56 protein-coding genes (2 of these 56 cut by a window edge) are annotated in these 55,696 nt (G+C 60.9%); 28 read left to right on the forward strand and 28 right to left on the reverse strand.

Going from position 1 to position 55,696, the window contains the following annotated elements; translation table 11 throughout:
- Both HYX42_RS05830 and HYX42_RS05835 read left to right on the forward strand, forming a co-directional pair.
- Positions 1–458 carry the 3' portion of an MltA domain-containing protein gene (locus HYX42_RS05830; RefSeq protein ID WP_293400785.1) on the forward strand. 742 nt of this gene lie to the left of the window's left edge, so 458 of the gene's 1,200 nt are visible here — the last part of the coding sequence; its start codon lies off the left edge, out of view; the stop codon is at positions 456–458.
- Between the two features lie 28 nt (positions 459–486).
- Positions 487–810: a hypothetical protein gene (locus tag HYX42_RS05835; protein ID WP_293400787.1), complete on the forward strand. Its 324-nt coding sequence runs from the start codon at positions 487–489 to the stop codon at positions 808–810.
- A gap of 267 nt (positions 811–1,077) precedes the next feature.
- On the opposite strand, the gene HYX42_RS05840 is transcribed toward HYX42_RS05835, so the two are convergent.
- The gene (locus HYX42_RS05840; RefSeq protein ID WP_293400789.1) at positions 1,078–1,563 is read right to left on the reverse strand and encodes an Lrp/AsnC family transcriptional regulator; all 486 of its coding nucleotides are present in this window, start codon (positions 1,561–1,563) and stop codon (positions 1,078–1,080) included.
- 170 nt (positions 1,564–1,733) lie between these two features.
- Here HYX42_RS05840 and HYX42_RS05845 point away from each other — a divergent pair, with 170 nt between their 5' ends.
- Together HYX42_RS05845 and HYX42_RS05850 are read left to right on the forward strand one after the other, a co-directional pair.
- Positions 1,734–1,892 (forward strand): hypothetical protein, encoded by a 159-nt coding sequence (locus HYX42_RS05845; protein ID WP_293400791.1) that lies wholly within the window; start codon positions 1,734–1,736, stop codon positions 1,890–1,892.
- Complete coding sequence (locus HYX42_RS05850) at positions 1,889–5,467, forward strand: indolepyruvate ferredoxin oxidoreductase family protein (protein WP_293400793.1); 3,579 nt, start codon at positions 1,889–1,891, stop codon at positions 5,465–5,467. Before HYX42_RS05845 ends, HYX42_RS05850 begins: the two co-directional genes overlap by 4 nt.
- Here HYX42_RS05850 and dprA read toward each other — a convergent pair.
- Both dprA and HYX42_RS05860 read right to left on the reverse strand, forming a co-directional pair.
- Positions 5,464–6,591, reverse strand: a complete 1,128-nt coding sequence (gene dprA / locus HYX42_RS05855; protein ID WP_293400795.1) for a DNA-processing protein DprA — start codon at positions 6,589–6,591, stop codon at positions 5,464–5,466. The two genes, HYX42_RS05850 and dprA, sit on opposite strands and share 4 nt — an antisense overlap.
- A gap of 12 nt (positions 6,592–6,603) precedes the next feature.
- Positions 6,604–7,791 carry a LysM peptidoglycan-binding domain-containing protein gene (locus tag HYX42_RS05860; protein ID WP_293400915.1) on the reverse strand — a complete coding sequence of 396 codons (1,188 nt, stop codon included), beginning with the start codon at positions 7,789–7,791 and terminating at the stop codon, positions 6,604–6,606.
- A 246-nt stretch (positions 7,792–8,037) separates the two neighbouring features.
- Between HYX42_RS05860 and def the strand changes: the two genes are divergently transcribed.
- The 6 genes from def to HYX42_RS05890 all read left to right on the forward strand — a co-directional run bounded on the left by def (position 8,038) and on the right by HYX42_RS05890 (position 12,708).
- The gene (gene def, locus HYX42_RS05865) at positions 8,038–8,550 is read left to right on the forward strand and encodes a peptide deformylase (protein WP_293400797.1); all 513 of its coding nucleotides are present in this window, start codon (positions 8,038–8,040) and stop codon (positions 8,548–8,550) included.
- Positions 8,550–9,617 carry a methionyl-tRNA formyltransferase gene (locus tag HYX42_RS05870; protein WP_293400799.1) on the forward strand — a complete coding sequence of 356 codons (1,068 nt, stop codon included), beginning with the start codon at positions 8,550–8,552 and terminating at the stop codon, positions 9,615–9,617. The genes def and HYX42_RS05870 overlap by 1 nt, the downstream gene beginning before the upstream one ends.
- Positions 9,617–10,360: an AzlC family ABC transporter permease gene (locus HYX42_RS05875; RefSeq protein ID WP_293400801.1), complete on the forward strand. Its 744-nt coding sequence runs from the start codon at positions 9,617–9,619 to the stop codon at positions 10,358–10,360. Before HYX42_RS05870 ends, HYX42_RS05875 begins: the two co-directional genes overlap by 1 nt.
- Positions 10,357–10,692 carry an AzlD domain-containing protein gene (locus tag HYX42_RS05880; RefSeq protein ID WP_293400803.1) on the forward strand — a complete coding sequence of 112 codons (336 nt, stop codon included), beginning with the start codon at positions 10,357–10,359 and terminating at the stop codon, positions 10,690–10,692. The genes HYX42_RS05875 and HYX42_RS05880 overlap by 4 nt, the downstream gene beginning before the upstream one ends.
- Before the next feature lie 279 nt (positions 10,693–10,971).
- Positions 10,972–12,165 carry a phosphoglycerate kinase gene (locus HYX42_RS05885; protein WP_293400805.1) on the forward strand — a complete coding sequence of 398 codons (1,194 nt, stop codon included), beginning with the start codon at positions 10,972–10,974 and terminating at the stop codon, positions 12,163–12,165.
- A 63-nt stretch (positions 12,166–12,228) separates the two neighbouring features.
- Entirely contained in the window at positions 12,229–12,708 is a 480-nt protein-coding gene (locus HYX42_RS05890) for a hemerythrin domain-containing protein (RefSeq protein WP_293400807.1), read from the forward strand.
- A gap of 76 nt (positions 12,709–12,784) precedes the next feature.
- Here the strand turns inward: HYX42_RS05890 and HYX42_RS05895 are convergent, their stop codons facing one another.
- Positions 12,785–13,897 (reverse strand): fatty acid desaturase, encoded by a 1,113-nt coding sequence (locus tag HYX42_RS05895; protein ID WP_293400809.1) that lies wholly within the window; start codon positions 13,895–13,897, stop codon positions 12,785–12,787.
- A 300-nt stretch (positions 13,898–14,197) separates the two neighbouring features.
- Between HYX42_RS05895 and pyk the strand changes: the two genes are divergently transcribed.
- The 4 genes from pyk (at position 14,198) to HYX42_RS05915 (ending at position 18,831) form a co-directional block, all read left to right on the forward strand.
- Complete coding sequence (gene pyk, locus HYX42_RS05900) at positions 14,198–15,631, forward strand: pyruvate kinase (RefSeq protein WP_293400811.1); 1,434 nt, start codon at positions 14,198–14,200, stop codon at positions 15,629–15,631.
- A 113-nt stretch (positions 15,632–15,744) separates the two neighbouring features.
- Positions 15,745–16,614 (forward strand): alpha/beta hydrolase, encoded by an 870-nt coding sequence (locus HYX42_RS05905; protein ID WP_293400813.1) that lies wholly within the window; start codon positions 15,745–15,747, stop codon positions 16,612–16,614.
- 149 nt (positions 16,615–16,763) lie between these two features.
- Positions 16,764–17,828 (forward strand): class II fructose-bisphosphate aldolase, encoded by a 1,065-nt coding sequence (fba, locus tag HYX42_RS05910; protein WP_293400815.1) that lies wholly within the window; start codon positions 16,764–16,766, stop codon positions 17,826–17,828.
- Positions 17,829–17,922: 94 nt separating this feature from the next.
- Entirely contained in the window at positions 17,923–18,831 is a 909-nt protein-coding gene (locus tag HYX42_RS05915) for a phosphoribosylaminoimidazolesuccinocarboxamide synthase (RefSeq protein ID WP_293400817.1), read from the forward strand.
- On the opposite strand, the gene trxA is transcribed toward HYX42_RS05915, so the two are convergent.
- Entirely contained in the window at positions 18,828–19,724 is an 897-nt protein-coding gene (gene trxA / locus HYX42_RS05920; RefSeq protein ID WP_293400819.1) for a thioredoxin, read from the reverse strand. The two genes, HYX42_RS05915 and trxA, sit on opposite strands and share 4 nt — an antisense overlap.
- A 467-nt stretch (positions 19,725–20,191) precedes the next feature.
- Here trxA and purE point away from each other — a divergent pair, with 467 nt between their 5' ends.
- Genes purE through HYX42_RS05940 form a run of 4 tightly spaced genes read left to right on the forward strand, consistent with a single transcriptional unit; the run spans position 20,192 to position 23,205 of the window.
- Positions 20,192–20,722 (forward strand): 5-(carboxyamino)imidazole ribonucleotide mutase, encoded by a 531-nt coding sequence (purE, locus tag HYX42_RS05925; RefSeq protein ID WP_293400821.1) that lies wholly within the window; start codon positions 20,192–20,194, stop codon positions 20,720–20,722.
- Positions 20,719–21,933, forward strand: coding sequence for a 5-(carboxyamino)imidazole ribonucleotide synthase (locus HYX42_RS05930; RefSeq protein WP_293400823.1), 1,215 nt, complete (start codon positions 20,719–20,721; stop codon positions 21,931–21,933). Before purE ends, HYX42_RS05930 begins: the two co-directional genes overlap by 4 nt.
- Complete coding sequence (locus HYX42_RS05935) at positions 21,930–22,916, forward strand: L-threonylcarbamoyladenylate synthase (RefSeq protein WP_293400825.1); 987 nt, start codon at positions 21,930–21,932, stop codon at positions 22,914–22,916. Before HYX42_RS05930 ends, HYX42_RS05935 begins: the two co-directional genes overlap by 4 nt.
- A 13-nt stretch (positions 22,917–22,929) precedes the next feature.
- A complete protein-coding gene (locus HYX42_RS05940; protein ID WP_293400827.1) occupies positions 22,930–23,205 on the forward strand; it encodes an HNH endonuclease signature motif containing protein in 276 nt (91 codons plus the stop codon).
- A gap of 77 nt (positions 23,206–23,282) precedes the next feature.
- Here the strand turns inward: HYX42_RS05940 and HYX42_RS05945 are convergent, their stop codons facing one another.
- The 3 genes from HYX42_RS05945 to dacB all read right to left on the reverse strand — a co-directional run bounded on the left by HYX42_RS05945 (position 23,283) and on the right by dacB (position 25,798).
- Positions 23,283–23,900 (reverse strand): hypothetical protein, encoded by a 618-nt coding sequence (locus HYX42_RS05945; protein WP_293400829.1) that lies wholly within the window; start codon positions 23,898–23,900, stop codon positions 23,283–23,285.
- 165 nt (positions 23,901–24,065) lie between these two features.
- Positions 24,066–24,356 carry a SemiSWEET transporter gene (locus HYX42_RS05950; protein ID WP_293400831.1) on the reverse strand — a complete coding sequence of 97 codons (291 nt, stop codon included), beginning with the start codon at positions 24,354–24,356 and terminating at the stop codon, positions 24,066–24,068.
- Entirely contained in the window at positions 24,353–25,798 is a 1,446-nt protein-coding gene (gene dacB, locus HYX42_RS05955) for a D-alanyl-D-alanine carboxypeptidase/D-alanyl-D-alanine-endopeptidase (RefSeq protein ID WP_293400833.1), read from the reverse strand. Before dacB ends, HYX42_RS05950 begins: the two co-directional genes overlap by 4 nt.
- Before the next feature lie 182 nt (positions 25,799–25,980).
- Between dacB and tsaB the strand changes: the two genes are divergently transcribed.
- From tsaB to pyrF, 4 genes are all read left to right on the forward strand, one after another.
- Entirely contained in the window at positions 25,981–26,721 is a 741-nt protein-coding gene (tsaB, locus tag HYX42_RS05960; protein ID WP_293400835.1) for a tRNA (adenosine(37)-N6)-threonylcarbamoyltransferase complex dimerization subunit type 1 TsaB, read from the forward strand.
- Positions 26,722–26,734: 13 nt separating this feature from the next.
- On the forward strand, positions 26,735–27,232 hold the full coding sequence (rimI, locus tag HYX42_RS05965; RefSeq protein WP_293400837.1) for a ribosomal protein S18-alanine N-acetyltransferase: 498 nt from the start codon (positions 26,735–26,737) through the stop codon (positions 27,230–27,232).
- A gap of 12 nt (positions 27,233–27,244) precedes the next feature.
- Positions 27,245–28,000 carry a uracil-DNA glycosylase family protein gene (locus HYX42_RS05970; RefSeq protein WP_293400839.1) on the forward strand — a complete coding sequence of 252 codons (756 nt, stop codon included), beginning with the start codon at positions 27,245–27,247 and terminating at the stop codon, positions 27,998–28,000.
- A 121-nt stretch (positions 28,001–28,121) separates the two neighbouring features.
- Positions 28,122–28,985, forward strand: a complete 864-nt coding sequence (gene pyrF, locus HYX42_RS05975) for an orotidine-5'-phosphate decarboxylase (protein WP_293400841.1) — start codon at positions 28,122–28,124, stop codon at positions 28,983–28,985.
- 1 nt (position 28,986) lies between these two features.
- Here the strand turns inward: pyrF and HYX42_RS05980 are convergent, their stop codons facing one another.
- Positions 28,987–29,295, reverse strand: a complete 309-nt coding sequence (locus tag HYX42_RS05980) for a hypothetical protein (RefSeq protein WP_293400843.1) — start codon at positions 29,293–29,295, stop codon at positions 28,987–28,989.
- An 88-nt stretch (positions 29,296–29,383) separates the two neighbouring features.
- Positions 29,384–30,028, reverse strand: a complete 645-nt coding sequence (locus HYX42_RS05985) for an NAD(P)-dependent oxidoreductase (protein ID WP_293400845.1) — start codon at positions 30,026–30,028, stop codon at positions 29,384–29,386.
- Between the two features lie 136 nt (positions 30,029–30,164).
- Between HYX42_RS05985 and HYX42_RS05990 the strand changes: the two genes are divergently transcribed.
- The gene (locus HYX42_RS05990) at positions 30,165–31,088 is read left to right on the forward strand and encodes a LysR family transcriptional regulator (protein WP_293400847.1); all 924 of its coding nucleotides are present in this window, start codon (positions 30,165–30,167) and stop codon (positions 31,086–31,088) included.
- Here the strand turns inward: HYX42_RS05990 and HYX42_RS05995 are convergent.
- The 4 genes from HYX42_RS05995 to uvrA all read right to left on the reverse strand — a co-directional run bounded on the left by HYX42_RS05995 (position 31,075) and on the right by uvrA (position 36,705).
- Positions 31,075–32,010: an EamA family transporter gene (locus HYX42_RS05995; RefSeq protein ID WP_293400849.1), complete on the reverse strand. Its 936-nt coding sequence runs from the start codon at positions 32,008–32,010 to the stop codon at positions 31,075–31,077. The two genes, HYX42_RS05990 and HYX42_RS05995, sit on opposite strands and share 14 nt — an antisense overlap.
- Positions 32,011–32,029: 19 nt before the next feature.
- Complete coding sequence (locus tag HYX42_RS06000) at positions 32,030–32,479, reverse strand: acyl-CoA thioesterase (protein WP_293400851.1); 450 nt, start codon at positions 32,477–32,479, stop codon at positions 32,030–32,032.
- 285 nt (positions 32,480–32,764) lie between these two features.
- Positions 32,765–33,712 (reverse strand): DMT family transporter, encoded by a 948-nt coding sequence (locus tag HYX42_RS06005; protein ID WP_293400853.1) that lies wholly within the window; start codon positions 33,710–33,712, stop codon positions 32,765–32,767.
- A gap of 2 nt (positions 33,713–33,714) precedes the next feature.
- Entirely contained in the window at positions 33,715–36,705 is a 2,991-nt protein-coding gene (gene uvrA / locus HYX42_RS06010; RefSeq protein ID WP_293400855.1) for an excinuclease ABC subunit UvrA, read from the reverse strand.
- 259 nt (positions 36,706–36,964) lie between these two features.
- Between uvrA and HYX42_RS06015 the strand changes: the two genes are divergently transcribed.
- Both HYX42_RS06015 and ssb read left to right on the forward strand, forming a co-directional pair.
- Positions 36,965–38,155: an MFS transporter gene (locus tag HYX42_RS06015; protein WP_293400857.1), complete on the forward strand. Its 1,191-nt coding sequence runs from the start codon at positions 36,965–36,967 to the stop codon at positions 38,153–38,155.
- A gap of 25 nt (positions 38,156–38,180) precedes the next feature.
- A complete protein-coding gene (gene ssb / locus HYX42_RS06020; RefSeq protein ID WP_293400859.1) occupies positions 38,181–38,684 on the forward strand; it encodes a single-stranded DNA-binding protein in 504 nt (167 codons plus the stop codon).
- A 99-nt stretch (positions 38,685–38,783) separates the two neighbouring features.
- On the opposite strand, the gene HYX42_RS06025 is transcribed toward ssb, so the two are convergent.
- Both HYX42_RS06025 and HYX42_RS06030 read right to left on the reverse strand, forming a co-directional pair.
- On the reverse strand, positions 38,784–39,593 hold the full coding sequence (locus HYX42_RS06025) for an aldolase/citrate lyase family protein (protein WP_293400861.1): 810 nt from the start codon (positions 39,591–39,593) through the stop codon (positions 38,784–38,786).
- A gap of 108 nt (positions 39,594–39,701) precedes the next feature.
- On the reverse strand, positions 39,702–40,670 hold the full coding sequence (locus HYX42_RS06030; RefSeq protein WP_293400863.1) for a tripartite tricarboxylate transporter substrate binding protein: 969 nt from the start codon (positions 40,668–40,670) through the stop codon (positions 39,702–39,704).
- A 215-nt stretch (positions 40,671–40,885) separates the two neighbouring features.
- On the opposite strand from HYX42_RS06030, the gene HYX42_RS06035 reads away from it, so the two are divergent.
- On the forward strand, positions 40,886–41,884 hold the full coding sequence (locus HYX42_RS06035) for a tripartite tricarboxylate transporter substrate-binding protein (protein WP_293400865.1): 999 nt from the start codon (positions 40,886–40,888) through the stop codon (positions 41,882–41,884).
- Between the two features lie 15 nt (positions 41,885–41,899).
- Here HYX42_RS06035 and HYX42_RS06040 read toward each other — a convergent pair whose 3' ends face one another.
- The gene (locus HYX42_RS06040; protein ID WP_293400867.1) at positions 41,900–43,009 is read right to left on the reverse strand and encodes a LysR substrate-binding domain-containing protein; all 1,110 of its coding nucleotides are present in this window, start codon (positions 43,007–43,009) and stop codon (positions 41,900–41,902) included.
- Positions 43,010–43,015: 6 nt separating this feature from the next.
- Between HYX42_RS06040 and HYX42_RS06045 the strand changes: the two genes are divergently transcribed.
- A complete protein-coding gene (locus tag HYX42_RS06045) occupies positions 43,016–43,933 on the forward strand; it encodes an SMP-30/gluconolactonase/LRE family protein (RefSeq protein ID WP_293400869.1) in 918 nt (305 codons plus the stop codon).
- 135 nt (positions 43,934–44,068) lie between these two features.
- Here HYX42_RS06045 and HYX42_RS06050 read toward each other — a convergent pair whose 3' ends face one another.
- The 11 genes from HYX42_RS06050 to HYX42_RS06100 form a co-directional block, all read right to left on the reverse strand.
- Positions 44,069–44,572, reverse strand: coding sequence for a VOC family protein (locus tag HYX42_RS06050; RefSeq protein ID WP_293400871.1), 504 nt, complete (start codon positions 44,570–44,572; stop codon positions 44,069–44,071).
- Complete coding sequence (locus HYX42_RS06055) at positions 44,565–45,668, reverse strand: CDP-6-deoxy-delta-3,4-glucoseen reductase (RefSeq protein ID WP_293400873.1); 1,104 nt, start codon at positions 45,666–45,668, stop codon at positions 44,565–44,567. The genes HYX42_RS06050 and HYX42_RS06055 overlap by 8 nt, the downstream gene beginning before the upstream one ends.
- A 284-nt stretch (positions 45,669–45,952) precedes the next feature.
- Positions 45,953–46,915, reverse strand: coding sequence for a fumarylacetoacetate hydrolase family protein (locus HYX42_RS06060; RefSeq protein ID WP_293400875.1), 963 nt, complete (start codon positions 46,913–46,915; stop codon positions 45,953–45,955).
- A gap of 47 nt (positions 46,916–46,962) precedes the next feature.
- Positions 46,963–47,949: a tripartite tricarboxylate transporter substrate binding protein gene (locus HYX42_RS06065; RefSeq protein ID WP_293400877.1), complete on the reverse strand. Its 987-nt coding sequence runs from the start codon at positions 47,947–47,949 to the stop codon at positions 46,963–46,965.
- 132 nt (positions 47,950–48,081) lie between these two features.
- On the reverse strand, positions 48,082–49,233 hold the full coding sequence (locus tag HYX42_RS06070; protein ID WP_293400879.1) for an ABC transporter substrate-binding protein: 1,152 nt from the start codon (positions 49,231–49,233) through the stop codon (positions 48,082–48,084).
- Positions 49,234–49,237: 4 nt separating this feature from the next.
- Entirely contained in the window at positions 49,238–49,933 is a 696-nt protein-coding gene (locus tag HYX42_RS06075; RefSeq protein WP_293400881.1) for an ABC transporter ATP-binding protein, read from the reverse strand.
- The gene (locus tag HYX42_RS06080) at positions 49,930–50,685 is read right to left on the reverse strand and encodes an ABC transporter ATP-binding protein (RefSeq protein ID WP_293400883.1); all 756 of its coding nucleotides are present in this window, start codon (positions 50,683–50,685) and stop codon (positions 49,930–49,932) included. Before HYX42_RS06080 ends, HYX42_RS06075 begins: the two co-directional genes overlap by 4 nt.
- The gene (locus tag HYX42_RS06085) at positions 50,682–51,761 is read right to left on the reverse strand and encodes a branched-chain amino acid ABC transporter permease (RefSeq protein ID WP_293400885.1); all 1,080 of its coding nucleotides are present in this window, start codon (positions 51,759–51,761) and stop codon (positions 50,682–50,684) included. The genes HYX42_RS06080 and HYX42_RS06085 overlap by 4 nt, the downstream gene beginning before the upstream one ends.
- Positions 51,761–52,660 carry a branched-chain amino acid ABC transporter permease gene (locus tag HYX42_RS06090; protein ID WP_293400917.1) on the reverse strand — a complete coding sequence of 300 codons (900 nt, stop codon included), beginning with the start codon at positions 52,658–52,660 and terminating at the stop codon, positions 51,761–51,763. The genes HYX42_RS06085 and HYX42_RS06090 overlap by 1 nt, the downstream gene beginning before the upstream one ends.
- 33 nt (positions 52,661–52,693) lie before the next feature.
- A complete protein-coding gene (locus HYX42_RS06095; RefSeq protein ID WP_293400887.1) occupies positions 52,694–53,863 on the reverse strand; it encodes an ABC transporter substrate-binding protein in 1,170 nt (389 codons plus the stop codon).
- Positions 53,864–53,973: 110 nt separating this feature from the next.
- Entirely contained in the window at positions 53,974–54,135 is a 162-nt protein-coding gene (locus HYX42_RS06100; protein ID WP_293400889.1) for a hypothetical protein, read from the reverse strand.
- A 345-nt stretch (positions 54,136–54,480) separates the two neighbouring features.
- Here HYX42_RS06100 and HYX42_RS06105 point away from each other — a divergent pair, with 345 nt between their 5' ends.
- Positions 54,481–55,696: the 5' portion of an acyl-CoA dehydrogenase family protein gene (locus tag HYX42_RS06105; RefSeq protein WP_293400891.1), read on the forward strand. 53 nt of this gene lie beyond the right edge of the window; only the first 1,216 of its 1,269 coding nucleotides appear in the window; the start codon lies at positions 54,481–54,483; its stop codon lies beyond the right edge, outside the window.

Here is a 55,696-nt window from a genome sequence, read left to right on the forward strand (position 1 = left end):
CCAACGACCAGCCCTTTCGCAGCCCCACGCAATGGCTGACCGAGCGCGGCGTGCGCATTGGCGCGCCATGGACCGAATCGACCAAGGCCTGGGCTGCGCAAAACCCGCAAAGCGTGCAGACCATGCTCTGGACCAACCCGCGTTACGTCTTCTTCCGCGAAGAGCCGCTGAGCGAGCTCGATGCCGCTTTCGGTCCGCGCGGCGCCCAGGGCGTGGCGCTCACGCCCGGCCGCTCGATTGCGGTCGACCCCGGCAGCATTCCCTACGGCACACCGGTATGGCTGGCCTCGCGCGGCAGCGTGGTCAGCCTGCAGAGGCTGGTCTTTGCGCAGGACACCGGCAGCGCCATCGTCGGTGCGGTGAGGGCCGACTACTTTGCCGGCACGGGACCCGAGGCAGGCGAGTTCGCTTCACGCATGAACCAGCCGCTGCAACTCTGGGTGCTGTGGCCGCGATAGGGACAGCTTTTACTTTTCCGGAACGTCCATGAACCCAGCCACTGCCCGAATCGCCGCCGTGTTGTCCGCCAGCCTGCTCACCGCCTGCGCAGGCCCGGGCAACCAGCCCGAAGCGCCGTTTTATCGCTGTGAAGCCGGCGTCGACTTTCGCGCGCGCTTTATCGACAACAGCGTGGGGCTCAATGGCTCGCGCGTCAACGACGTGCTGTACCGCGACGCCGGCGGCACGGGCGATCAGGCCTTCTACAGCAACCCCCGCATGAAAGCCGAATTCGGCCTCGGCCCCACAGGCCGCGAAGCCATCCTGCGTTACCTGCTGGTGCCGCTGGTGGTGCGTTGTGTGCGGGAGTGAGCCAGCCTGTGGTGGCCGGTTACCGGCCAGACGTCTGGATTGAAACTTGACGTGAACATTAAAAAATTAGCGTGTACGTTAAAAAATATCGAAAAGTTTAGTTCCATATTAACTTTTCAGGATTTGAGCTTGTTTTCAGTCTGCCCAGAGCACAAAAATGACCAAAAATGGGTTATTTTCAAGCCTTAAATCGGCTGTAGGCCAATAAAGACGAGCGTGAGCAGCTACTTAATTAATAGCAAAATTGCTCTAAGCCGCCAGGCAAAATCACTTCAGGCGCGCTGACAGGTGCGCCAGCGGCAGCGCGCTGCTGGCCTTGACCTCGCCCAGCGAGAAGCTGGTGTGTATGTCTTTCACATTCGGCATGTTGATCAGCCGATGCAGCGCAAACTTGCTGAAGGCTTCGAGGTCTTCGGCCATCACCTGCAGCTCGAACGTGCCGTTGCCGCTGATGTAATGGCAGGAGACGATCTCGGGCAGCTTCTTGATTGCGTCCTCCAGCTGGCGCGTGGCGTCGCCAGTGGTGCGCTCGGTGTCCAGCCGCACAAAGGCCAGAACGCCCAGGCCTATCTTGTGGCGGTTGATTTCGGCCCGGTAGCCGGTGATGTAGCCGGCTTCTTCCAGCGCGCGCACCCGCCGCCAGCACGGCGCCGCCGACAGGCCGACGCGTGAGGCCAGCTCGGCATTGGTGAGCCGCGCGTCGGTCTGCAGGTTTTGCAGGATGGCGATGTCAAACTTGTCCAGTGTTTCCATAAATGACTATTAAACGAAAGAATCTTGCGCATGATAGCCAAATCGGGGCAAAGAACGCAATGACTTATCTGCTCATTCTGCATACACTTTGCGCTAGAGATTCACGATTTTTGGCCTCTGGAAATCAGTGAAACCGCCCCACCCCCGCACGTCCGACCCGGAGACAAACGATGAACGCGCCGCTACCTGAACACATTCGCAAGGCCCTCGAGATGGTCATGCTGGACGAAAAGTCGCGAAGCGGCTTTTACCAAAGGTACAAGTATTCAGGCGGCGCGGCCGACTGTGTATTTGGCGTCGAGCATGTCAAAACGAAAGCTGCAGCATGAACGCCCCACTGCCGGAACACATCCGCAAGGCTTTAGAGACAGTCACGCTCGACGACAAATACAGCCTCAACTATGGCCACGCCTTCATGAGCGGTGTCCAGGCGCTGGTCAAGCTGCCCATGCTGCAGCAGCTGCGCGACAAACAGCAGGGCAAGAACACGGCGGGTTTTATTTCCGGTTACCGCGGCTCACCGCTTGGCAACTACGACCAGGCGCTGTGGAAAGCCGCCAAATACCTGAAGGCGCAAAACATCGTCTTTCAGCCCGGCGTCAATGAAGAGCTGGCTGCCACCGCCGTCTGGGGCACCCAGCAACTGGGCTTTGCACCGCCCGGCACCAACAAGTTTGATGGCGTCTTCGGCATCTGGTACGGCAAGGGCCCGGGTGTTGACCGCACATCCGACGTCTTCAAGCACGCCAACATGGCTGGCACCACGCCCTGGGGCGGCGCGATTGCGATTGCCGGTGACGACCACATCTCCAAAAGCTCGACCGCCGCGCACCAGAGCGACCACATCTTCAAGGCCTGCGGCCTGCCGGTTTTCTTTCCCGCCACGGTGCAGGAAATTCTCGACCTCGGCCTGCACGCGATAGCGCTGAGCCGTTACGCCGGTGTCTGGGCAGGTGTCAAAACCATCCAGGAAATCGTCGAGTCATCGGCCAGCGCCATGATCGACCCCGAGCGTGTGCAGATCAAGATCCCGACCGATTTTGAAATGCCGCCAGGCGGCGTGCACATCCGCTGGCCCGATGCGCCGCTGGACCAGGAAAAACGCCTCTTCGACTACAAGTGGTACGCCGCGCTGGCATACATACGCGCCAACCGCCTGAACTACAACGCGATAGAAGGCCCGAATGACAGATTCGGCATCATCGCCAGCGGCAAGGCCTACAACGACACCCGCCAGGCCCTCATGGATCTTGGCCTGGACGACGCGACCTGCCGCCAGCTGGGCATACGCCTGCACAAGGTGGGCGTGGTCTGGCCGCTGGAGGCACAACTCACGCGCGAGTTCGCCACCGGCCTGCAGGAAATCCTGGTGGTCGAAGAAAAACGCCAAGTCATTGAATATCAGCTGAAAGAAGAGCTCTACAACTGGCGGGCCGACGTGCGGCCCAACATCGTCGGCAAGTTTGATGACTCCGGCGACCACCAGGGTGGCGAGTGGAGCATGCCCAACCCGTCGGCCAATACGCTGCTGCGCGCCAATGCCGATCTGTCGCCGGCCCTGATTGCCAAGGCGCTGGCCGCGCGCGTGAAAAAGCTCAAGCTTGACGGCGACATGCTGGCGCGCATTGATGCACGCCTGGCCGTGATCGAGGCCAAGGAGAGGTCGCTGACCACGGTGGTCGTCGACAGTGAACGCACGCCCTGGTTCTGTTCGGGCTGCCCGCACAACACCTCGACCAAGGTGCCCGAAGGCTCACGCGCGATGGCCGGCATAGGCTGCCACTACATGGCGCTGTGGATGGACCGCAGCACGCTGGGCTTCACGCAGATGGGCGGCGAGGGCGTGCCATGGGTTGGCCAGCAGCCCTTCACGACCGACAAGCACATGTTCACCAACCTCGGTGACGGCACCTACTTCCACAGCGGGCTGCTGGCGATACGCCAGAGCATTGCGGCGGGTGTGAACATCACCTACAAAATCCTCTACAACGACGCGGTCGCCATGACGGGCGGGCAGCAGGTTGGCGAGCGGCCCGAAGGACACTCGGTGGTGCAGATATCGCACTCGGTGAAAGCTGAGGGCGCCAAAAAGATCGTTGTGGTCACCGACGAGCCTGAAAAGTACGACGGGGTGAAACTCGCCGACGGGGTGACGGTGCACCACCGCGATGAACTCGATGCGATACAGCGCGAGTTCCGCGAGATCGAAGGCACCACCATCATTATTTACGACCAGACCTGTGCGACGGAGAAGCGCCGCCGGCGCAAGCGCGGCACCATGGTCGATCCGGCCGCGCGTGTCGTCATCAACGAGCTGGTGTGCGAGGGTTGCGGCGACTGCAGCGTGCAGTCCAACTGCATGAGCGTCGAACCTCTGGAGACCGAATTCGGCCGCAAGCGCCAGATCAACCAGAGCACCTGCAACAAGGACTTCTCGTGTGTGAAGGGCTTTTGCCCGAGCTTCGTCACGGTCGAAGGCGGCCAGCTCAAGAAGAAGTCGAAGACCGACAAAAAATTCAACCCGTTCGAAGGCGGTGAGATTCCAGAACCCGTGCTTCCCGTACTGGGCGCCGATCACCCGCTGTGGGGCATCGTCGTGGCCGGCGTGGGCGGCACTGGTGTGATCACCATAGGCCAGCTGCTGGGCATGGCTGCGCACATTGAAGGCAAGGGCATCATCACGCAGGATGCGGCGGGCCTGGCGCAAAAGGGCGGCAGCACCTGGAGCCATGTGCTCATCAGCGATCGGCCCGACGGCATCTGTACCACGCGTGTCGGCACGGCCAGCGCCGACCTCATCATCGGCTGCGACCCCATAGTCACCGCCAACAAGGAAACCATGGCCCGCATGCGCGAGGGCCGCACGCATGTGGCGCTGAATTCGCACAGCGCACCGACAGCGTCATTCGTGCACAACGGCGGTTGGGTCAACCCCGGCAGCGCCTGCCAGGCCGAGATCAGCAAGGCCGTGGGCGCGGGTGGTGTGGGCGCGTTTGATGCCGACACAGCTGCAACCAAACTGATGGGCGACAGCATTTATGCCAACCCCATGCTGCTGGGCTACGCCTGGCAAAAGGGCTGGATTCCTCTCGGGCTGGAAGCGCTGAGCCGTGCGATAGAACTCAACGCCGTGGCCATCGAGCAAAACAAGATGGCTTTTGCCTGGGGCCGCCGTGCCGCGCATGACCTGGCTTCGGTTGAGCGCCTCTATGCATCCGCACAGGTCATTGCCATGCCGGCTGCACGCCAGGGGCTGGACGAACTGGTGGCGAAGCGTGTGGAATTTTTGACGGCGTATCAGGACGCTGCCTACGCACAGGCCTATGAACAATTCGTGCGGCGTGTAGAGCAGGCTGAAGCGCCGCTGGGCAAAAAACTGCTGGCGCAAAATGTTGCGAAGTACCTGTTCAAGCTGATGGCGTACAAGGACGAGTACGAGGTTGCGCGCCTGCACACCGACCCCACCTTCCTGAACAAGGTCAATGCCATGTTTGAGGGTGACTTCAAACTGAATTACCACCTCGCACCGCCCATCATCGCGAAGCAGAACGACAAGGGTGAATTGCAGAAGCAGAAGTTCGGCCCGTGGATGCTGACCGGGTTCAGGGTGCTGGCAAAACTCAAGGGGTTGCGCGGCACGGCTTTCGATATCTTCGGCAGGACCGAAGAACGCAAGACCGAACGCGCGCTGATTGAAGAGTACAAGACCAGCATCGAGAGCCTGCTGCCGGCGCTCAGTGAAGCCAACCATGCGACGGCGCTGGAGATTGCGCGCATCCCCGAACTTATCAAGGGTTATGGCCATGTGAAGGCGCGCAACCTGAAGACTGCGCGCCTGCAGTGGGCGGGCCTGATGCACGACTTCCGCAACGGCGGGGCCGCTGCGGAAAAGCTGGCGGCCTAGGCCCTGGTCATCCGCTGGAACAGGCCGCCGGGAAGGCGTGTCAACACGCCGTCGAGTTCAAGCTCCAGCAGTTTTGCCTGCAGTTCGGGTGTCGGCAAACCGGTGCGGGCCTGCAGCGCGTCCAGGCTGACCACGTCGAAACCCAGGGCGGACATAAAGCCTTGATCGGCAGGTGTGGCTTCGCTGGCTTCATCGTCTTCATCCGTGTCGCCTTCAATCTGGCGCGTCACGGGCAACTGAAGTTCTTCCAGCACGTCTTCCGCGTTTTCGACCAGCTTGGCGCCCTGCTTGATCAGCCAGTGGCAGCCGCGCGATTGCGGCGAATGGATGGAGCCGGGAATCGCAAACACCTCCTTGCCCTGCTCGGTCGCCATGCGTGCCGTGATCAGCGAGCCCGACTTGAGCGCGGCCTCGATGACCAGCGTGCCCTGCGACAGGCCGGAGATGATGCGGTTGCGTTTGGGAAAGTTGGCGCTGAGGGGTGGCGTGCCCAAAGGGAACTCGCTGATGATCATGCCCTGTGCTGCAATGCGGTGGGCCAGGTCGAGGTGCTTTTTCGGGTAGACGCGGTCAAGGCCGGTGCCGACGACGGCGATGGTGGTACCGCCGCCCAGCAGTGCGCCGTCATGCGCTGCGCCATCCACGCCCATGGCCAGGCCCGACACCACACACATGCCAGAAGCGCCGAATGAACGGGCAAATTGACGTGCGTTGATTTCGCCCTGCGGTGTGGGGTTGCGGCTGCCGACGATGGCGATGCGTAGCCCGGCTGCAGCCGCGGCCGATGGCATGGTCAGCCTACCCATCATGTAAAGCACGATCGGTGGGTCTGCAATGTTCAGCAGGCTGGCCGGGTAGGCCGCATCGCCCAGCGTGACCACCTTCCGGTCACCGGCCGCAGCCAGCCAGTCAAGTGTGGTCTGCAGCAGTTCCATCAGTGCTGGTGGCTCGTCGAGCAGGGCGCGCTCAAGCCTGTCGCTGCCAAGCTGCTTCAGTGTGGCCGGGCTCTGTTCAAAGAAGGCCTGGGCCGAGCCAAAGGTGGCCAGCAATTTGCGCGAACCCTCGTTGCCGACGCCCGGGGACAGGGTCAGGCGCAGCCAGGCCCTCAGTTCATCACGGTCCAAAAGAGGAACAGGTTAATTGGGGTTGGCAAAGCGGTCGCCCACCTTCACACCATCGGTGATCTGGAGCACGAGCGCGTAAGAGAGGTTCTCGAAGGTGCGAAACACCATCAACAGGCCGTTGCGTTCGTTGGGCAATTTGATGGTGGTGCGGGACGAGTCTGTCTTGTCCTGCAGAATCTGGCCGTCCTTGAGGATGGCCATGACATGGCCGTTTTCAAGGCCGTCTTTGGTGCCACGATTCACTGCCACCACCTGATTCGCAGCGGCAAGAGTTGCATTGCCGCGCCCATAGATCGAAACAATTTGCCCGGCTATTGGCACAGGCGGTGCATGCGGTACATAGTTCTGGGACACGCGCGGTGGTTCGGGGACCAGGCGGTCGCCGATGCGCATTTCTTCCTTGGCGACGACGATGTCAATGGTTGCAGGCACGATCTCGGAGCTGATCTTTCCGTCCCTGGCTACAGCCTGCTGTGTGCCTTCGCCACGCACCAGCTCTGCCTTGCCGACAAACTGGGCTTCGTAACCCAGAACGACCCCTGTGGTCGGGTCCTTCAGCGGCGTGGCGTTGCGGAACACCCGGAACTGGAAAGGCGCGTCGCGTGCATCGCTCAGGGGTTTGCCCACCGTGCCATTGACGGACTGGCCACGCGCATAGGCGCGGTCACCACGGCTTAGCAGGACGCGGCCCTCCTGGGTGGCGACGATGCGCGGAGAGAGCAGGAACTCGGCCTCGTCCACAATCAGCGGCTCAGCGAGGAATGCCTCAATTGAATTGCGCGCGAGTGTCGGGATGGCCGCGTCGGCGAGCGATGAATAACGCGTCTGCGGCGAGACGCGTACCGTGTCTGTCGGGGGGCTGTCGTTCGAGATGGCCTGCCGCGTGCGCAGTACGGCACGACCATTGGCCTTGTCGAGATAGAGCTGCTGGCCCGGGTAGATGCGGTGCGGGTTGCGGATGTCCTGCAGGTTCATGCCCCACAGTTCGGGCCATCGCCAGGGGCTTTTCAGGAACATGCCGGAAATCGCCCAGAGGGTGTCGCCTGACTTGACGACATAGCTGTCTGGTGCGTTGGGCGCGAGATCTTCCAGCGGAATACCGGTCTGGGCAACCTGGCTGGCGGTGGCTTTCTGGTCAGGGGTGACGGGGAAATTCTGCGCACGGACGGCAAAAGTGGCGCCTGACAGGCCGAGCGCCATTGAAATAGCGCTCAACCGAACCCATGTTCGACCAGATATACGACCGGAAATAATGTGCATCTTGAAGGCCCCTCCGGGCTTGCGTGGCCGGGTTCCCTTGGGGGTGGGGCCATGTTTTATCTTGATAAATCACTAGCGATTTTGTACCTAAGCCCTTGATTAGGCAACGAAAATGCTGCCGCACAAGCCCTTGCATCCTCAAAAGGGATGAAAATTTGCGAAAATAGCGACATCTGATCGCCGCCCATGACCATACTTCCCATCCTCCGTTACCCCGACCCCCGTCTGCACACCGTGGCAAAGCCTGTTGCCGGCGTTGACGCGCGCATCAAAACCCTGGTTGATGACATGCTGCAGACCATGTATGACGCCGAGGGTATAGGTCTGGCTGCCACCCAGGTCAATGTGCATGAGCGCCTGCTGGTGATTGACGTGAGCGAGGGCCGCGACAAACCACTGGTGCTCATCAACCCCGAGGTTGTATGGGCCAGCGCGGAGAAGAAGATCAACGAGGAGGGTTGCCTGTCCGTGCCCGGTATCTACGACGGCGTGGAACGCGCCATCGAAGTCAGGGTACAGGCGCTGGATGTGGACGGCAGGCTGCAGACGCATGAGGCTGATGGCCTGCTGGCGGTCTGTATCCAGCATGAGATGGACCACTTGCTGGGCAAGGTGTTTGTTGAATACCTCTCGCCGCTCAAGCGCAACCGGATCAAGACCAAGATGATCAAACAGCAGAAGAGCGATCAGGCGTCCTGATGAAGGTTGTTTTTGCGGGCACGCCCGAGTTTGCCCGCGTGGCGCTGCAGCGTTTGCATGCAGCAGGCTTTGAGATTCCACTTGTATTGACCCAGCCCGACCGGCCCGCCGGCCGCGGCATGAAGCTGCAGGCCTCAAGCGTCAAGCAGTGGGCGGTCGAAAAGGACATCAACGTGGCCCAGCCGCGCAGCCTCAGGCTTGACGGCAAATACCCGGATGATGCAGCCGCCGCGCGCAATGCGATTGAAGCTGCAAACGCAGATGTCATGGTGGTCGCGGCTTATGGGCTGATCCTGCCGCAATGGGTGCTTGACTTGATGGAGGGCCGCAGCGACGGGCCGCCCCTAGCAAGGCAAGCCCCCTTGGGGGGCAGCGCAGTACGCGAAGCGACAAGCGTGGGGGCCGGCAGATTTGGTTGCTTGAACATACATGCATCGCTGCTGCCCCGCTGGCGCGGTGCGGCACCCATCCATCGCGCGATTGAAGCGGGCGACCAGGAAACCGGCGTCACCATCATGCAGATGGATGCAGGGCTGGATACGGGGGACATGCTGTTAACTGAGAAGCTGCGCATCGCGGCTGACGACTCTACTGAATCGCTGCATGACAGGCTCGCTGAACTGGGCGGCCGCATGGTGGTTGAGGCGCTTGAAATGGCGGCGTGCGGTGGCCTGCGGCCTGTGAAGCAGCCTCAGGACGGCATCACCTACGCCCACAAGATTGAAAAACATGAGGCGGCGATTGACTGGTCGCACGATGCTGCAACGATAGAACGCCGCATTCGCGCGTTCACGCCTTTTCCGGGCGTTTTCGGGCAGATGGGCCATGAGGCCATCAAGTTCCGTGAGGCGGTGGTGCTGGATGGCGCGGCGCCGCAGGGAGCGGTCGCCGGGCAGGTGCTTGCTGCAAATGAAACCGGGATCGACATTGCAACGGCAAACGGGGTGCTTCGTGTGACGCGCCTGCAGAAAGCGGGCGGCAAGGCATTGCAGGTTGCTGATTTCCTGCGCGGGTTTGCGATTCATCCGGGCGCCATCTTCACGCGGCAAGAATCATTGAAACCGTGATGTCCGCCGGAGAGTCCATTACAAAACACCCGGAGTTTCGCCGCGGTTTCATGGACAGTGCGGCCGTGTCGCCAGGCATTGCCGCCTGGGCACTGATGACAGGTGTGGCCATGGTCAAGTCCGGCATGAGTGTTTTTGAAGCGTCCCTGATGGGGGTCTTTGTGTTTGCGGGCAGCTCGCAACTGGCGGCGATCCCGCTTATCACGGCGGGTGCGCCCATGTGGGTGATCCTGGCGACGGCTTTTTGCGTGAATCTGCGCTTCATGGTCTTCAGCGCGCACCTTCGGCCGTATGTGATGCATCTCCCGCTTTGGCGCCGGATGCTCAGGGGCTATTTCACAGGTGACCTCAGCTATGTGCTGTTTACAACGCGCTTTCCACATCCCTCGGAAAATGCGGCCGGCCGCCGCGCGGAGGATGCGTACTGGGCCGGCAATGCGACCATGAACTGGACATCATGGGCCGGCATGAGCCTGGTCGGTGTGGCTCTGGCCAATTACGTCCCGCCTTCATGGGGCCTGGGTTTTGCCGGCATCCTCGCGCTGGTGGGGATACTCTGTTCGCTGGCCACCACGCGTTTGCGTACTGTCTCTGCAGGTGTCGCGGGCGCTGCAGCTGTGGCGGCATTTGCCCTGCCGCTCAAACTCAATATTCTGGTGGCGATTGCAGCCGCAGTGGCGATTTGCCTCCTGCTTGAAAAGCCCAAGGGAATGCCACCGGCGCAAGTGCAGGAAACGCCATGAACGGGACCGACTTGTGGACCGTCGCCATCATCGCAGGCATGACCTGCGTGACGGTGATCACACGCTCTTTCTTCTTTATCTCAAGCAAACCCTGGAAATTGCCGGGCTGGGCGCAGCGCGGCCTGCATTACGCACCGATTGCCGCCCTGTCGGCAGTGATCATTCCCGAGGTTGTGATGACGCAGGGCCACCTTATCAGCACCTGGCGTGATGCGAGGCTTTTCGGTCTGGCGGCGGGCATCGCCTGGTTTTACTGGCGCAAGGGGGTGCTGGGCACCATTGTGGCGGGCATGGCCGTCTATTTGCCGCTCCACATGGGCCTCGGTTGGTGATATGGCCCCCACGCTGGTTATTGGGGTCAGACGCCAATTTCGCTGCGGTGCTAGCACCGCACCCCCTGGGATCCAGGCCAGAGGCCTGGCGAATTTGGACTCTGACCCCAAAAACCAGAGCTGCCCCCCGAGGGGGCCGCTGCGCCTGCGGCCTGGCAAAGCCAGTTCCGCGGCCCCTGCTTGCTAAGAGTCGCAGTGCTTGCCGGTCGGCAGAGGCGACCTACAATTTAAGGCTTTGGGCGCTGTGGTCCCAAAGCCTTTTTATTTTGTGAGCTGTCCATGAACTTCATCCGTTTTTCTGATTTGTGCGCCCGTGGCCAGGTGGCCGGCAAGCGTGTTTTTATCCGTGCTGACCTGAACGTGCCGCAGGATGATGCGGGCAAGATCACCGAAGACACGCGTATTCGTGCCTCCATCCCCTGCATACAGATGGCGCTGGATGCCGGCGCGGCCGTGATGGTGACCTCGCACCTGGGCCGTCCGACTGAGGGCGAGTTCAAGCATGAAGACTCACTCGCGCCGGTGGCCAGGCGCCTGTCTGAACTCATGGGCCGTGATGTGCCTTTGAAGAGTGGCTGGGTCGATGGCGTTGAGGTGAAGGCCGGTGACGTCGTCCTGCTTGAGAACTGCCGCCTCAACAAGGGCGAGAAGAAGAACGACGAGGCGCTGGCCCGCAAGCTGGCCGCGCTTTGCGATATTTTTGTGCACGATGCATTTGGTACATCGCATCGTGCAGAGGCTTCGACTTACGGCATTGCCCAGTACGCCAAAGTCGCCAGTGCCGGCCCCTTGCTTGCTGCAGAGATGGACGCCATCTCCAAGGCCCTGACGGCCCCGCGCCGCCCACTCGTGGCCATCGTTGCGGGCAGCAAGGTATCGACCAAACTCACCATCCTCAAGTCACTGGCCAGCAATGTGGACCAGCTCATCGTCGGCGGCGGCATTGCCAACACCTTCATGCTGGCGGCCGGCCTGAAGATTGGCAAGAGCCTGGCTGAGGCCGACCTGCTGCCTGAAGCCAAAGCCGTGATCGAGGCCATGAAAGCCCGCGGTGCGGCCGTGCCCATTCCGACCGACGTGGTCACCGCCAAAACATTTGCAGCCGACGCACCTGCAACCATCAAGGCCGCAACCGACGTGGCAGACGATGACCTGATCCTGGATATCGGTCCGGACACCACTGCGCTGCTCGCAGCCCAGCTCAAGGCGGCAGGCACGATTGTGTGGAACGGCCCGGTCGGGGTGTTTGAATTTGATGCCTTTTCAAAAGGCACCGAAGGCATTGCGCGCGCCATCGCGGAAAGCAGTGCCTTCTCGATTGCCGGTGGTGGCGATACGCTGGCCGCGATTGCCAAATACGGCATTGAAGAGCAGGTCGGGTATATCTCGACCGGTGGCGGTGCTTTCCTGGAAGTGCTGGAAGGCAAAACCCTTCCCGCGTTTGAAATTCTGCAAAAACGCGCAGCGGGCTGACCTGCATCAAGGCGCTGCAAGCCGCGGGCGCCTACCCTCCAGCATCAACTCTGGAGAATGCTCATGGCAACCCTTGAATGGTCCGACGCCCTGTCGCTGGATCTGCCCATCATGGACGACACGCACCGCGAGTTCGTCGAACTGCTGGCAACTGCGCAGCGCGCGCCTGATGAAACGCTTCTGGCGTCTTGGCAGGAGTTGCTGGACCACACCACCGGACACTTTGGACAGGAGGACCGCTGGATGCTGGCAACCCGTTTTTCTTCTGTCAACTGCCACAGCATGCAGCACAGGGTGGTGCTTGAGGTCATGCGGGAGGGAGCTGCCCTGGCCGCGTCAGGTAACCCCGCCGCGCTGCGCGAGATGGCCAGTGAGCTGGCCTTGTGGTTTCCCCAGCATGCCCAGAGCATGGATGCAGCGCTGGCATTGCACCTGCGCCGTGAGGGCTATGACCCGGCTACGGGTGTTGTGTCCAGTCCTTCAGGCCATTCAGAAGCAGACCATCAACTGATCACAGGCTGCGGCGGCCAGATGTGCGCCTGATCGCCAGTCTGCGAAGTGCTTCAGGCCCCCTGAGGGGCTGGTTATGCCGCTTGCGGCACATCATTGATTGTTTGGGTCAACCATGCACGGCTGCCGGCTTGCTGGTGGCATTACCTGAAAAGTCTGTCCAGCAATGTCGTGAAAAGTCATACAGCTTGCAGGCTCGCGCCGTGCGGAAATACCAGGCCGCAGAAAATGGCTGGATCACAATGCGGCCGGGCAGCAACTCTTCCAGCCTGGCCTGCGCGTCCTTGAGCCTGTAAAGCGGGATGCTCATGTCCAGGTGGTGCGCGGTGTGCTCCATGATGTGGTGCAGCAAGGCCCCGGCCTTCAAGGGAAATGTCAGGTGCACCGTGGTTGTGACAAAGGGCTGGGCGCGTTGCCAGGCAGTTCGCTCGTTGTGCCACGACACCCTGACATGGGTGTGATGCCCATAGATGACGAACCCCATCAGGTTGAACCAGACAAACAGCGGCACCACAAAGCCCGCGAGCACCGTCAACACCATGGACTGCTGCATGGCGTGGGCGGCCATTGCGAGTGCGCCCAGCCACAGGCCGGCAAACGCCGTGACCATCAGGCAGTCACGCGTGAAGATATGGCTTTGCCTGTTTCCAAGGTCGCTTCTGGACGGAAACATCATTTTTTTCCACCACATTTCGACAAAGTAGTAGGCACCCGGACCCCAGCCGCTGCGGTACAGCCGTTGCAGCAGCCGGCCTGTGGGCGACAGTGCGCGGAACTCGTCCAGCGTGAGGGGCGCCCATACAAAATCAACGCCCTTGAGATTTGTGAAGCCATGGTGCACGGTGTTGTGCCCAAGGTCCCAGAGGCTGTACGCTGTCAGCGAGGGGAGAAAAGCGATCCGGCCCAGCCACCGGTTGAGCTTTCGGTGGCTGGTCAGGCTTTGGTGGCAGGCATCATGGCCGATGATGAAGAGGCGGCCAATCACCAGGCCCGCTACGGCGCCGCAGAGGATCCTGGCCCACCATGCATCGAGCAGTACCGTTGCACACAGCAAAAGTGTCAGCAGGGCGTAGTCCGTGCAGAGCAGGATGACTGCCCTGGCTGTGGAGCGGCCCGACAGGGGCAGCAGCCATTCGCGCATGGTCTTGCGGGACGGCATTGGCTGACTGGTGGCCAGGGGCGATGGAGGCAGTGATGGCGATGGAATGTTCGAAGGACGCATGTGATAAATGATTGCCCGGGCATGGCCTGTCGCCCGGTGAGCGACAGGCCCGGGATGTACTTGTGAAGCCCCGGGGGGTAATGGCAAATCCGGATTGATCGTACGCAGCTGGCTTGATGCGGGCACTGATGAGGATCAAACTGTGTGCAAATAGCGGTTTCTCCAGCACTGGCCTGGTCGCGTGTCACGTGCCTTTATCCGCCGCGGCCCGGGTTTCTCGCCCGGTGACGTACCGCTTGTGTAACCATGCAGTGGTATGCATGTGAAAATCAGAAACCAAATTACAACGGAGACAAGTTCATGCCACGTCGCGCTACCAAGATTGTTGCTACCCTAGGTCCTGCTTCCAGCGACCCGGCGCTGCTTGAAAAAATGATACGCGCGGGTGTCAACGTGGTGCGCCTCAACTTCAGCCACGGCAAGGCTGAAGACCACATCAAGCTGGCTGCCGTTGTGCGTGAAGCATCGCAGCGCGCCGGGCGCGAGGTCGCCATCATGGCCGACCTGCAGGGCCCGAAAATCCGCGTGGGCAAGTTTGCCGAAGGCAAGGTGCAACTGGTGCCGGGCGAGAAGTTCGTGCTGGACGAGTCCCGAACCGAACCAGGCGACATCAAGGGCGTGGGGCTGGATTACAAAGAGTTGCCACGTGATGTGAAGGCCGGCGATGTGCTGCTTCTCAATGACGGCCTGATCGTGTTGACGGTTGATGCCGTGCTGGGCGAAGAGGTGATCACCACCGTCAAGCTGGGTGGTGAGCTGTCCAACAACAAGGGCATCAACAAGCAGGGCGGCGGGCTGACCGCACCGGCCCTGACGGCCAAGGACATGGACGACATCCGCACGGCCATGAGCTTCCAGGCCGACTATGTGGCGGTGAGCTTCCCCAAAAACGCAACCGACATGGAGATGGCACGCCAGCTGTGCAATGTGGCGGCCGCGCAATTCAAGCACAGGCCCGGCCTGATTGCCAAGATAGAGCGCGCCGAAGCGGTCCCCAACCTGGAAGAAATCCTGCGCGTCAGCGACGGCATCATGGTGGCGCGTGGCGACCTGGCGGTGGAGGTCGGCAATGCGGCGGTGCCGGCCCTGCAAAAACGCATGATCAAGATGGCGCGCGCCCAGGACAAGGTGGTCATCACGGCGACGCAGATGATGGAAAGCATGATCCTGAATCCGGTACCCACGCGTGCCGAGGTCAGCGATGTGGCCAATGCGGTGCTGGACGGCACCGATGCCGTGATGCTGAGCGCTGAAACGGCAGCCGGCAAATTTCCGCTGGAAACCATCATTGAAATGGCCAATATCTGCGTGGAAGCCGAGAAGGCCGAATACAAGGAGATCGACTCCGACTTCACGGGCAAACACTTTGCCCGCATTGACCAGTCGATTGCCATGGGCGCGCTGTTCACCGCCAGCCACCTGGGCGCCAAAGCCATCGTCGCCCTCACGGACAGCGGCTCGACCGCCTTGTGGATGAGCCGCCATGACATTCACGTGCCCATTTACGCACTGACACCCCGGCTGAGCACCCAGCGCAAGATGGCGCTGTACCGCAATGTTCGCCCCCTGCTGATGGATACGAGCGTTGACCGCGATACGGCCCTGGAGCAGGCCGAAGGGCACCTGCTGAGCCGCGAAATCGTGCAGAGCGGTGACGTGTACGCCATCACCTGCGGGGAGCCCATGGGTGCGCCGGGTGGGACCAACATGCTGAAAATCTGTCGGGTGGCCTGATCCAGCCCAAACCTTCAGGGGCCTTTGAGGCGCTTTGAGCGCAGGCTATCCGACAGCCTTTTCCGGCATCGGCTGAATCCAGTGCAGCTTTAAACACGTATTCAATACACGTCATGAACCTGCTGAATTCAAAATTGCCCAGACGCTCCCTTCTCGCCATGTTGCCTGGGCTGCTCACGGCCTGCTCTGCGGTTGACCTGCTCAATGCCACGGTGGCGGTTGACACCTATGAGCGCGATGAGGGTCTTGCCTATGGCCCCGACCCACGGCAGAAACTCGACGTTTACCGCCCCCGTGCGCCTGTGGCCAATGCGCCCATGGTGGTGTTTTTTTATGGTGGAAGCTGGTCATCGGGCGACCGCAGCGATTACCGTTTTGTCGGCGAGGCACTGGCATCCCGCGGCATCGTCACGGTGGTGGCAGATTACCGGCTCAGCCCTGAGTTTCTCTACCCGGTGTTTATCCTCGACAGCGCCCTGGCCACAAGCTGGGCTTTCAGGCATGCACCGGATTACGGCGTCAGCCGCTCCCGCATTTTTGTCATGGGGCACAGCGCCGGCGCGTATAACGCGGCCATGCTGGCGCTGGACAAACGCTGGCTGGAGGCTTTTGGCCTGTTTCCCACCCGGCTGGCCGGCTGGATAGGGCTTGCCGGGCCCTATGATTTTCTGCCGATTGGCGACAAAAAGACCCAGGTGGCCTTCCGCTGGCCTGATACCCCGCAGGACAGCCAGCCCCTGTTCCACGTATCAAAAGCTTCCCCGCCCGCCTTGCTGCTCGCCCCAGCGAAGGATTCGGTGGTAGACCCCGTCCGCAGCACTGTCAGCATGGCCCGCAAACTGAAAGCCGCCGGTGTACCTGTCGAGTCCGAGCTTTACGACAGTGTGGGACATGTCACGCTGGTAGCCTCCATGGCATCAGTGCTCAGGGGCCGTGCGCCCGTGCTTGATCGTATTGCCGGTTTCGTCAATACCCCTCGCTGAGCCCGGCGTTCTGCGGCCCCGTGACGGGCGGCAGTTAGAATTGGGGTCCCGGTTACCTTGCGGTTACGGACTCCCGGAACAGCCCAGGCTGTGAGGATCCGCCGCCGGAACCCATCTCTTTCACGGCTTAACTTTCTGGGAATCTGATCATGGCACTCGTATCGATGCGCGAGCTGCTGGACCATGCTGCAGTCAATGGCTACGGCATTCCGGCTTTTAACGTCAACAACCTCGAACAGGTGCAGGCCGTCATGGAAGCGGCGAAGGAAACCGGCGCACCGGTCATCCTGCAAGCCAGCGCCGGCGCCCGCAAATATGCCGGTGAGCCTTTCATCAAGCACCTGATCGAAGCCGCCATCGAGGCCTATCCCAACATCCCGCTGGTCATGCACCAGGATCACGGCCAGAACCCCGATGTCTGCCAGGGCGCCATCAACTTGGGTTTCTCCTCCGTCATGATGGACGGTTCGCTGGAAGCCGACGGCAAGACCATCGCCAGCTATGAATACAACGTTGAAGTGACCAAAAAGGTCTCGCAGCTGGCGCACCGCTACGGCGTCACCGTCGAAGGCGAACTCGGCTGCCTCGGCTCCCTTGAAACCATGAAGGGCGACAAGGAAGACGGCCACGGCACCGACGCCACCATGACGCGCGAACAGCTGCTGACCGACCCCGAGCAGGCGGCAGACTTCGTCAAGCAGACGCAGATCGACGCCTTGGCCATCGCCATCGGCACCAGCCACGGCGCCTACAAGTTCAGCCGCAAGCCTACTGGCGACATCCTGGCGATTGACCGCATCAAGGAAATCCACAAGCGCATTCCAAGTACCCACCTGGTGATGCACGGTTCGTCTTCAGTTCCCCAGGAAATGCTGGCCATCATTCGCCAGTATGGCGGCAACATGAAGGAAACCTACGGCGTGCCGGTCGAGGAAATCCAGGAAGCCATCAAGCACGGCGTGCGCAAGATCAACATCGACACCGACATCCGCCTGGCCATGACGGGCGCGGTGCGCAAGTTCCTGGCCGAGAACCCCGAGAAGTTCGACGCCCGCGAATGGCTCAAGCCTGCCCGCGAAGCCGCCAAGGCCCTGTGCAAGCAGCGCTACATCGAGTTCGGCTGCGAAGGCCAGGGCGCCAAGATCAAGGGCGACAGTCTGCAGGTCGTGGCAGCCAAATACTCCAAAGGCGAACTGGCACAGGTCGTTCACTGAACGATTGCACATCGTCTTTTCCTTCGGGATTGGCGATAATTCAAAAGCCCGTGGACTTCCAAAGTCGCGCGGGCTTTGTACTTTAAAACGCACCATGACCCAAGCACTCCACACCTCCGCCCTGACTTCACTGCCCCTGCTCGCCAGGGGCAAAGTGCGCGACAACTACGCCGTGGGTAAAGACCGTCTGCTGATGGTCGCCAGTGACCGCCTGAGCGCGTTTGACGTCATCCTGGGCGAGCCGATTCCGGGCAAGGGTGTGCTGCTCACGCAGATGGCGCTGTTCTGGTTTGACAGGCTGGGCCACATCTGCCCCAACCACCTCACGGGTGAAAAACCAGAGAGCGCCGTGACACCGGCTGAGGTGCCCCAGGTTGCCAACCGCTCCATGCTGGTCAAGCGCCTCAAGCCGATTCCTGTTGAAGCGGTGGTGCGCGGTTACCTGGCCGGCAGCGGCTGGAAGGAATACCAGGAGAACCAGGCCGTCTGCGGCGTGCCGCTGCCCGCAGGCCTGAAGAACGCCAGCAAGCTGCCTGAACCCATCTTCACACCCGCAGCCAAGGCCGAGGTCGGTGAGCACGACGAGAACATCAGCTACGAGCAGGTGGTCAAAGTGGTGGGCCCCGAGCTGGCCGCGCAGATCAAAAAGATCAGCATCCAGATCTACGAAGAAGCCGCCGCGTTTGCCCTGACCAAGGGCATCATCATTGCCGATACCAAGTTCGAATTCGGCCTTGATGAAAACGGCACGCTGACCCTGATGGACGAGGTGCTGACGCCTGACTCTTCACGTTACTGGCCGATTGAGGGTTATGAAGCGGCCTTTGCAACAGGCGCGAATCCGCCCAGCTATGACAAGCAGTTTGTGCGTGACTGGCTGGAAGCTGTGCGCATCAATGGCAAGCCATGGGACAAAACGCCGCCATCACCCCATCTGCCTGATGACGTGGTCGCCAAAACGGCTGCCAAGTACGAAGAGGCGCTTGCACGCCTCACGGCCTAGCTCAGGATCACGCTGCTAAGCCGGCGCCTGTAGGTGGCGACTGCCGGGTCGTCCGGTGGAATCTGGCCATCTGCCACCTTGGGTTTGGGCGGCTCCATGATGTCCAGAATGGCGATGTAGGTCTTGCGCGCCAGGTCTTCCTTCCAGGTCTTGTCGCGCATCAGGATGTCGAGCAGCTCATCGAGCGCATCGGTCCAGCGGTTCTGCGCCATCAGCCAGCGCGCCTTGTCAAAACGTGCATCGAAGTCGCGCTTGTTGGCCGTAATTTTGGCGTCGAACCCGGCTTCTGCGCCGGCCTCGTTGGCGTGCTTGGCCACAAAATCAATCGCGTCCATCCAGCGTTTAAGCGAATCAAACCGGCGTACCGCAGCCGTCTGGGCAATCACCGGGGCGAAGGCCACTTTTGCATCGTCATCACTGCCTTCCAGCAGCAGCTGCTTGACCAGCTCAAACCGTGCGTTCTCGTCCTCGGGCTTGTCGGCGACAGCCTTCTTCAGCCCCTCAAGCGCGTCTTCGGGTGAGACCTCTGCTTCTTCGGCAGCGTCTTCTGCTTCGGGCAACTCCTCGCCGGGCGGCACATGTTTGTCCAGAAACTCCTTGACCTTGCCTTCAGGCAGCGCACCGCTGAAGCCATCCACGGGCTGGCCATTCATCATGAGGATGCATGTGGGGATGCTCTTGATGCCAAACGCGGCGGCGAGCTGCTGCTCCTGGTCGGAGTCGATCTTCACCAGCTTGAAGCGGCCTCCGTAAGCTACTTCAACTTTTTCAAGAATGGGGCCCAGGGATTTGCAGGGCCCGCACCAGGGTGCCCAGAAATCAATCAGCACCGGGGTGGTCATGGAAGCGGCGATGACTTCCTGTTCGAAATTGGCAATGGTGACGTCGATCATGATCTTCTTGTGTTGTGCTCTTCTGGAGATGAAGGCCGGGAGGGAAATTTTCAACCGCAGCGAGGGTAGCACGGTGCCGTGGCTCAAAGCCTGTTTGCCAGTGTTTTTGTTGTATACGGCAAATTTTTAATGTGTACGTTAAATTTTGAATGAAAGTTAATATGGAAGTTAACTTTTTGTGCCCAAGGCCACGTCTGGCGATGAAAACAGCTTCAAAAACACTGAAAAATGGCCATTTTCAGGCATAAAAACGGCTGAAGGCCAATAAATACGTACGTGAGCTGCTATAAAAATAAGAGTAAAAACGGTCATCGCTGACAGTTCAGACCATTGCAAACCAGCGCCGCCAGCTCGCCTTGCCCAGGAAATCACGGCCTCAACGTCTCCACCACGCCCCGCACCTTAAAATCCATGGTTTCCCGCGCCCCGCCTTCAATACCCGACAGCCCAGACCGCAAAGGTTAGCCATGACAACAACAAGCAAATCCGCCAAACCGGTGAAACCTGCGGCCAAACCCGTGATCGGTGTGGTGATGGGCTCCAGCAGCGACTGGGAGACCATGCAGCACGCGGTCCAGATCCTGACCCAGTTCGGGATTGCGCATGAGGCGCAGGTCGTGTCCGCGCACCGCATGCCCGACGAGCTCTTCGCCTATGCCGAAGAAGCATCCGGTCGCGGCCTGCAGGCTATCATTGCCGGTGCCGGCGGCGCAGCGCACCTGCCCGGCATGCTGGCCGCCAAGACCACGGTGCCGGTTCTGGGTGTGCCGGTGGCCAGCAAGCATTTGCAGGGTGTGGATTCATTGCACAGCATCGTGCAGATGCCCAAGGGCGTGCCGGTCGCCACCTTTGCCATCGGCAATGCCGGCGCCGCCAATGCGGCCCTGTTCGCTGTTGCCATGCTGGCCCTGCAGGACAAAAAGCTGCTGAAAAAATTGCAGGCCTTCCGCACTGAGCAGACGGCTGCCGCGCGCGCCATGACCCTGCCGCCCGCATGAGCCAGGCGCCCATCTTTCCCGGAACAGCATCGCCATCCGGCCGTCCCGCCACTTTGGGTGTGATGGGCGGCGGCCAGCTGGGCCGCATGTTTGTGCATGCCGCGCAGCGTCTCGGCTACTTCACGGCTGTGCTGGATGCCGACCCGCAAAGCCCGGCAGGCCTCGTCAGCCACCATCACATCCAGACCGGCTACAGCGATGCGCAAGGCCTGGCGCAACTCGCAGATGTCAGCGACGCCATCACCACTGAATTTGAAAACGTGCCTGCCGATGCGCTGCAAACGCTGGCGGGCACCAGACCGGTTGCGCCGGGCGCATCCGTCGTCGCCATCGCGCAAAACCGCATTGAAGAAAAGTCGCATTTCACAGCTTGCGCCGATGTATCGGGCGTGACCTGCGCGCCCTATGCGGTGATTCAGACAGAAGCCGACCTCAAGGCCGTGCCTGCGGCCCTGCTGCCCGGCATCGTCAAAACCGCTCGCATGGGTTACGACGGCAAGGGCCAGGTGCGTGTGAAAAACGCAGCCGAGCTGGCAGCGGCATGGAAGGACCTGAAGCAGGTGCCCTGCGTGCTTGAAAAGATGATGCCGCTCAAGGACGAGTTATCGGTCATCGTGGCGCGCGGCTGGGACGGCGCCATGGTGGGCTTTGCACCGCAGCGCAATGTTCACGTTGACGGCATTCTGGCGGTCACGCACGCTTACGAGTCAAACCTGCCGCCCGAGCTTGCTGCGCGCGCACAGGCCGCAACCCGCTCCATCGCCAGCCACATCGGTTACGTCGGCGTGCTGTGCGTCGAGTTTTTTGTGGTTGATGATGGCAGCGCGCAGGGCGGCCTGGTCGTCAATGAAATGGCGCCGCGCCCGCACAACAGCGGCCACTACACCATGGATGCCTGCGATGTGTCGCAGTTCGACCTGCAGGTGCATGCGATGACCGGCCTGCCATTGCCCGCGCCGCGCCAGCATTCACCGTCCATCATGCTCAACCTGCTGGGTGATATATGGTTTGACGCGCAGGGCCAGTCGCGCACGCCTGACTGGCAAGCCGTGCTGGCCTTGCCCGGCGCGCACCTGCATCTTTATGGCAAAACCGAAGCACGTCGTGGCCGCAAGATGGGTCATCTCAACATCACGGGTGCCACGCTGGCTGATGTGAAAGCTACTGCGCGACGAGCGGCCGAACTGCTGAATTTGCCGGGTCTTGAATGATTTTTTCAGGCACCGATCCGCAGGCCATTGCTGAGGCCGCCCGTGTCATTCAGGCTGGCGGGTTGGTGGGCTTTCCAACCGAGACGGTGTATGGCCTGGGTGCAGACGCGTCCAGCGACATCGCAGTAGCGGGCATTTTTGCGGCCAAGGGCAGACCTTCTGATCACCCGCTGATTGTTCATGTCGCAGACGCCGCGCAGATCAGCAGCTACGCCAGCGGCGTGCCCGGGTTTGCCGAACGCCTCATCGCCGCTTTCTGGCCTGGCCCCCTGACGGTCATCCTGCCACGCAAACCCGGTGTCGCCGCTGCGGCCGCCGGTGGCCAGGACTCCATCGGTTTGCGCTGCCCCTCGCACCCGGTGGCAATGGCTTTTCTAAAGGCATGCAATACCGGTGTGGCAGGCCCCAGCGCCAACCGCTTTGGCCGTGTCAGCCCTACCACCGCAAAACACGTGATTGAAGAACTCGGCGAAGAATTGCTTGTGCTGGATGGCGGCCCTTGCGACGTGGGCATCGAGTCCAGTATTGTTGATTGCACACGCGGCCGCCCGGTGCTGTTGCGCCCGGGCGTACTGACACGCGCGCAGCTCGAAAAGGCCTGCGGGCAGGCCGTGCTGGACCCGGACGACCTGATCCTGAATGCAGATGCCGCACCGCGCGCGTCCGGCACGCTGGAGTCGCATTACGCACCGGCTGCCAGGGTCCGGCTGATGGACGCCAAAGCCATACAGACCGCACTCGACCTGCTTGGTGCCGATGCCGCCAATATCGCGATTTACGCACGCACCATCGTGCGCATCAAGTCCGACAAGGTGCTGTACCGCCGCATGCCTGACGACGCGCTGGCAACGGCACAGCAATTGTTTGCTGTGCTGCGCGACTTTGATGCCAAGGGCGTCAAGCTGATCTGGATAGAAACGCCGCCGCCTGACGAGGCCTGGGACGGCGTGCGCGACCGGCTTGGGCGCGCGGCAGCTCACTGAAAAACCATCTGGCATGAGCAGGCTGGCCCACACCCGCGACAAGATCTACAAAACCGTAGCCAGGCAACTGCACGGCAAGGTGCCGTGCTGGGTGTGTGGTGAACACGTGCTGCCCGAGGCCGCCACGCTGGAGCACATCAAGCCGCTGAGTGAGGGCGGCAACAGCCACGCAGAAAACCTGGCGATCAGTCACGAGGCCTGCAACAACCAGCGGCATGCCAGCGGGAAGGTCACTGTTTCAGGGCTGGTGGAGGGTCGCGTGGCGCGGCGAACCGGGCAAGTCGCCTGAGCGCTCGTCCAGCACGGATACCAGCAAGCAGGGGTATCAAAGCGTCGCAGACGTATCCATCTGCTTGCAGCAGGCCGCTATTTTCGCGGCGGGGGATCGTCGCCGAGTGGTGCGAGGTCTGACGAGTAGGTGCGGTCACCGATCTGGATGTCCCTGTCCCCCTGCCAGGCGGCTTCAAACGCAGCCAGCTGCTCGGCGGTGGCGCGTTCGTATTTCTCGATGTTCGTCAGTTCCGGGCCGGGTTGCGAGCTTGCAAACGCCGGCACCTGTGCAGGCTTGGCCCATTCCGCAACAGGTGCCGACAGTGTCTCGTCCACACGCCAGTACACGCCGCCCACGATCAGCCCATAGCGTGTCTGCGCATTTTTGGTCAGCGTTGCCGCGATCTCGGCAAGCCTTGCGTGGTGTCCCTGCTCGCCCAGCATGAAAGCCGGCGGCATGTCGAGCATGATCACGTAGCAGTGGCCGCGCTTGTCGGTACGCATGACCTTGAAGCGATAGCTTTTGGAATCTATAAAGAAGCTGCCCAGCGTTGCCCGCACGTTCTCAAAAAGCAGTTCACGGCGAAAGGCCATGCGCTCTTCGAGATTCATCTTGACGGGCGCGGTTTCCGGTCCGCGCGCGCTTACTTCCCGATCTGGCGATTCAGTGCGGGGATTGCGGGTAGACGGAAAAAGGCCTTTGAAAAGGGACATGCTTCTTGAGCGAGTTGTCCAGCCGGAGCCAGCGTTGTCTTTTGGGTAGGGGCGTCAGCGAGACATGATAGTCCGCAGCCCGGTCATGGTCATGTTTTGAAGCGCTTTTTACACCCGCTGAAGCGGGAATGTCGCGTACAAGCTGCAAAAATCTTGTGATATTTGTCACATATCCCGGGGTGGGGCACTGGCTGAATACCTTAGTTTCATCACAAGAATGGTGATGGCAAGCGCCAGCGTGATGGCGTTTGCAAGCACGATGGGCCAGGCGCCCAGCATTACGCCATAGACCAGCCAGAGCGCCACGCCGACCGTGAAGACGCTGTACATGCCCAGCGAAACACCGCTCACGTCGCGGGTTTTGAAACTCAGCCAGGCCTGCGGCAGAAAACTCAGGGTCGTCAGCGCCGCGCCGCCAAAGCCTACCCAGTCTGCCAGCGTCAAACCTGCATTCATCGCCCACCTTCCTTCACGGCCCAGTCCACCAGCGCGTCCAGCGCGGGGCGGGCTGCCGATGCATTGGCGTGGTTGATCAGGCCGACCACGATGTAGCGCGTGCCGCCCAGGCCATTGGCATAACCGGCAATGGCCGTCACGTCCCGCAGCGAGCCGGTCTTTACAAAAGCCTGGCCTGCCACACCCTTTGCGCGCTCACGCATGGTGGCGTCGATACCCGCGATGGGCAGCGAGTCTGCGAGTGCAGCGCCCATGGTGCTTTTCGCAGCGTGTTGCAGCAGCGCCTGCAGGCTGGCCGCTGTGATGCGCTCGCTGCGGCTCAGGCCGGAGCCGTTGTCGATCAGCGGAAGCATTGCGCCAGGCAGGTTCTTCTTCCACCATGCCGACAGTGCTGCACGGCCGGCTTCAAGCGTGCCGCTTTTGGCCTGGCCCAGGTTGGCGTTCAGCCCCATGGTTAAAAACAGGTGCTGCGCCATGATGTTGTTGGAGTATTTGTTGACGTCCCTTACCACGTCCAGCAAAGGCAGCGAGACGCCTTCAAACTGCGCCGTCGCCCTCTCCCCCGACAGCGTACCGCTGCGGCGCAGGCTGGCCAGCTCCTGCGGCGTCGCATCGCGTACGGCACCTGTCATCAGCCCGCCCAGGCGCCTCCACGAGCCCTCCAGTGCACGCGCCGCAAAGCTGGCCGGCTCGGCGTAGGCCATGGGCCAGGTCTTTTCGCCGCAGGCCGATGAATAGCTGCCCAGAAAATCAATACGGTTGGGGTTGTCTACACCGGCCCGCAACTCGCTGCGCCAGTCACCGCAGCGGCCCACGCGCAGCAGCGGTACGGTTTCCGAAACCTGCACCCCGGCCAGCGGCGGTTCATAACGCACGATGGCACGTGCGTTGGCAATGTCCGGCGTAAAAGTCATGACGACGGATTTGAAATTGACCAGCAACGCGTCCGGCCTGGCGTTGTAGGGCCGCAGCGGCTCACCGTCAAATTCACCCGGGTCTGTGGGCGGCACGCTGAATGCGCTGCGGTCCAGCACGATGTCACCGCGTATGGCCCTGGCGCCGCTGCTTTGCACCTGCATCAACAGGGCCTGCAGGCGCTCGACCACCAGTTTCGGGTCGCCCCCGCCCTGAACAATCATGTTGCCGTTGAGCAGGCCGCTGTTCAAGCTGCCGTCCAGCGTGACCTTTGTCTTCCAGGTGAAATCCGGGCCCAGGGTGTCCAGTGCCGAATAGGTGGTGACCAGCTTCATGACCGAAGCGGGGTTCATGGGCACATCGCTGCGCCATGTCAGGCGCGGCGGCTGCCGTCCCGAGGCATCCACCACCAGCATCGCGACGGCTTCACGCGGCACCTGGGCCTTGGCCAGCGCCTTCTCAATCGCGGGGGGCAGGCGGGGTGGCGTCTGGGCCATGCCGTTGCCGGCCAGGGTAACCATAGCCATGGCAAACAGGCCCGCTGGCGCCGTGCACCGCATTAAAAAGCCCTGTATATGCCGCCAGTCAACAATCATGGGCCGATTATCGGGGCTTGCCTGTAACGCAGAGTGCCTGACGGCGTTGGCGGGGATAATCATGCTGACGCCGTCCTGTTGGCCGCGCCCTTACCTTTTTGACCACCCCGACCATGAAGCTCCTGGCCTTTGACACCAGCACAGACGTGATGTCCATCGCGCTGACGGATGGTGCGCGCACGTGGCAGCACACGGGGCCGGGTGGCGCAAAGGCTTCGCTGACGCTGATTCCTGCCATCCTGGCGCTGCTGGATGAAGCTGGTTTGCGCATTGATGATCTTGAGGCCATCGCCTTTGGCCGAGGCCCAGGCTCATTTACGGGCTTGCGTACGGCCTGTGCAGTCGCCCAAGGGCTGGCTTTTGGCGCACGGCAGGGGGCGGGCATACCTGTGCTGCCGGTCGATACCCTGATGGCTCTGGCAGAAGAAGCCCGCTTCCGGCATGCAGATTCTGGCGGCTTGCATCACATCACGGCGCTGCTCGATGCACGTATGGATGAGGTTTACAGGCAGGACTTTGCGGTTGACGCAGGCATCTGCAAACCCCTGGCTGCGTGCAACATGGTCAGGCCCGAAAACCTCGCGCCCCGGGCCGGGACAACACTGGCCGGCAATGTGTTTGGTGTTTATGCGGACCGCCTGCCTGCCGCCATCGCCGCCTTTACCCAACTCGATGTGCTGCCCGCGGCAAGCGCCATGCTGCGGCTGGCCCCGGCGCTGGTAGCTGCCGGGCAACTGGTGGATGCCGCCCTGGCGCTGCCGCTCTATGTTCGCGATAAAGTAGCCCTCACCACTGACGAACGCGCCGTGGTCAAACAACAAAAAGAGCAGGCTGCGCTGGCCGCCATTCCCTGAAACCTCACGCCGAATGAACGCCATCCTCAAACCCGCCCAGCCGCTCGAAGCGCAATTCGAGCCGATGACCGCTGCGTGGCTGGACAAGGTGGTGGCCATTGAAAAAACTGCTTACGACCACCCGTGGACGCCCGGCAACTTCATTGACTCGCTCAATGCCGGTTACCAGGCCCAACTGCTCACGGCAGGCGCGCTGCCCCAGTCCGAACTGCTGGGCTATTTTGTGGCCATGAAGGGTGTTGATGAAGTCCACCTGCTCAACATCACCGTCGTACCCGCGCACCAGCGGCGCGGTTGGGCGCGTGTGATGCTGGACGCCCTCGCCATCTGGGCGCGGGGGCAGGGCGCGCAGTGGCTGTGGCTGGAAGTGCGTGTCAGCAACAAGCGCGCAAAAGCCATTTATGAAAGCTACGGCTTTCGTGAAGTCGGCCTGCGCCGCAACTACTACCCGTCGGGCAGTGTCCTCAGCCCCCGGCGGGAAGATGCTGTTGTCATGAGCTTTGCGCTTTAAGAGTTGGCAAGCATGAGCCTGAACCTCGACAAACGCCACCGCGCCATGCTGCGCGAAATGGGCGTGCGTGTCTGGTCGCCCATGGAGGCGCCTGCCGCCGTTCCCGCTGTTGAAGTTGCACCTGCGGTTCAGGCAGCTCCCGTAAAGACCGAAGCCCCGGCCCACGCACCTGTTGCGATTGACGCCGTCGCCGTGCGCGCACGTTCCGCCCCTGCGACGCCCGCACCGCTTGCCCGGCCCCAGCCGGCCGCTGCGCCTTCTGCGGCCACCGGCGAAAGCCCGACATGGCAGATGGGCGAAGCGCTCGCTTTGTATGCAGACACCGCCAGCACCGCTGGCGCGCGCTGGCTGGTGCTGGCAGAAACACCGTCCTCTGCATTGCAGGGCGGCTTCAATCCTTTTGAAGGCGATGCAGGCAAGCTGCTTGACAACATGCTGCGCGCCGCAAAACTGCACACAGCCGGCGGCGTCAAGCTGGCACCGCTGGCAAGGCAGGGCGCGGCGGGTGCAAGCATGGCTGCATCGCTGCCTGAGGTGCTGGCCAGCGCACAGCCTCATCTTGTGCTGGTGATGGGCCGTCTCGCGTCGCAGGCGCTACTGCAGTCAAACGAGCCTTTCGGCAGGCTGCGTGGCCAGGTGCACCAGTTGCACGGCATCAAGCTTATCGTCACGCACGATGCACCTTACCTGTTGCGCAACCCGCACGACAAGGCCAAGGCCTGGGAGGACCTCTGCCTGGCCATGAGCGTGATCTCCAATTCCCATTAAAAACGATAACTGCGTTGCTTCGTCTTGCCGTGCTACAGCACTGCCCACGACTTCGCGCCTTGTTCTCGCTTCCAATGGAAACTGGAATAAATCCTGCGCCCGCGCTTCTTACAATGGGCCCATGAGCCAATCCATGACGCAATCCACGACATTTATCGAGATGCTGGGCGCTGCAGAGCGCCAGAACCAGTCCTTGCTGTGCGTGGGCCTTGACCCCGAGCCAGCCAAATTTCCCGCCAAATACAAGGGCGATGCGAGCCGTATTTTTGAGTTCTGCGCAGCGATTGTTGACGCCACCGCCGACCTCGCCATTGCCTTCAAGCCGCAGATTGCCTACTTCGCCGCACACCGTGCAGAAGAGCAGCTTGAGCGCCTCGTCAGACACATCAAGAATGTCGCGCCTGCAGTGCCCGTCATTCTCGATTCCAAGCGCGGCGACATAGGCGCCACCGCCCAGCAGTACGCGATTGAAGCTTTCGAGCGTTACGGTGCTGATGCGGTCACGCTCTCGCCCTTTATGGGTTTTGATTCGGTCACGCCTTACCTCAAGTACCACGGCAAGGGCGCCTTCCTGCTCTGCCGCACATCCAACCCCGGCGGTGACGACCTGCAGAACCAGCGCCTCGCATCAGTCGATGGCCAGCCGCTTCTGTATGAACACGTCGCCAGCCTGGCCAACGGCCCGTGGAACATCAACGGCCAACTGGGCCTCGTTGTGGGTGCGACCTATCCCGCAGAAATTGAACGTGTGCGTGCAGTGGCTCCAACGCTGCCGCTGCTGATCCCCGGCGTCGGTGCGCAGGGTGGCGATGCGGTGGCCACCGTCAGGGCTGGCTGGAAGCCCGGCGCACCCATTGCGGTGAATTCATCACGTGCGATTCTTTACGCATCAGCTGGCGATGACTTTGCGGAAGCAGCGCGCCGCGAAGCCATCAAGACCCGCGACGTGCTCGAATCAGCGCGCCACGAATCACAACAAAAGTAGCCTAAAACGGCAGCAGCTTCTGGCGGCGGCCGAACAGGCTGCCCAGGTTTGTCAGGCTGCTGCCCGCAGGTATCAGGGCTGCCAGCTTTGCAACGCCGTCGCGTCCGCTGGCCGCACGTGCCACCAGCGCACCGCCCGCTGCCGCGCCCAGGGCGCGAACAATGGGTGAACCGCTGCGGCGCGATGCCAGCATCACTGCGACGCCCGCGCCCAGAACAATCCAGTGCTCTGCAGGAAAGCTGGGCCGCTTCTGGTCCCAGTCGCGGGCTGCCTGAAGTTGCTGCTGTGTTTTTGAAATAAGGTTGCTCATGGTCGGGTTGGTCCTTTCATGAGCCACCTTAGCCCGTGCGTGGTGCACGGGCTGTCAGACATCGCCGGAGATTTCGGTGAATGTGGTTCTAGTTTGCCGCCGTAAAACGCTTTTTGATGTGCTGCGGCTTTTCAATCTCATCAACAATGGCCACGGCCAAATCGGCAACTGAAATGCCTGCGGGCACATCTCCCTTGCCCGGCAGCAGGTCGTTGGCGCCGACGCGGTATTTGCCTGTGCGCTCGCCGGGTGCCAGGCCTATCGGCGGCGAGATAAAGGTCCAGTCAAGCGTGCTTTCTTTTTCGATGCGGTTGAGCAGCTCGCGTGCCGCAAGCGCGCCCTGCTTGTATTCAGCCGGGAACTGCGGCACGTCAACCAGCTGCACGCCGGGCGCCACATACAGGCTGCCCGCGCCGCCAATCACCAGCACACGTTTGACGCCCGCCTGCTTGATGCCCTGCAGGATGGCATGGCTGCCCTGCAGAAAGATGTCGTGAATTTTCGGCTCGCTCCAGCCCGGGTTGTAGGCACTGATGACAGCGTCATGGCCTGCGACGGCGGCGGCCACCTGTTTCTCATCCAGCACATCGGCCTTGACCACATTCAGGCCTTTTTGCGTCTGCAGTTTTTCAGGCGTGCGTGCCAGTGCGGTGACCTGGTGGCCGCGTGACAGCAGTTCAGCCAGAACGGGTGCGCCGGTAAAACCAGTGGCGCCTATGAGTGCGATTTTCATGAAAACTCCTTAAAAAGTTGAAGGTGAAAATGGAACGAGGTGGGAACAGGCATTAGTTTCATTACTTCACGCAATATTGAATAGACGTCAAAATCGGCTAATACTGTGAAGTAAAACTAATGAATCGAGGGAAGACATGGATCAACTCAGGCGCATGGCGGTTTTTGCTGAAGTGGTGACCGCAGGCTCTTTGACGGCCGCTGGCCGGCAACTCGGCATGACACCCTCGGCCGTCAGCCAGCACCTGCGCCAGCTTGAGCAATCGCTGGGGCTCGCGCTTTTGCACCGCTCAACCCGGCGGCTGACGCTGACTGAAGCAGGCGAGCGTTACCACGCAGGTTGCGCCGCCATGGTGGCGGCCGCGCGTTCTGCCGACCAGGCGCTGTCGCGGCTGCGTGATGAGCCTGACGGCGAGCTTCGCCTGGCCGCACCCATAGGCTTCGGCAGCCTGCTGGCCAGTGCGCTTGCGCCGCTTCGCAGCCACCCCAAACTCACGCTCAACCTGCTGCTGGATGACACGGTGATTGACTTGATTGAAGAGCGCGTCGACCTCGCGCTGCGCGTCGGTGCGCAGCCCGACTCGACGCTGGTTGCGCGCAAGCTCGGCAGCATGAAACGCCAGCTCTGCGCCGCACCCGCGTATCTCGCCGAACGTGGCTGGCCGGCTGAGCCCAAAGACCTGCTCAACCATGACCTGCTCGGCAGCCGTCCGCGCAACGCCAGTTTTGATTTCCTCGTACTAACAGGCCCCGGCGGAGAACAACAGCAACTGCGCTTTGAAGCCCGGGTACACGCCTCACAGGTCACGGCCATGCATGCGCTCTGCGTCGCGGGTTGGGGCATAGGCATGGCCGTCAGCCAGGAAGATCAGCAGGCGCTGGCTGATGGGCGCCTGGTGCCGGTGCTGCCCGGCTGGCATATGACTGATGTGCCGGTTTATGCGGTGACGGCGCGGCGTGGCGAGCAGCCCGCCAAGGTACGGCACGCACTCGATCTGCTGGCCGCGTATTTTGAAGAAGCCTTGCCGCCTGCGGTCGAGACGGTGTTCAGGGCTGTTTGAAACCCGACCTGAACAGTTCAGCCACGCGTCCGCCGACCACCACGCAGCCCAGCGCGCAGGCCGTCAGCGCAATGCCCGCCCACTGCCACGGCGTGATGACTTCACCCAGCACAATCATGCCGGTCGCCAGCCCCACTACCGGCACGCCCAGGCCAAATGGCGATACGCGATTCGCCGGGTGGCGCTGCAGCAGCCAGGTCCACAGGCTGTAGCCCACCAGCGTGGCCACCAGGCCCAGGTAAGCGGCTTCGACCCAGCTGATCCAGTGGGCATCCAGCCAGCGCCAGCGTACTTCTGCCGGGTCCAGCAGCGCAGCCAGCAGCACAAATGGCAAGATCGCCACCGCGCTGCTCCACACCACAAACGAAATGGGCGAATAACCTGCATAACCCTGCTGCACATGCTTGGCCACGATGTTGGACACCGCCCACATCGCCGCCGCGCAAAGAATCAGCACAAAGCCCAGCACTGTCGTCACGCCCGGGCCGGATGCACCGGGGTTCACGTAGTTCATCACAAAGCAGCAGATGCCCAGCGCCGCCAGCACCATGCCCGCCTGCTGTGGTTTGCTGGTGCGCTCATGCAACAGAAAAAAGCCGAACAGCGCCGTGAAGAACACCTGCGTCTGCAGCAGCACCGAGGCCAGCGCCGCCGTCATCCCCACCTTGAGTGATAAAAACATCAGGCCGAACTGGCCCACACCCTGAAACAGGCCGTACATCACCACCCACTTCCACGGCACAGCCGGCGGCTTGAAAAAGAAGGCCAGAGGCACAAAGGCAATCGTGAAACGGATGGCGCCCAGCTGGAAGGGCGTGAAGTCCTGCAACGCCAGCTTGGTGATGACGAAGTTGATGCCCCAGATAAACACCACACCCAGCGCAGCCAGCAGGTCACGGCCCGTCAGGGCATTGTTTTTCATTGATGGTTTCTGAAGGAGTTCAGGAGGTGGGGTTCATTGCACGCGCAGCGTCAAGATGCGCTTTCACCCGCTCGGCCAGCGCCACCTCGCCCGGCGTTTCTGGCAGCCAGGCTTCCACAGGCAGGCTTTTGCCGCCTTCATCCACCGCCACAAACACCACCAGGCATTCGGTGATCACCTGCATCTCGCCCGTCTTCATGTCACCGGCCCGCACTTCGACCGAGATGTTCATGCTCGTCTTGCCGGTGTAGGCCAGCCGCGCTTCGACTTCAACCAGGTCGCCAATCATGATGGGCCGGCCGAAGCGAATGGTGCCCACAGACACCGTCACGCAATAGCGCTTGGCCCAGCGCGTGGCGCAGGCGTAACCGGCTTCGTCAATCCACTTCATGACCGTGCCGCCATGCACCTTGCCGCCAAAGTTGACGGTGCTGGGTTCGGCCAGGAAGCGTAGGGTTATGGATGACATGGGGTCCTTGTTTTTGAGGGGAGCTAGCCAGACAGGGCGTTGTTCGAGAGATTATCCCGCCGGGCTTGCCGCTGCTGCCTGCAGGCCACTTATTGGATATTGCGGACATTTTTAACGTACACGTTAAAAAATGGGAAAAGTTAACTTCCATATTAACTTTTGAGAATTCAAGTCAGGTTTTGACCGCCCAAACCTCAAAAAACAGCCAAAAGCACGCCATTTTTGACCCCTAAAACGGTTGAAAGCCAATAGACACGAGCGTGAGCAGCTATCGAAAAGATAGTATCAAGGCGCCGGGATGACCGTTTTCTCTTCCTTCGTCACCAGCCAGATCCCCAGACAGACCAGCACCAGCGCCGCCGCGTTCTTCCATTCGAGAAAGCTTTCACCCAGAAACAGCGCTGACAGCAGCGTGCCAAAAACCGGAATCATGAAGTTGAAAACGGTGACGGTGCTGACGCGGTTGTGCTTGAGCAGAATCGTCCACAGCGCGAAGGCGGCTGATGACAGGGCGATCAGGTAGAGCAGCAGCGCGGTGGACTTGAGGGTGAAGTCGGTCACTGCGCCGCCGGTGGCAAAACCTGCCACCGTGAGCACCAGGCCGCCAATGGCCAGCTGCCAGCCGGTGAGCACGACGGAGTCGACCTTTTGCGAAATCTTCTTGCCGTAGATGCTGCCGGCCGACAGCACAAAGGCGGCGATCACGACAAATCCTTCGCCCAGCAGCGTGAAGTCAAAGGTCAAGAGCCCGGCGCTGAAGTTGACGACCATCACGCCGGCGAAACCGACCAGGCAGCCCAGCACCTTGTTGAAACTCAGGCGGTCGTTCTTGTAGATGAAGTGCGCCAGCAGCACGCTGAAGAAGGTGCCGGTCGCGTTCATGATCGAGCTCTTCACGCCGGTGGCGTGCGCCAGGCCAATGTAGAAGAACACATACTGCAGCGTGGTTTGCACAAAGCCGAGCACGGTGATCTGGCCCCAGGTGCGCCTGTCAAAGCTGACGAGGGGCTTGCCTCCAACGGCTGCGATGGCCAGCAAAACGAGCCCGGCAAAAAAGAAACGGTAGCCGGCAAACACCAGCTTGGACGGAGTGTCGCCGGCGGCGATATGGAAGAGCTCATAGCCGTTCTTGATGGCCGGATAGGCGCTGCCCCAGAGCAGGCAGCACAGCGTGGCCAGCACAAACACCGTCTGGCGGCGCGTGAAGATATTCGGGGTGGTCGAAGTGACCACGTTCACGCCAGCAGGCGCTGCAGGTAACGACCGGTGTGGCTGTCCGGGTTGGCGGCGATGTCTTCGGGTGTGCCTACGCCCACCACCGTGCCGCCGCCTGCGCCGCCTTCGGGACCCATGTCGATGAGCCAGTCCGCCGTCTTGATGACGTCGAGGTTGTGCTCGATCACCACGATCGTGTTGCCCGCATCGCGCAACTGGTGCAGCACCTTGAGCAGCAAATCAATGTCCGCGAAGTGCAGGCCAGTGGTCGGCTCGTCCAGGATGTAGAGCGTGCGGCCAGTGTCGCGCTTGCTCAGTTCCAGCGCCAGCTTGACGCGCTGCGCCTCGCCGCCCGACAGCGTGGTCGCAGCCTGGCCGAGCTTGATGTAGCTCAGGCCCACATCGAGCAGCGTGTGCAGCTTGCGCGCAATGGTGGGCACGGCCTTGAAGAACTCGGCCGCCACTTCAACCGTGAGGTCGAGGATCTGCGCGATGTTCTTGCCCTTGTACTGCACTTCCAGCGTTTCGCGGTTGTAGCGCATGCCCTTGCAGACATCGCAGGGCACATACACGTCGGGCAGAAAGTGCATCTCGACCTTGACCACGCCGTCGCCCTGGCAGGCCTCGCAGCGGCCGCCGGCCACGTTGAAGCTGAAGCGGCCTGCGCCGTAGCCCCGCTCGCGTGCGGTGTTCATCTCGGCCAGCAGTTCGCGTATCGGCGTGAACAGGCCCGTGTAGGTCGCAGGGTTGCTGCGCGGCGTGCGGCCAATCGGCGACTGGTCGACGTTGATGACCTTGTCGAAGTGTTCTATGCCTTCAATGCTTTCGTGCGGTGCCGGCTCTTCATGCGCGCGGTACAGCGTGCGGGCCACGGCGGCGTAAAGCGTGTCGTTGACCAGCGTCGATTTGCCCGAGCCCGACACGCCGGTCACGCAGGTCAGCAGGCCGACGGGAAATTCGGCGCTGACATTCTTGAGGTTGTGACCGGTGGCGTTGATGACACGCAGCGCCTGCATGTCACCCAGCGTGGCCAGGTGCACGGCCTCGCGCGCGGCGCGACGTTCGGCTGCCGGGCTGGGCGGAAAGCGTGACTTCTTTTTTTCAACCGGTGCTTCATTCTTCACTACAGGTATCCACGGCGTGCGGCGTGTGGGCACGGCAATCTTCAGCGTCTGTGCCAGGTATTTGCCGGTGAGTGAATCGGGGCTGTTTTTGACTTCTTCAAACGTGCCCTGCGCCATCACGCGCCCGCCGTGAATGCCGGCGCCCGGTCCCATGTCGATGACGTGGTCAGCGGCGCGAATCATGTCTTCATCATGCTCGACCACCAGCACGCTATTGCCGATGTCACGCAGGTGTTTGAGCGTGCCAATCAGTCGGTCGTTATCTCGCTGGTGCAGGCCTATGCTGGGCTCGTCAAGCACATACATGACGCCCGTCAGGCCCGAACCGATCTGCGAGGCCAGTCGTATGCGCTGCGATTCACCGCCCGAGAGTGTCTCGGCGCTGCGGTCCAGGCTCAAATAGTTCAGGCCGACATCGTTGAGAAACTTCAGCCGCAGGCCGATCTCGCGCACCACCTTGCCGGCAATTTCGGCCTTGGCACCCAGCATCTTGAGCTGGTCGAAATAATCAAAACTCTCGCGCAGCGTGGTGTGGCTGATTTCAAAAATCGCCTTGCGGTGCACTGCGCCTTGGTCGTCCGGCGCACTGACCAGATACACGTGGCGCGCCTCTTCGCGCAGGCGCGTGCCGTTGCAGTCGGGGCAGGACTGGATGCTGCGGTAGCGGGCCAGCTCTTCGCGTACGGCGGCAGAGTCGGTCTCGCGGTAACGCCGCTCGAAGTTGGTGATCACGCCTTCAAATGCATGCTTTTTGGCGTGCTTGCGGCCTGCGTTGGCACCCGAATCGATCACGTAGCTGAATTTGATTTCTTCTTCACCCGAGCCGTGCAACACGACCTGCTGAACCTCGTCGGGCAGGTTTTCAAAGGCGGTGTCTATGTCGAACTTGTAGTGTTTGGCCAGGCTTTCGAGCATCGAGAAGTAATAGCCGTTGCGCCTGTCCCAGCCCTTGACGGCGCCGCTGGCCAGACTCAGTGATGGGAAGGCGACGACACGCGCCGGGTCAAAAAACTCCATGTGGCCCAGGCCGTCGCAGGTCGGGCAGGCACCCACGGGCGAGTTGAAGGAAAAGAGCCGCGGCTCCATCTCGCTCAATGAATAGCTGCAGACGGGGCAGGAGAATTTGGCGCTGAAGAGGTGCTCTTTATCAGAGTCCATCTCCAGTGCAATCGCCTTGCTGTCGGCCAGGCGCAGCGCGGCCTCAAAACTTTCGGCCAGGCGCTGCTGCATGTCGGGCCGCACCTTGATGCGGTCTATCACCACATCGATGTTGTGCTTCTCGGTCTTCTTGAGTTTGGGCAGGTCGTCGAACTCATATGACACGCCGTCAACCCGAAAACGCACATAACCCTGGGCCTGCATTTCGGCAAACACATCAACAAATTCACCCTTGCGGTCACGCGCCACGGGGGCGAGGATCATCAGCTTGGTGTCTTCGGGCAGGGCCAGCACGTGGTCGACCATCTCGCTGACGCTTTGTGACTGCAGCGGCAGGTCGTGTATCGGGCAATAGGGCGTGCCGGCGCGGGCGAACAGCAGGCGCAGGTAATCGTGAATCTCGGTCACCGTGCCGACGGTGGAGCGCGGGTTGTGGCTGGTGGCTTTCTGCTCGATGGAAATCGCAGGCGACAGGCCTTCGATCATGTCCACATCGGGCTTGTCCATCAGTTGCAGAAACTGCCGTGCGTAGGTGCTCAGGCTTTCAACATAACGGCGCTGGCCTTCGGCATACAGCGTGTCAAAGGCCAGAGACGACTTGCCCGAACCGCTCAACCCGGTGATGACCACCAGCTGGTTGCGCGGAATATCAAGATCAATGTTCTTGAGGTTGTGCGTGCGTGCGCCACGGATGCTGATCCGTTGCGCTGCCAAGGGATGAGCCCCCACGCTCCTCGCTTCGCGTAGTTCGCTGCCCCCCGGGGGGGCTGAACCTGCTAGGGGCGGCCCGTCGCCGGTTCCTTTTGCAAGGTATTTGCTGTCGTCAGGAGAGTTCAATTGAATGCAGGCGCCGCAAAACTCTCCATCATAGACCGACGGGCGCTTTCAAGCACAATATCGGGTTACGCTCTCTCCCGGGCCACGCTTTTTTGACTTTTTCCCGGTATCTGCCTTGACCGCGCCTTCTGCCACCCACCATTCACACCCCATGACCGCCACAGAGCGGCGCGCCAGCGGCTCTCTGGCGGCGATTTTTGCCCTGCGCATGCTGGGGCTGTTTCTGGTGCTGCCCGTGTTTGCGCTGGAAGCCGCCCGTTACCCCGGCGGTGACGATCCGGCCCGGGTGGGGCTGGCGATGGGTATTTATGGCCTGACGCAGGGCATTTTGCAGATTCCCTTTGGCATCGCCTCTGACTGGTGGGGCCGCAAACGCGTGATGATTGCCGGGCTGGTGATGTTTGCGCTGGGCAGTTTTGTGGCGGCCTGGGCACCTGACCTCAACTGGCTGATCATTGGCCGCTCCATCCAGGGAGCGGGTGCCATTTCAGCCGCCGTCACGGCCATGCTGGCCGACCTGACCCGCGATGAGGTGCGCACCAAGGCCATGGCGCTGGTCGGCAGCAGCATTGCGCTGATGTTTGCGCTGTCGCTGGTGCTGGCGCCCACGCTGGCCGGCTACATCGGCCTGCACGGCCTGTTTGCGCTGACAGGCTCGCTGGCGCTGGCAGCCATCGCCGCCGTGATCTGGTGGGTGCCGCCCGAGCCGCTGGTGCACAAGGACAGGCCGCGCGGCAGCGTGATGGAAGTCCTCAGGGACGTGCCGCTGTTGCGCCTGGACTTTGGCGTCTTCATATTGCATGCAGTGCAACTGGCCATGTGGGTGGCGGTACCCGCCTTGCTGGTGGCTGCGGGCCTGGACAAGGCGCGGCACTGGCAGGTTTACCTTCCCGCCGTGCTGCTGTCATTTGTCGCGCTGGGCATGGTGCTTTTCCCGCTGGAGCGTCGAGGTTACCTGCGTGCGGTGTTTCTCTGGGCCATAGGCATTATTTTTGTCGTACAGCTGGGGCTGCTGCTGGTGTCTGGCATGGCCACGTCCAGCCTGGGCTGGCTGTCTGCCTTGCTGTTTCTGTTTTTCTGCGGTTTTAACGTGCTGGAAGCCACCCAGCCCAGCCTGGCCTCACGCGTGGCGCCTCCGCATGCCCGTGGCGCGGCGCTGGGCGTTTACAACACGCTGCAGTCGTTGGGTTTCTTTGCCGGCGGTGCCATAGGCGGCTGGATCACCAAGGCGCATGGCGTGCAGGGCTTGTTTATCGTCTGCGGCGGGCTCATGTTGTTGTGGCTGGTGGTCGCCTGGCCGATGAAGGTACCCCGGAAGTCTGTTCCCGTCCTTGCCAGTTAAACTGTGAAAATCAGGAGAAAAAACCATGGCCTCAGTCAATAAAGTCATCATCGTCGGCAACCTGGGCCGTGACCCGGAAACCCGATCTTTCCCCAATGGCGACCAGGTGGCCAACGTCACCATCGCCACCACAGACCGCTACAAGGACAAGACCAGCGGCGAGATGAAGGAAATCACCGAATGGCACCGCGTCAGCTTCTTCGGCCGCCTGGCTGAAATCGCAGGCCAGTACCTGCGCAAGGGGTCGCAGGTCTACGTTGAAGGCAGCCTGCGCACGCGCAAGTGGACCGACAAGGACGGCATCGAAAAATACAGCACCGAAATTCGCGCCGACAGCATGCAGATGCTGGGTAGCCGCCAGGGCATGGGCGGCGGTGGCGGCGGTGGAGATGATGGCGGTTACGATGCACCGCAGCGCAGCGCCCCGGCAGCCCGCGCACCGGCTGCAGCACCACGGCAGGCTCCTGCAGCCTCGCCTGCCAAGTCTTCGAGCGGCTTTGATGACATGGACGACGACATCCCGTTCTAAAAGAAACTTTTTGAAATTGTCTGTAAACAGCCCCAGGTGCTTGTCGCCTGGGGCTGTTTTTATTGGTCGCGGAAGGATGTGGATAAAGACGCGCCTGGCTCAAGCACTGCGGCGGGACTCACCAGATGCACCACATTGTTCAAGAAAGCGCGCGCGTTTTCTGGCCTCGGCAAGCAGGAAAGCCTGGTCACTGCCTCCAGCCACGAAAGTGGCATTCATGGCCATATATGAACGCGTTATTTCTTCGTCATACACACCACCCATGCCCAGGTATTTGCCATGCCGCTGGCAGATTCCAGACACGTCGCGAAACGCCTTGCGCATGTGCTCATGCCCGAACTGCCCGGGGATTCCGAGATCGATTGACAGATCGACTGCGCCAATGAACAGCATGTCTATGCCCGCGACTGACGCAATCGCGTCCGCATTGGCGATGCCCTGCGCTGTTTCAAGCATGGCAATCACCAGCACTTCGCGGTCCATCTCCTGCTGGGCCTGTGCCACCGGCGGTATATCCCATCCGAACTGCAAGCCATTCGGGCCCCAGTTCCTTGTCCCGCGATCCGGATAACGAAATGCTTCCACCAGCCGCCTGGCATCCTCAACCGTGTTGACGTTGGGAACAATCACGCCCTGCGCGCCGTTGTCCAGTGCCCGCGCACCTTCGTCAAGGGCCTGCGGGCGCACCCGCACAATCGGCGTGATGCCGACAGGGAGGGCAGCGATACAGATCTGCGCGACTTCACCCAGCGTAAATGCGCCGTGTTCGGTGTCAATGGAGAGCCAGTGATAACCTGCGGCGCTGGCCAGTTGTGGCGCAATGGCGCCGCGCAGTTGCGATACGCCGAAGCCCAGCGCAATCTGTTTGTTGCGCAGCCTCTGCAGCGCCGGGTTGAGAACGATAGGCATGGCTGGATCTTGTTTTGATAGCTGTATGGTCTGGCGGCCCGGCTAAGCCGTCCAGACGGTGTGGTTGGTGAGCATGAGGCAGGGGGCGTTACCGATGGGAGCAACCCGCTACTCGCCGACCTTGCCTATCCTGCGGGTGATCTCGCCCAGCCGTTGGCCTTCAGCCTGCACAAAGCGTTCAAACTCCGGCGCATCCTGGTAGTCCAGCGTCGTGTCCATTTTCTCCAGCGCCGCCTTGAACTGCGGGTCCGTGCTGGCCGTCTTCATTGCCCTGCGCAGTGTGTCCAGCACGGGCGCCGGTGTAGCTGCCGGTGCGAAAAGGCCGGTCCAGACGTAGTAGTCGGTGTCATAGCCCAGTTCGCGCAGCGTCGGTACATCGGGCATCGTCGCGATGCGACGGTTTCCCAGCACGCCCAGTATGCGCAGGCGGCCAGACTTGGCGAAGCTGGCGGCGGTCGCCACACCGGCCGTGGTCAAGTCCACCTGACCGCCCGCGACGGCTGAGAGCGCTTGCGCGCCACCCTGGTAGGGCGCATGAATCAGCTTCAGGCCCGCAGCCTGGGCAAAACCCTCGATGCCGACATGCGAATTGGCGTAGTAACCGGTGGAAGCGTAGCTCACCGTCATCGGTGCCTTGCGGGCGCGTTCAACCAGTTTTTGCAGCCCCTGCTCACCGGCGGCATTGCTGGCCACCAACAGTGTGGGTTCATAAGACACGCGGGCGATGGCCTTGAACTGATTCAACTCATACGCCGGAGCCCGGCCGCGGACCTGCTCGGCTTCGGGCAGGGTCGCATGGCTGGTCAGGCTGAACAGCAGGGTGTAACCATCGGCTGGTGCCTTGGCCACGAAGGCCGTGCCGATCAATCCTCCGGCGCCGATACGGTTTTGCACCGTCACCGGCTGTTGCAGAATGCGTTCGAGGGTCGCAGCGAGGACGCGTGCCACCAGATCCGCCAGGCCGGCGGCAGCGGCAGGCACCACCAGCTGGATCGGCTTGCCGGGATACGGCTGTGCCCGGGCAACGCCGCCTGCTGCTGCAGTGGCGGCGGCGATCAACATGTCTCTACGCTTCATGGGAGTTCCTTTTTCTGTCCGCAGCTGAGTAAAGGCGTATGGCACCTGCAGGCCGTACCATGCACCCGGAGTGACGGATGGTGTTGTTGCTATGGCTGCATGGTGTCGCGGCATGTGTATGCCGTCCAATCCCGTTCAGCTATCAGCAGGCGCCTGAAAAGAGTATTGGACCGGCAGGGCCGATGGGCCCAATATCGTCGCCAGGAGACATAAACATGATCACGATAAACAGACGGCAGCTGGTGGCACTCGGCGCATTGGGCCAGTTGACGTGCGGAGTTACCCTGGGCGGGGCAGCGCATGCACAGGCGCAATTGCGCCAGGCGCGCATAGTTCTTGGCTTTCCAGCCGGAAGCGGCGGTGACCTGGCATGCCGCGTCTTCGCTGAGCGCCTGAAGGGCAAGTACGCTGACAATGTGATTGTCGAGAACAAGCCCGGCGCCGCCGGACGGATCGGGCTGGAAGCAGTGAGGGGTGCGCCGGCGGATGGAAGCTCGCTGTTGCTGACGCCCACTTCCGTGCTGACGCTTTATCCCCATATTTACAAGTCGTTGAGTTACGACCCTTTCAAGGATCTGGTCCCGGTGTCGCGCGGCGTGACAGTCACATTCGCCCTTGTTGTCGGCCCCATGGTCCCTGCGACTGTCAAAGACCTGCCCCAGTTCCTGGCCTGGTGTCGGGCCAATCCGGGCCAGGCCAGCTTTGGCTCTCCGGGCGAGGGCAGCAGTCCGCATTTTCTTGGCGCGACATTGGCCCGATCAGCTGGCGTACCCCTGAACCATGTGCCCTACAAAGGTACTTCTGCCGCCCTGACTGACGTGGTTGGTGGACAGGTTGCCGCGGTCATGATTTCCCCTGGAAATGCTGCGCCGTTTGTGAAGGCAGGCAAGCTCCGGATTCTGGCCGTGACCAGCCCGAAACGCTGGGAGCTGCTGCCGCAGATTCCGACCATGGCCGAGCAGGGATATCCCAGGGTCACCAATGTCGAGCAGTTTTCTTTCTTCATGCGCGCAGGCACCGATCAGGAGATCGTGGAGCGCGCCAGCTCCGCCATTCGCGCTGCGGCTGCGTTGCCCGAGGTTATTAAAACCCTCGCAGAGCTGGATATGCGTGCCGAGGGCAGCCGCCCCCAGGAACTTGCGCAGACCCTGCGGTCGGACTATGCGCAATGGAAAGAAATTGTGAAAACTGTGGGATTCACTCCGCAGGAGTGATGCCACAGGGCGCTCTCATATCCCCTGGCCGGCTTCGCCGATAAGCATTTGCTTGAATTCGGTCACCCACCGGTTCCTGTCTTTGCTGTGATCGGCCACGAACAGGTCGGTGCGCGTGCCCTTGCCTGACAGAGGTCGATAGACCACCCGGTCGAGCTGCAAACGCCGCAGCGGCGCGGGAATTATTGCGGCACCAAAGCCCGCAGCGACCAGTGCGATCATGGTCGAAACCTCCCTGACCTCCTGCACGATGTTTGGAGTGAACCCTGCTGCCCAGCATGAGCCAGTGACGAACTCATGCAGACCCGCCCCGCTTGCGCGCGACAGACAGACGAGGGGAAGGTTTTTCAATTCGGCGATCTGGAGCTGGGTCTTTTTTGTCAATGGCGCACTTTCGTGCATGGCCAGCAGTGCGGGATCGGTGCTGAGCCTGGCAAGGCGGACGCCCGATAAAAGTCGCCCGCTGGGCTTGCGCACAACGCCAAGGTCCAGCTTGTGTTCTGCTATGGCGGCTATTTGCGCGCTGGACGTCATCTCTGCAAGGGTCAGGACAATGCCGGGATATCTGGCGCGAAATGACTGTATTGTTGCGGGCAGATAAGGCTGAAACTCCGAAGAAGGCGTCAGGCCTATCCGCAGTTCGCCCACTTCGCCGCTCAGTGCCTGCCTTACCGACAGTTTGGCCTTGTCAGCTTCATCGAGCACGTGCCTGGCGTGTTTGAGAAATACCAGCCCGGCTGGCGTCAGGAAGACGTGTTGCTTGGTACGTTCAAACAGCGTACCACCCACCTCTTCCTCCAGTGCCTTGATTTGCAGGCTGAGAGGCGGCTGGCTGATATGCAGGCGCTCGGCCGCGCGCCGGAAGTTGAGTTCTTCCGCCACGGCAATAAAGTACCGAAGATGCCGTAGTTCCAAAAGTTTGTCTCCTGCTCTTGTATGGGTGCGCCGCAACGCACCGAATGTAGAGCAAAAAACACAGCGTGCATACAACCGTGATTCCCGCGGAGTATCACGTTGCAGCTCCAACCGGTATTGGATTTTCTTCTTTCCGGCGCGCATCATCTGCCGCACTGTCAAGTCAAGGAACCACGCCCAGGTCTCCTTCTTTTTTTTGTACGGAGACAACTTCCCATGTTCGCAGCCCCACCCGTCATCGCGACAACCCTGCTTGCGTGTTTGCCCGAACGCTTTCACATCACAGGCCGCACTTCCGGACGCTATGCCAACCGCAGGTTTTATCTTGAAGGCCCGGCAATCGCGCGTGACGGTACCTTTTATTTCACCGACGTACCCTGGGGCAGGATTTTTCAGATCACGCCGGACGGCGAGTTGTCACTCTTTCTGGCGTACGACGGTGAACCCAACGGCCTGAAAATCCACAAGGACGGCCGCCTGTTCGTGGCCGACTACCGCAACGGCATCATCACCATAGATCCGAAGACAAAAAGGATCGAGCCATACGTCATTCAGGTCGCCAACGAGCGCCTGCACGGTCCGAACGATCTCACCTTCGCAGTCAACGGTGACCTGTATTTCACCGACCAGGGCAACAGCGACATACAACGCCCGTATGGCCGGGTAGTGCGCGTGACGCCGCGTGGGGAAACCGAGATTATCCTTGCCGATATTGCCAGCCCAAACGGCCTGGTATTAAGCCCGGACCAGCAGTCGCTTTATGTCGCGGTGACGCGCACCAACTCGATATGGAAAGTTCCGCTGGATGTCCCGCCAGGTCTGGTCGGCAACTCGAAAGTAGGTACCTCCGGCATCTTCATCCAGATGTCGGGCGGGACAGGGCCGGATGGAATGGCGGTGGATGAAGCTGGCAATCTGGCCATTGCCCACACAGGGCTTGGTTGTCTGTGGCTCTTCTCGCCGCTGGGCGAACCCCTGTACCGCGTCAATACCTGTGCCGGACTTTCAATCGCCAATATCGTTTATGGGGGCGCTGACCGCAAGACGCTCTACATCGTTGAATCGGCGACCGGATCCATTCTGACCGCGCAAATGCCAGTGGCGGGACAAACCATGTTTGCGCATATGGATTGAGCGCTTGTACGGGCATCGGCATGAACACATTTTTTGCCTCTCACATCAGCCGGGTAAAACCTGCAGGCGCTTGAGTTGCCCAACAGAAAAGCCCGCAGATGCGGGCTTCTCGCTGTCGTGAGTACCTTGAAAAAATCAGGCCACAGCAGCTTCTTCCATGTCAAAACGGTCGCCAAAATCAAAATAGTCATCGTGCGTGAATCCGCCTTCGTAGTACTGGATCTCCCACCAGTTGTGGTCCAGGTCTTCGAAGTAGAACGAATACACGCCATGCATGTCCTGCACGTCCAGCACCTGGCGTATCTTGTATTTGTCCTTGTACTGCAGGCAGCGTGCGTGAGCCTGGTCGACTTCTTCTTTCGACTGCACGTCCAGGCCCCAGTGGTTGAGCACATTGCAGGGGTGGATCTGGTCACCGACCTCGACACACACGATGTGAAAGCGCATGCCCAGGCGCACGGCCATGGCCGGCTTGGCGTGGCGCACGCATTCGAGCCCGAGGAACTCTTCATAGAACCTGCGTGACTCGGCCAGGCTGAAACATTCCAGCGTGCCGTGGCCCAGGACATAGGGCTTGAGGATGGAATCGCGCGGCTCGGGGTCTACGCGGCAATTTTCAGGAAGGGGGCTGTCAGACATTGCTGGTCTCCATGGGGGTAGTGTTGTTGCTGTTTGATGACGCTGCGTGCGCACGAGCCTTGTCAGCCTCGCTGACAAAAGAGTCGGCAAAAAACTGGTCGTCTGGCAGGCCGCAGAGATTGACGAAATCACGCCGTGCGGCATCGACCATCAGTGGCGCGCCACAGGCATAAACCTGGTGGCCCGCAAGATTGTCAATGTCTTCGATCACGGCGTTGTGCACAAAGCCCTGGCGCCCCTGCCATGCGCAGGCTTCGGTGGCGTTGCTCAGCACCGGCGTGTAGTGGATGTGCGCGTGCTCTTTGGCCCACTGCGTGGCGAGTTCATGCATATAGATGTCTTCCCGCTTGCGGCCACCCCAATAGAGGTGGATGGGCCGCGTCATGCCCTTTTGCAGGCTGTACTCGATGATGGACTTGATGGGCGCAAAGCCGGTGCCCGACGCCAGCATCACCATGGGCTTGTCGCTCTTTTCATCGAGGTAGAAAAAACCATGTGGTGCCTCGACCCGCAACAGGTCGCGCAGCTTCATGCTGCTGAACACCCTGTCGGTGAAGACACCGCCTGGCATGTGGCGCACATGCAGTTCTATCTGGCGCAGGCCTTCGGTCGTGGGTGCGGAGGCGATGGAGTATGAGCGGCGTGCGCCGTCGGCCAGGGGCAGGTCGATGTACTGGCCGGCCAGGTATTTGAGCGGCTCGTTGGGCGGCAGGCCCAGGGTGATCTGCATGACATCGGGTGCGAGTTTGTCGAGCTTCATTACGCGCGCCGGAAACTTTGTGGCGGGTGCCTGGCCGAGTTCGATTTCATCCGCTTCAATCACGCAATCGCTGCGGGGTGTCGCGCAGCACAGGTGCGCATAACCCAGCGCCTTGTCTGCATCAGACAGGTAGTTTGAATTGACGTTGCCGATATCGACCTGACCTTTGATCACGCGGCCACGGCAGGTACGGCATACACCGGAGCGGCAGCTGTAACGCAGGGAAATGCCGTTCGCAAGGCCGGCCTTCAATACATCGGTATTGGTGGCGCAACTAAAGGTTTTGCCGCTGGGGCTCAGGGTGATGGTGTAAGTGGCAGACGTGGTGGAGGACATATAAAGATATTAAAAGTGCAGGTAAAAAACGTCCAACAACAAAACATGATTTGTCCCATGCGTTGCGCGAATGTGGGCCGGCCAGAAACCAATATCGCCAGCGGGGACAGCGCGGAACACCGGACGACATCCCATGACGCCTGCGCACCCTCGAATACCTGCTCCCCGGTGAAGGGACGTCCTTCGATTTACAAATGCATCGTTGATCTGGTGGGTGCTGGCCATATGGGCAGCGACGGTGCACTTCTGGGCATGCAGGCACGGCGCCTGCATGCATGTGCTGGTCAGGCTGCGGCTTTGAGCACGTTCTTCAGCGTGCCAATGCCGCTGACCTCAATCTCGATCGCGTCGCCAGCCTTCATGAACACTGGCGGCTTGCGGCCCACGCCGACGCCTGCGGGCGTGCCGGTCAGCAGGATGTCGCCTGGCTGGAAGGTGTACCACTTCGAGAAGTAGGCGATGGTCTCTGCCAGCGTGAAGATCAGGTCGCTGATGGGTGCCTTCTGCATCTCCTTGCCGTTGAGGCGTGTGACGATCTCAAGCGCTGTGACATCGCCAATGTCATCTGCAGTGGCAAGTACCGGTCCCATGGGCGTGAATGTGTCGAACTGCTTGCCCATGATGTTGGTCTCCCAGGTCAGGCGCGCGGGCCAGGCTTCCCTGGCCTCCCACACGTCCTTGACCCAGTCGCGCGCCGACACGTCATTGGCCGCCATGTAGCCCGCGACGTGGCTCATCGCGTCTGCGGCGCTCACGCGGTGGCAGGTCTTGCCGAACACGACCGCGAGTTCACCCTCGTAATCGACGTGGCCTGAGGCGTCGGGTGGAACGGTGATGGACGCGCCGGAACCAACGATGGAGTTCACGCTTTTGATGAAGCCTGTGGGTTTGGCGGGTGTTGGCGTGCCAGCCATCTCGGCGAGGTGGGACTTGAAGGCCAGGCCGGCCGCGACGATGAGGCGCGGGTTGGGCACGGGTGTGAGCAGGCGTGTGTCGGCACCGGTCAGTGCGCCTGTTTCGCGCAGTTGTGTGAGCTCAGCCGGGGATGAGGCTTCTACACGCTTGACCAGCTTTTTAACCACGGCAAGGCCGTCTGCGCCCGATTCGAGGATCTCGCGCACGCTGCCAGGTATCCATGCTTCAAGCGTTCCTGCCTTTGCGGCTTTGGCCAGGTGAAGGATTTCGCCCGATGCCAGCATGGCGCCGGGTGAGCCGGATGTTGTGTTGTTGATGGTGACCAGTTTCATGGTGTGTTCCGGAAAGTCCTGTTGGTAATTGCGTGTGTGGTCTCGGTTCACTCTTCAGCAGTAAAGCCCGATGCCTTGATCACCGGCCCCCATGCGGCCAGGTCCGACCTGATGAGTTCGGCAAAGCTTTGCGGCGTGCCCTGCGCGGCCTCCATGCCGAATTTGGCATAAGTGTCCTTGAGCTCCTGCGACTTCAGTGCATCGTTGATGGCTGTTGCTGCCCTGGCCACCACGGCTGGCGGCGTGGCGGCGGGCATCAGCACACCGAGCCAGACTTCTGCGACCACATCCCTGAAGCCCAGCTCGACCATGGTCGGTACATCAGGCATGAACTTGTTGCGCTGTGCGCCGGTGGTCGCCAGAACGCGCAGCCGGCCGGACTTGAGCTGCGGCAGCACTTCGCCAACCGGGTTGAAGCTGGACGCGATCTGGCCGCCCATGAGGTCCTGCAGCGCAGGCGCGCCGCCCTTGTAGGGCACGTGCAGGATAGGAATGCCGGCGGCCTTTGAAAACATCAGGCCTGCAAAATGCGGCGTGGCGCCCGCAGAGGTTGATGCGTAGGCCGCCTGTTTCGGGTTGGCCTTGCACCAGGCCACAAAATCAGCGGGTGTCCTGACGCTTTCAGGCACGGTAGGCCCGACGATGAAGGCCAGCGATGTTTTGGCGCAGACGGCGACAGGTGCGAAATCCTTGACCGGGTCGTAGTTCAGCTTGCGAAAGCTGTGCGGATAAATCGTCATCGCAAAATCTGTCGTGAACAGCATGGTCGTGCCGTCTGGCGGGCTGTTCTTGACGTACTCCACTGCCAGCCTTGCTGCTGCACCAGGCCTGTTCTCGACCAGCAGCCCTGCGGGGTAGCTGCCACGTATTTTTTCAGCCAGGCTGCGTGCGGCGACGTCCGTGCCACCACCGGGCGGGAAGCCGACGATGATGCGGGTAATTTTGTCCTGCTGCGCAAAAGCGCTGCCAGGCAGACCGAGTGCGGGAATGGCCACGCCAGCGGATGCGGCGATCAGGCGCCTGCGGTTGATCATGACTTGTCTCCCTGTATTTGGCCCGAATTTAAAGGCCTGAACTGATTTGCGAAAGATGGCAGGACTTGCGCTGCGATATCAGAAACACATCGCATTTTTGAGGGTTAACCACGAGCTCTTGCGAGCCCAGCCTCACTTGACCAGCTTGCCGTTGCGGTTCAAAAGCGTGATGTCTACAAAGCGCGAGCCGTGGTGTTTGTCAGGTCCGAATTCGACGACGTAGTTGCCGAGGTCCATGTTTCTGATGCTTTCAATCGCGTCCATGAGTCTTTCCCGGGTGAGGTCACGCCCTGTTTTTTTCAGCGATTCAACCATCATGCGGGCAGAGACGTGGCCCCACAGCCCGAGGTGGGTGAAATCCGATGAGCCCCTGCTCTTGCCGACGGACTGGTATTCCCGTACCAGCGGGATCGCCGATGTGGTCGGGAAAGGCACGATCTGCGATACGACGAGGCCATTGCTTTTCTCGCCAAGCTGTTTGAAAACAATGTCCGTGCCCACGCCTGAAAACGCCAGCAGCAGGGCCGCAGAACCGCCGTCCTTGAATGCACGTATGAAGTCCGCAGCGTTGGTGCCGACCGCACCGAGAATGACCGCGTCGGGTTTTGTGGCCAGCAACTCGGTCGCTGCTTTTGTCTTGTCGCCCTGCAGGTCGAACTCGACGCTGGAGCGCATCTTCAGGCCGCGGCTGGTGAGTGCACGTTCTGTAGCCTGCTTGATGGCCACACCAAACGGGTTCTTGAGGTGTGCAACCGACACGTTCTTCGCCCCTATGGTGGCAACATGGCCTACCAGCTTGTCGATTTCATCCTCAAAGCTTGCGGTGGTGGTGAAGTAGTAGCGATTGGGTGTGCGGCGTATTGCGGCATCGCCATTCATGGGAAACAGGAAGGGCGTCTTCAGGTTTGTGGCAACAGGCAAGGCCGCCACTGTGTTGAGCACACCCAGCACGCCGAAGATGGCCAGAACCTTGTCGTTCTCTATCATGTCCTTGACGTTGTCGGCAGTTTTGGCCGCGACGTAGCCATCATCCTTTGTCAGCAGCCTGATACGCCGGCCGTTGATGCCGCCCTGCTTGTTGATGAAATCGAAATAGCCGTTGGCAGCTTCGTTGAAGGGTCGTGCGACTTCGAGCAGCGGGCCGGAAAGGGCAGTGGACTGACCAAGCAGGATCTCCTTGTCTGTCACGCCGTTTTCTGCGGCGGACGCCCGCGAGGCGGCGCCCACACTCAGGGCAGCCCCGATTCCCTGAACCAGGATGGTTCGCCTTTGCAGGGAATTCACATTTTTAAACACCGACATATTTTTCCCAGACATCTGAGGCCTTTCTGAGTGCATCGGAGTCGCCGCTCCAGACCACGACGCCGCGGTCAATCACGTTGTGGCGGTCGCCGATTTGAAGCAATGGTTCGAGGTATTTGTCTATCAGCAGGATGGCCATGCCCTCGGCTTTCAGGCGCTTGAGGCAGGCCCAGATCTCCTGCCTTATCAGCGGTGCCAGGCCTTCTGTCGCCTCATCAATGATGAGCAACTGGCCATTACGCAGCAGCGCGCGGCCAATGGCCAGCATCTGCTGCTCGCCGCCCGACAGCTGGTTGCCCAGGTTGGCCTTGCGGCGTGCCAGCGAGGGGAACTGCTCGAACACTTTTTCAAGGGTCCATGCGCCTGGCCGGGCGAAAGCCTGGAGGTTCTCGGTGACCGAGAGGTTGGGGAAGATGCGGCGTCCTTCGGGCACCAGCGAGATGCCCGCTGCTGCGACTTTCTCGGGCCGCATGCCGCGTATCGGTTGGCCGGCGAAAGTGATGTCGCCGGATTGCGCAGGGGTCAGGCCCATGATGGACCGGACCGTGGTTGTTTTGCCCATGCCGTTGCGTCCGACCAGCGTGACCACCTCACCGGCGTTGATGGTCAGGCTCATGCCAAACAGCACCTTGCAGTCGCCGTATGCCGATTGCACATTCACGAGTTCAAGACACTTGTTCACAACGTTTCCTCATCGCCCAGGTAAGCCTTGCGCACGGCTGGTGATGCCCTGATGGCGTCTGGTGCATCGGTGGCTATGACTTTTCCGTAGACCAGTACGCTGATCTGGTCTGCAAGCCGGAAGACGGCGTGCATGTCGTGTTCAATCAGCACAATGGTGGTCTGTGCTTTCAGGCGTTCGATCAAATGCACGATTTGCTCTGCATCTGATGTGCCCATGCCGGCCAGGGGTTCATCGAGCAGCAGGAGTTTGGGGCGCGTTGCCAGGGCCAGTGCGATTTCTATGCGACGCTGTTCGCCGTAAGACAGGGATTTGGTCAGTTGCTGCGCACTGCCCTGAAGGCCCACCATGGCGATGATGTCCATCGCTTCGGTAATGAGTTCCCGTTCGTTGAAAGGTGAGCCATAAAACCTGAAGCTCGACCCGCTGCGCGCCTGTACCGCAAGCAGCACGTTGTGCAGCACCGTGTAGCTGGCAAAGATATTTGTGAGCTGGTAGGAGCGTGCGATCCCCCGGGCCACACGTTTGTGTATGGGCAGGCGGGCAATGTTGTTGCCCAGAAATTCGATGCTGCCTTCATCAGCCATCAGCGTGCCGGCCAGCTGGTGCACCAGCGTGGTCTTGCCGGCGCCGTTGGGGCCAATCAGCGCATGAATGGTGTGGGGGGCAATGTCCAGGCTCACATGATCCGTGGCCAGGATGCCGCCGAAGCGCTTGACAAGCTTGTTGATGCGAAGGACGGGCGCACTCATGGCGTACCTCCCTCGATCGCAGCAGCTTTTTTGCGGCTGAACAGCGCGGTGAATTTTTCGATCAGACTGGCGATACCATTGTTGCCGAACAGAACTACCGATATCAGGCCAATGCCGACAAAAAACTGCCAGTACTCGGTATGGCTGGAAATCACTTCTTCAAGTACCAGCAGCAGTACAGCACCGTAAATGCCGCCGCAGCGGTAACCCACGCCGCCGACGATCAGCATCATCAGCAGGATGCCCGATTGCGTCCAGTCAAGCACCCTGGGGCTGACGTAGGCGTTCTGGTTGGCCAGCAGCGCACCGGCCAGGCCTGCGAAAGCACCGGCGATGATGAAGCACACCAGCTTGTAGCGGTACACGGGTATGCCGATGGCAGACATGCGCGACTCGTTCTCGCTGATGCCGCGCATCACCACCCCAAACCTTGAGCGCACCACAAGCGTCAACAGGAACATGGTCGCGGCCGTGAGTACAAACACCACATAGTAGAAGGTGGTGTCATTCGCCAGATCAAGGCCCAGCCCGAACCCCGATCGGCTGGCCAGGCTCATGCCGTTGTCGCTGCCGAAACTTTTCATGCCGATGAACAGGTAATACACCATCTGGCTGAAGGCGAGCGTGATCATGATGAAGTAGACCTGCCGCGTGCGCAGGGCCAGCGCACCGACTGCTGCGGCCAGCACGGCGCCCACCAGCATGGCGAACGGCCAGGCGACCCAGGCGCTGGCAACCCATTTGGGAAGGACGTCACCGCCCAGCAGTGTGGCAGCGCCCACTGCGTAGGCGCCCACACCGAAATAGGCGGCATGGCCAAAGCTCACCAGGCCGGCGTAACCGACCAGCAGGTTCAGGCTGCTCACGACAATGACGTAAATCATGATGCGCGTGACAAAGCCGATGTAGAAGCTGTGGTCCGTCGCCGTGGCGGCGACTGGAAACACAATGGCTGCGGCCATGGCCAGCAACGCTGCCGTCCATTGCGGGCCAGTGAGCAGAGCTGTGGTTTTGAATTCTGGAATCTGTTTCACGACGGAAGGTGCCGCACTGGGGAGGGAGTCTGTGGTCGGCATCATGCTGTCTTGAAAAGGCCCTGGGGACGCCATATGAGCACCGCGATCATCAGTGCGTAGGTCAGCATGGCAGCGATGGCCGGGGCCATGGTGTCGGCGGAAAGATCGGGGAAGTAGGTGCGCATCACCGACGGCAGCACGGAGCGGCCAAAGGTGTCGAGAAAGCCGATGGCAATGGCGCCGAGGAACGCGCCCTTGATGGAGCCCATGCCGCCAATCACCACGACCACAAAAGCCAGGATGATGATGCTTTCGCCCATGCCCATCTGCACTGAAAACAGCGGACCCAGCAGGCCGCCCGCAAGGGCGCACAACATGGCGCCGAGCGCAAACACCAGCGTGAACACAAGCTTGATGTTCACGCCCATGGCTTGTGCAGTTTCGCGGTCGGACGCACCGGCCCTGATCCACATGCCAAAGCGCGTACGGTTGATCAGCAGGCTCAAAAGAATGGCCGTGACGATGCCGGCGGCGATGACCACCAGCCGGTAGGAGGAATACGAAAACCCGTTCGCCAGCGTCAATGGCTGGCTCAGGGCTGCAGGCATGTCCAGCATGACGGCGCTGGGGCCGAAGAAGAAGCGGATCACATCGTTGGAGACCAGGATCAGGCCGAAGGTGGCCAGAACCTGGCTGAGGTGGCTGCGTCCGTAAAGCCGTCGCAAGAGACTCATTTCAAGCAAGGCACCCACCAGCCCTGTCGCGATGATGCCCAGCGGAAGCGCCAGCGCAAAATTGCCGGTCAGCCGCATGAAGACCACGGTCAGGAAGCCGCCGAACATGTAGAGCGAACCATGGGCCAGATTGATCAGGTCCATGATGCCGAACACAAGCGTCAGCCCGGCTGCGAGCAGGAAAAGCATGAGCCCCAGCTGCAGACCGTTAAGGGTCTGCTCCATAAAAAACGTAGACAACTCGACTCCCTGTTGAGCTTACATGCGGCAGGCAGATGCGTTGCTGGCAGTCTGCTGTGTCGCGATGGTTTTTTGCGTCTGGTTGAACAGTTCGCCGCTGTTGGATTTCATGACCTTGCGCAGGTAGACGTTTTCGATCGGGCTGTGGTCCACATTGAAGCGGAAGGGGCCGCGCGGCGCATCGAGCTTCACGCTTTCAAACGCCTTGCGCAGTGCGGCCTTGTCCTCAATCTTGCCCTTGACGGCCTTGACTGCGGCATCAATCACCAGTGCGGTGGTGTAACCCTGCTCGTTGTACAGCGTGGCTGGGCGGCGGTATTCCTTCAGGAAGGCCTGGCTGAACTGCTTGTTTGCTGCGTTGGGCAAATCGAGGCTCCAGTGACCGCCGGTGGTGACGCCATTGGTGCCTTCGCCGACCGATGCAATCGTTTCTTCGTCAGCCAGCGGAGCAGAGCCGTACAGCGGGATCGATTTCAGGCCGGCCTGTGCGTACTGCTTGATGAAGTTGACAGCCAGCGGACCGAATGCGAATGCGTAGACGGCGTCAGGCTGGGCCGCGCGGATTTGGGCCAGCTCGGCGCTGAAGTCCAGCGTCTGCGGCTTGAAATAGGTTTCGCCGGCGATGCTGCCCTTGAAGGTTTTCTTGAACGCTTCGAGGTGCTCCTTGCCAACGGGCACGCCTGCGCCAATCACGTAAACCTTTTTCGCACCGGCTTCGGTCAGGTGCTTGCCCATGGCCTCATTCACCGCCTCAATGTGCCAGCCGGTGTTGTAGTAGTAGGGGCTGCATTTGGCGCCGACCAGGTCGTGCGGGCCGACATTGGTGTTGATGAACAGGACCTGTTGTTGCGCAGCTTGAGGCGCGATGGCATAGACCACGCCAGAAGCGACAGTACCCGTGACCAGGTCGATCTTGTCGCGCTTGACCATGCGGTCAAACACCTGTTTGCCGACTTCAGGGTTGCCCTGGTCGTCGCCAAAGATGACTTCCGCGGGCAGCCCGCCCAGCTTGCCGCCGAGCTCCTTGATGGCCAGATCGAAGCCCGCGCGGATTTCCTTGGAGACGCCAATCGTGGGTGCAAGCGACGCAGTGGCGAGAAAACCCACCCTGATCCTGTCGGCTGCCCACACGGGCGAGAGCGCAGATGCAAGGAGTGAAAGTGCAATGGTTTTTTTGATCGCGTTCATGGTTTGTTTCCTCGGGTTAACTGGATGGATCGGATGAATGTCTGTGCTGGCCTGATGCCTGTGTTGTGCGTGTTGGCTTGCCTGCCGAAGCAACCCGCGCATGACTCAGGTCACCGCGTTGCCGGTGCATAGACCGGTGAGGTTGGTGCCGTTTTTAATTCATTTTTGCATTCAGACAATGAATCTTCAGCATTGATGAATCTGCATCCTGGCTGGTTGGGGTCAGCTGCCCGCAGGCTGGCATGCGGACTATTGCCGTCTGGTTTGGTCATGGCGTTGTCTCCTTCTTTTGTTGCGGGTCAGGCGTGTGGCGAGAGAGGAATCCGTCTCTTTCGCCTGTGGCGTGTACCGACCTGTTGCATGGACATGCGGGTCAATAGCCGTCATCCATTGAATGCAAAAGCAATTAAATTTTGACGGATTTTGAAGCTGTAAGTTTTTTTTGTCAACCTGGAGAATTGGCAATTATTTGCAATGTTCATTGGAAAAATATCAAATGAATTCTGATGCAACAGTTAAAACCAAGGGTAAGCCCTTATAAAAATACATGCAAATGCAAATAACATTTGCCGCAATAAACATGCATTCAACACCAGTCGTTTCAAAGAGGACAACCCATGAACTCACTCGCTGACCCGCCGGCGTCCATACGCGCCAACGAAGACTTCGCATGGGCGCCCGGGCGTTTTTCTCCCGTGCCCGGTGCGCCGCCGCTTGCGGAAATCATGGCTGCAGCTACCGGGCTGCGGCCTTACCTTCGTGAACGTGCGCGCCAGACCGAAGAAGATCGCCGTGTGTCTGATGAGTCCACCGACCTGTTTCGCAAAGCCGGGTTTTTCAAACTCATGCAGCCTGCGCGTTATGGGGGGTATGAGTACGGCTTCACAGCATTCACTGATGTGATCAGCGAACTCGGCCGTGCCTGTACGTCGTCGTCATGGGCGTGCTCGCTCGGCGCGATTCACCAGTGGCTGGTGGGTACCTTTCCTGTTGAAGCCCAGGACGATGTGTGGAAAGACAACCCCGACGCCATCGTGTGTGTGTCCTATGCGCCTGTCGTGAAAGCCGAGCGCGTAGCGGGCGGCTACATGGTCGAGGGCAAATGGATGTGGGCATCCAACGTTGACAACTCCCAGTGGGCGATGCTCGGCGTGCAGTTGCCGAACGATGACGGCAAGACCGTGCAGGCCGGGTTTCTGCTTGCGCCCCGCAAGGACTGGGAGATTGAAGACAACTGGTATATGGCGGGGCAGTCAGGCACCGGGTCCAAAACCGTGGTGATCAGCAAAAAGACGTTCATTCCCGAGCATCGCAAGCTGACCTTTGCCGAAGCCTCGTCCAACATGCCGCCCGGATGCGCGGTCAACCAGAACCCGATTTACCGCATCCCCTTCCTGTCGGCTGTGCCGGTGTGCCTGGTGTCTCCGTTACTGGGTACCGCACAAGGGGCGATTGACGAATTTGTGGATATGGCCAGCGCACGCGTGACGCGCGGCGCTGTGGCCGGTGGGGGTAACCGCCTCAGTGAATTTTTCCCTGTGCAGTCACGGCTTGCCGAGGCCAGTGCCAGTCTGGACGCTGCGCGCCTGCTGATCTACCGCGACACCGCCGGTGTGGAGCAGATGGCCACGGACGGCCGCATCATCACGATGGAAGAGCGCATCCGCAATCGCCGTGACCATGCTTTTGCCGCCAAGCTGTCGCGCGATGCAGTTGAAGCCGTTTTTGCAAGCGTGGGTGGTGGCGGTTTGGCGCTTGACCAGCCGCTGCAGCGCATGTGGCGTGATGCGAATGCCATCTCGCGCCATATCAGCCTGAACTGGGATGCCGTGT

The sequence above is a fragment of the Polaromonas sp. genome, assembly GCF_016185115.1.
GTDB lineage: Bacteria > Pseudomonadota > Gammaproteobacteria > Burkholderiales > Burkholderiaceae_C > Polaromonas.

Coding starts and splice junctions, on each gene's coding strand:
- HYX42_RS05835 (WP_293400787.1), top strand. CDS start 487: ATGAACCCAGCCACTGCCCGAATCGCCGCCGTGTTGTCCGCCAGCCTG.
- HYX42_RS05840 (WP_293400789.1), bottom strand. CDS start 1,563: ATGGAAACACTGGACAAGTTTGACATCGCCATCCTGCAAAACCTGCAG.
- HYX42_RS05845 (WP_293400791.1), top strand. CDS start 1,734: ATGAACGCGCCGCTACCTGAACACATTCGCAAGGCCCTCGAGATGGTC.
- HYX42_RS05850 (WP_293400793.1), top strand. CDS start 1,889: ATGAACGCCCCACTGCCGGAACACATCCGCAAGGCTTTAGAGACAGTC.
- HYX42_RS05860 (WP_293400915.1), bottom strand. CDS start 7,791: ATGGCGCTCGGCCTGTCAGGCGCCACTTTTGCCGTCCGTGCGCAGAAT.
- def (WP_293400797.1), top strand. CDS start 8,038: ATGACCATACTTCCCATCCTCCGTTACCCCGACCCCCGTCTGCACACC.
- HYX42_RS05870 (WP_293400799.1), top strand. CDS start 8,550: ATGAAGGTTGTTTTTGCGGGCACGCCCGAGTTTGCCCGCGTGGCGCTG.
- HYX42_RS05875 (WP_293400801.1), top strand. CDS start 9,617: ATGTCCGCCGGAGAGTCCATTACAAAACACCCGGAGTTTCGCCGCGGT.
- HYX42_RS05880 (WP_293400803.1), top strand. CDS start 10,357: ATGAACGGGACCGACTTGTGGACCGTCGCCATCATCGCAGGCATGACC.
- HYX42_RS05885 (WP_293400805.1), top strand. CDS start 10,972: ATGAACTTCATCCGTTTTTCTGATTTGTGCGCCCGTGGCCAGGTGGCC.
- HYX42_RS05890 (WP_293400807.1), top strand. CDS start 12,229: ATGGCAACCCTTGAATGGTCCGACGCCCTGTCGCTGGATCTGCCCATC.
- HYX42_RS05895 (WP_293400809.1), bottom strand. CDS start 13,897: ATGCGTCCTTCGAACATTCCATCGCCATCACTGCCTCCATCGCCCCTG.
- pyk (WP_293400811.1), top strand. CDS start 14,198: ATGCCACGTCGCGCTACCAAGATTGTTGCTACCCTAGGTCCTGCTTCC.
- HYX42_RS05905 (WP_293400813.1), top strand. CDS start 15,745: ATGAACCTGCTGAATTCAAAATTGCCCAGACGCTCCCTTCTCGCCATG.
- fba (WP_293400815.1), top strand. CDS start 16,764: ATGGCACTCGTATCGATGCGCGAGCTGCTGGACCATGCTGCAGTCAAT.
- HYX42_RS05915 (WP_293400817.1), top strand. CDS start 17,923: ATGACCCAAGCACTCCACACCTCCGCCCTGACTTCACTGCCCCTGCTC.
- trxA (WP_293400819.1), bottom strand. CDS start 19,724: ATGATCGACGTCACCATTGCCAATTTCGAACAGGAAGTCATCGCCGCT.
- purE (WP_293400821.1), top strand. CDS start 20,192: ATGACAACAACAAGCAAATCCGCCAAACCGGTGAAACCTGCGGCCAAA.
- HYX42_RS05930 (WP_293400823.1), top strand. CDS start 20,719: ATGAGCCAGGCGCCCATCTTTCCCGGAACAGCATCGCCATCCGGCCGT.
- HYX42_RS05935 (WP_293400825.1), top strand. CDS start 21,930: ATGATTTTTTCAGGCACCGATCCGCAGGCCATTGCTGAGGCCGCCCGT.
- HYX42_RS05940 (WP_293400827.1), top strand. CDS start 22,930: ATGAGCAGGCTGGCCCACACCCGCGACAAGATCTACAAAACCGTAGCC.
- HYX42_RS05945 (WP_293400829.1), bottom strand. CDS start 23,900: ATGTCCCTTTTCAAAGGCCTTTTTCCGTCTACCCGCAATCCCCGCACT.
- HYX42_RS05950 (WP_293400831.1), bottom strand. CDS start 24,356: ATGAATGCAGGTTTGACGCTGGCAGACTGGGTAGGCTTTGGCGGCGCG.
- dacB (WP_293400833.1), bottom strand. CDS start 25,798: ATGGCTATGGTTACCCTGGCCGGCAACGGCATGGCCCAGACGCCACCC.
- tsaB (WP_293400835.1), top strand. CDS start 25,981: ATGAAGCTCCTGGCCTTTGACACCAGCACAGACGTGATGTCCATCGCG.
- rimI (WP_293400837.1), top strand. CDS start 26,735: ATGAACGCCATCCTCAAACCCGCCCAGCCGCTCGAAGCGCAATTCGAG.
- HYX42_RS05970 (WP_293400839.1), top strand. CDS start 27,245: ATGAGCCTGAACCTCGACAAACGCCACCGCGCCATGCTGCGCGAAATG.
- pyrF (WP_293400841.1), top strand. CDS start 28,122: ATGAGCCAATCCATGACGCAATCCACGACATTTATCGAGATGCTGGGC.
- HYX42_RS05980 (WP_293400843.1), bottom strand. CDS start 29,295: ATGAGCAACCTTATTTCAAAAACACAGCAGCAACTTCAGGCAGCCCGC.
- HYX42_RS05985 (WP_293400845.1), bottom strand. CDS start 30,028: ATGAAAATCGCACTCATAGGCGCCACTGGTTTTACCGGCGCACCCGTT.
- HYX42_RS05990 (WP_293400847.1), top strand. CDS start 30,165: ATGGATCAACTCAGGCGCATGGCGGTTTTTGCTGAAGTGGTGACCGCA.
- HYX42_RS05995 (WP_293400849.1), bottom strand. CDS start 32,010: ATGAAAAACAATGCCCTGACGGGCCGTGACCTGCTGGCTGCGCTGGGT.
- HYX42_RS06000 (WP_293400851.1), bottom strand. CDS start 32,479: ATGTCATCCATAACCCTACGCTTCCTGGCCGAACCCAGCACCGTCAAC.
- HYX42_RS06015 (WP_293400857.1), top strand. CDS start 36,965: ATGACCGCCACAGAGCGGCGCGCCAGCGGCTCTCTGGCGGCGATTTTT.
- ssb (WP_293400859.1), top strand. CDS start 38,181: ATGGCCTCAGTCAATAAAGTCATCATCGTCGGCAACCTGGGCCGTGAC.
- HYX42_RS06025 (WP_293400861.1), bottom strand. CDS start 39,593: ATGCCTATCGTTCTCAACCCGGCGCTGCAGAGGCTGCGCAACAAACAG.
- HYX42_RS06030 (WP_293400863.1), bottom strand. CDS start 40,670: ATGAAGCGTAGAGACATGTTGATCGCCGCCGCCACTGCAGCAGCAGGC.
- HYX42_RS06035 (WP_293400865.1), top strand. CDS start 40,886: ATGATCACGATAAACAGACGGCAGCTGGTGGCACTCGGCGCATTGGGC.
- HYX42_RS06045 (WP_293400869.1), top strand. CDS start 43,016: ATGTTCGCAGCCCCACCCGTCATCGCGACAACCCTGCTTGCGTGTTTG.
- HYX42_RS06050 (WP_293400871.1), bottom strand. CDS start 44,572: ATGTCTGACAGCCCCCTTCCTGAAAATTGCCGCGTAGACCCCGAGCCG.
- HYX42_RS06055 (WP_293400873.1), bottom strand. CDS start 45,668: ATGTCCTCCACCACGTCTGCCACTTACACCATCACCCTGAGCCCCAGC.
- HYX42_RS06060 (WP_293400875.1), bottom strand. CDS start 46,915: ATGAAACTGGTCACCATCAACAACACAACATCCGGCTCACCCGGCGCC.
- HYX42_RS06065 (WP_293400877.1), bottom strand. CDS start 47,949: ATGATCAACCGCAGGCGCCTGATCGCCGCATCCGCTGGCGTGGCCATT.
- HYX42_RS06080 (WP_293400883.1), bottom strand. CDS start 50,685: ATGAGTGCGCCCGTCCTTCGCATCAACAAGCTTGTCAAGCGCTTCGGC.
- HYX42_RS06085 (WP_293400885.1), bottom strand. CDS start 51,761: ATGCCGACCACAGACTCCCTCCCCAGTGCGGCACCTTCCGTCGTGAAA.
- HYX42_RS06090 (WP_293400917.1), bottom strand. CDS start 52,660: ATGGAGCAGACCCTTAACGGTCTGCAGCTGGGGCTCATGCTTTTCCTG.
- HYX42_RS06095 (WP_293400887.1), bottom strand. CDS start 53,863: ATGAACGCGATCAAAAAAACCATTGCACTTTCACTCCTTGCATCTGCG.
- HYX42_RS06100 (WP_293400889.1), bottom strand. CDS start 54,135: ATGACCAAACCAGACGGCAATAGTCCGCATGCCAGCCTGCGGGCAGCT.